Here is a 43179-nt window from a genome sequence, read left to right as displayed (position 1 = left end):
AACAAAAACCTCCGCGCAGGGCGGAGGTTATTCCTTTTTTTTGACAGGGAGCCGCTTAAGCGGTCACAGCCCTGTCTTCCATGGCTTCTCGCCAACCTCCCAGCCACTGAGACCGGGCGTCCACTGATGATTGGTAGGGACAATATTCCCTGGAACGCCCTAAAATACCTGCCTGATAACCTCTCGAATGCGCCCTTTCCAGACGATCGCGTTTCTGTCTCTTCATGCCTCGTTTCCCTCATTTTTTGGTCTGGTGGAAAGAAAACAATGGCTGCTTTTTGTGCTGCCACGTTTAAGCAATAGCGCTAAATGGCGCGAAGATCAATGCGCAAAATTCACGCCAATGTCATATTTGTGAGCTACGCACGCAGAATTTGCTAAGTGGCTGATATGCAGGAGAGAAGTTAACTTATTGAAATCAAATAAAAACCCCTCACGACGAGAAATTCCACTATTTCTCACCGAGAGGGGTTAGACCGATTTAGTACAAATTATTTCTAAAAACGACCGGCTTGCGCAGCGATGTCCTGGGCTTCTTGCTGCCACCCTTGTGCCAATGTCCGCACCAACGCATCGTAGCCGTCTTCGCCCTGCTTAAGCTCCAGGCTGAACGGCCGTTTCGTCAGAGTGCCCTGATGATTCAGCACCCACTCGCCGCGAATGATTGCCTTGCCGTCAAAGCGGCCATGGAAACCGCTGACGGTGACGTTCAGCACATCCTGCTCGCTGCTCATCGGCTGCGAAGACACCACCCAACCCGGCAGCGCGCTGCTCAGGTTGGTGACCAGCGTCTGCTGCAACTGTTGATCCAGCGGGCTGGCCCACAGGTTATTCTGGGCAATCACGTACTGCACGTCATTGGTCTGGTAAACCACACCACTCTGCGCCAGGTAATCCGCCACGCTAACGTGCTCCAGCCAAAGCTGGCGCGACGTCGTGCTGCCACTGACCTGTGTCGGCGTGCCCAATGCCGGCAGTTGATAATAGGTCTTTTGTGGCGTGCTGCTACAGGCGCTGAGTAACAGCGCCAGGGCTACCGGAATCCATTTCATCATTTATTGGCCTTCTTCGGCTGAGGATCGTTACTGCCCGCGGCTTCAAATACCAGCGCGTTGCTCTTTTCGTTCAGGGTGCGCAGCACCGGCTGCAGTTCACGCAATACCTGATCAAGACGTTGCATGTCGCCAACCATCTTGTTGTAGGCCGGTGAGCCTGGCTGGAACCCTTTCATGCTGCGGTTCAGTTCCTGCAAGGTTTTCTGCATATCCTGCGGCAGCGCCTTCATCTCTTTGCTGGCGATAATGTCATTCAGCGACTGCATGGTTTTCTGCGTCGTCTGCATGGTTTTCTGGCTTTCCGCCAGGGTTTTGGTCGCCTCGTTAATCATCGGATTGAGCGGCATCGAGTTGATCTTATCCAGAGTCTGCATCAGCTTCTGCTGGATCTGCGCCAGCCCACCGCTGGTGGTTGGCATCAATGGATAACCAAACAACTCTCGCGGCCCATTCCAGGCTTTGGCCTGTGGATAGAAGTCCAGATCGACATACAGCGACCCCGTCAACAGGTTGGCGGATTTCAACGAAGCGCGCATACCACGGGACTCGGCATCTTTCAAATGGCGCTCGATATCGAAGTTGCCGCCCAATTCTTTCTGGAAGCGATCCGGTTCGATGCGGATCAATACCGGAATACGGTAATCACTATCCAGGCGCTGAACCATGCCTTTTTGGTAGAACGGTACCTGACCAACGGTCCCCAGACGGATGCCGCGGAATTCCACCGGTGCGCCAGCCTGCAAGCCACGAACCGAATCGGCGAAGAACAACAGGTAGTCTTTATGCACGGTATACAGCGAATCCTGAATACTGCGCTGATTGTCGAACAGGTGATATTCCGCTTTCGGTTTTGCCAGTTCACCGCGGTCCCATCCATCCGGCACGTCAAAGCTGACGCCGCCGCTGAACAAGGTCGCCAGCGAGCCCATTTCCACCCGCATCCCCTGTGCCGACATATCAAACGCCACACCGCTGTCTTTCCAGAAACGGACGTTACTGGTCACCAACTGGTCGTAAGGTGCGGAGATAAACAGTTGGTAGCGCATGGCGCGCATCTTGGGATCAAAATAGCTGGTTTCCACCGAGCCGACACGATAACCACGGAACAGTACCGGATCGCCGGCATTCAACTGACCGGATCTTTCGCTATCCAGCACAATGCGTAACCCTTTGGCATCTGGAGAGGCCAATGGCGGCGCATCCAGCAGTTGGTAGTCCTTGCCTGCCTTGCCTTTATTGCCCGGCTGCAGCTCGATATAGGCACCGGAAAGCAGTGTGCCCAGGCCGGACACCCCCCCACGGCCTATTTGCGGCTTCACGACCCAAAAGGCAGAATCCTGGCGCAACAGTTTCTCCATGCCGGAGTTCAGCCGTGCCTCGACTACCACCTTGCTCAAGTCTTCGCTCAGGGTCACCGTTTCCACGACCCCAACGTCAACGCTGCGACTTTTGATTTTGGTTTTACCCGCTTCCAGCCCTTCTGCGGTGGTGGTGACCAACGTGACCACCGGCCCCTGGTGGCTGAAATGGTAAAACAGGATCCAGGCGCCGATCAGTGCGGTGACAATCGGGATGATCCACACTGGTGACCAGCGTTTGATCTTCTCAACGTCCGCGACGCTATGATTATTTTCCGTCACCTTGCGGCTCCTTTTTTATTGTTTCGTTTACGCGATCCCAGGTCAGACGGGGATCAAACGTCATGGCTGCAAACATAGTGAGGATCACCACCATAGCGAACAGCAGTGCGCCAATGTCAGGATAAATGCTCATCAATTGTCCCATCCGTACCAATGCCGAAAGCACGGCAATCACAAACACGTCAATCATTGACCAGCGGCCAACAAATTCAACCACTTCATAAATCAGATGCATTCGCTCGCTGTCGGCCCGGGCCTTGCCGGTGCCATTGGCATCCCAACACAGCCAGCCAATCGCCAACATTTTTAGCGAAGGCACCATAATACTGGCGATGAAGATCACCATCGCCACCGGGTAAGATCCTTCTCCCCACAGCAGGATCACCCCGGCCATGATGGTGGAGGTCAGTTTGTTGCCCAGCGCCTCGGTGACCATGATCGGCATCAGGTTTGCCGGAATATATAACAAAATAGAGGTGAGCAGCAGCGCCAGCGTCCATTGCAGGCTGTGCCGACGGCGCACATAGCCACGGGAATGGCAGCGCGGGCACTGGGTCAGTTCCGCCGGTAGAATGGCCGTGCAACACTGGCAGGAACGCAGCCCCTGACGCAGCCCGGTACGTCCAACTTCCATTGGACGATCAAGCTTCGGTGCGGGTTCAATGTCATTCCACAGCCAGCGGCGATCGACACACTGGAAGGCGCGCACCTGCAGCAGACAAAACAGGCAGTACGGCACAAAGCTGCTGCCGACGCCGATATCACCATAAGCCATCAGCTTCACGAAGCTGACCAATACCCCGGCCAGGAAAATCTCCACCATGCACCAGGTTTTAAACTGGAACAGCATTTTAGCCATCCACTCTTTCAAACCGGTGGGGATGGGCACTTTGGCGCACAGTACAATGATCGCCAGCATACAGAATGCCGGGATCAGTTGAACAAACACCATAAACAGCGTGGCCATGCTGGCATAGTCTTCCGCCACCATCACCTGCGGGATTTGGATCAGTTTGATTTCGTTACCAAGACCGGCAACGCGCATATTGATAAACGGGAAAATATTCGCCAGCAGCAGCATAAACAAGGCGCTGAGAGCATAGCCGATCGGCCGCTTGCGCGGTTCCTCCCAGCGGGAGCTGAGGGTAGTCTTACAACGCGGGCATACCGCTTTTGAACCATATGCCAGCGGCGGCAATGCCACCAGCATGTCGCACTGCGGACACAGCATCAGATTGTCCTGTTGCTGTGTAGCATGCGTGGCATGGCTGTGCTGCTCGTGATTCTCGTGGGAACACACCATATTCCTCCTTAATAACGTTGCTCACCGGTACGGCAATACCGCCCGCAGCAGCGCGCGGGCGGTATTTTCAACGGTTAGCCGTTTTTCATCGCTTCCAACTCTTCCCAGCGGGCGAACGCCTCTTCCAGCGCCCCTTCGGCCGTGGCCAGTGCTGTCAGCACCTGTTGCGTTTCGCTGTGAGGACGAGTGAAGAAATCAGCATCACTCATTTGCGCCTGCAGCGCCGTAATTTCCGCTTCCAGCTGTTCAAGGCGTTGCGGCAACTGCTCCAGCTCACGTAACAGGTTATAGCTCAGTTTAGCTGCTGTTTTCTTTGGCTGTTCAGCCTTTTTTTCTGATACAGGCTTGTTCTGATCGGCAGCAACCTGGCGGATCGGTTTTGCCGTCGCACGTTGATGGTGCGCATCGAAATAACCGCCGACGAAGGTGCTGATCTCACCGTTGCCTTCGAAGATCCAGCACTCGGTTACCGAGTTATCAACGAACTGACGATCGTGACTTACCAACATCACGGTACCCTGGTAGCCGTCGATCAGCTCTTCCAGCAATTCCAGCGTTTCAACATCAAGGTCGTTGGTAGGTTCATCGAGGATCAATAAGTTGCTAGGCTTCAGGAACAGCTTGGCCAGCAACAGACGATTACGCTCACCGCCCGACAAGGCTTTCACCGGCGTCATCGCCCGTTTAGGGTGGAACAGGAAGTCCTGCAGATACCCCAACACGTGACGGGAACGGCCGTTGACCAACACTTCCTGTTTGCCTTCCGCAAGGTTGTCCATTACCGTGCGCTCCGGATCCAGATCCGCGCGGTGCTGGTCGAAGTAAGCCACTTCCAGCTTGGTCCCGCAGTGTACGCGGCCGCTGTCGGCTTTCAACTGGCTGAGCATCAGTTTCAGCAGCGTAGTTTTACCGCAACCGTTCGGGCCGACCAACGCAATTTTGTCGCCACGCTGCACCTGAGCGGAGAAATTACGCACCAACACTTTGCCGCCAACCTGATAGTTAACGTCTTCCATCTCAAACACAATTTTGCCGGAGCGTACCGCTTCTTCCACCTGCATCTTGGCGGTGCCCATCACTTCACGGCGTTCGGAACGCTCGTTACGCAACGCCTTCAGCGCACGCACACGGCCTTCGTTACGGGTACGACGCGCCTTGATACCCTGACGGATCCACACTTCTTCCTGCGCCAGCTTGCGGTCGAATTCGGCGTTTTGCAGTTCTTCTACCCGCAGCGCTTCTTCTTTGCTCAGCAGGTATAAATCGTAGTTGCCCGGCCAGGACACCAACTTACCGCGATCGAGATCGACAATGCGCGTCGCCATATTGCGGATAAAGGAACGGTCATGGGAAATGAACACGATGCTGCCCTGGAACTCTTTCAGGAAGCCTTCCAGCCAATCGATGGTTGAAATATCCAGGTGGTTGGTCGGTTCATCGAGCAACAGTACGCGCGGAGAACTGACCAGCGCACGGCCTAGTGCCGCTTTACGCAGCCAGCCGCCAGAGAGCGAGGTCAGTTCAGCATCGCCATTCAGGCCCAACTGCAACAGCACTTCGCTAATGCGGCTATCGAGCTGCCACAGGCCCTGGTGATCGAGGATCTCCATAATCTGCGCCATGCGCGTCAGGTTTTTTTCGCTTGGGTCGGTTTCTACCAGGTGTGAAATCGCGTGGTAGGCTTTCAGGTGTTCCGCCTGTTCGGCGACGCCTTCGGCCACAAAGTCAAAAACCGTGCCGCCGATATTGCGCGGGGGATCCTGTTGCAGACGCGCCACAATCAGATCTTGCTCGTAAATCACCCGACCGTCATCCAGCGGAATTTCTTTACCGAGGATCTTCAACAGCGTGGATTTACCGGCGCCATTGCGCCCAACCAGACAAACGCGTTCGTTGTCTTCAATATGAATTTCGGTGTTGTCTAAAAGGGGTGCATCACTGAAAGAAAGCCAGGCACCGGACATGCTAATTAACGACATAGTAATTATTTTCCTTCGCCGGCATGGGTAAGCAGCCAGCAGTTATGAATTTGACGGTTACGGGCAAAGTCCTGCGACTGCGTCTGGGCGGTAATTTCTTTCGCCTCCAGACCCAATGCGCTCAGGCCGGCCATATCCATCTGGAAACCGCGCTTGTTGTTCGAGAACATAATGGTCCCGTTACGACGCAGCAACCGTTTCAAATCTTGCATCAGCGCCAGGTGATCGCGCTGAACGTCAAAAGTGTTCTCCATCCGTTTGGAGTTGGAGAAGGTCGGCGGATCGATAAAGATCACGTCGAATTGTTCGTCGGCATTTTGCATCCATGACAGACAATCCGCATGGATCAATCTGTGCTGTTTGCCGGTCAGGCCGTTAACCCGCAGGTTTTTCTCCGCCCATTCCAGATAGGTGCGCGACATATCCACGGTAGTGGTGCTACGCGCCCCACCCAATCCGGCATGCACGCTGGCGCTGCCGGTATAGGCGAACAGGTTGAGGAAGTCTTTGCCTTTGCTCATCTCGCCCAGCATGCGGCGAGCAATACGGTGGTCGAGGAACAGACCGGTATCGAGATAGTCGGTCAGGTTAACCCACAGCTTGGCGTTGAACTCTTCCACCAGCAGGAACTCGCCCTTCTGCGCCAGTTTTTCGTACTGGTTTTTGCCTTTCTGGCGCTCGCGGGTTTTCAGGATCAACTGGTTGGACGGCAATTCCAACACCGCCAGCGTGGCGTTGATCACGTCGAACAGACGTTGACGCGCCTTCTGCGCATCAATGGTTTTCGGTGGCGCATATTCCTGCACCACGACTTTGCTGCCGTAGCGATCCACCGCCACGTTATATTCCGGCAGGTCAGCATCGTACAAGCGGTAGCACTCAATGCCCTGCTGTTTGGCCCACTTGTCGAGCTTCTTCAGGTTTTTGCGCAGACGGTTGGCAAAATCTTCCGCCACCTGCACGCCACCGGCACCCAATGGGTTTTCTGCCAGTTGGTAGTTTTTCTGCACGCAGTCCAACGGGCCATTTTTAGCCTTGAACTGGCGCTCGGCACGCAGTTGCAGGCAGCTCAACAGCTCCGGTGAGGCGCTGAACAGCGACAACTGCCAGCCACCAAAAGCGCTTTTCATGATACGGCCCAGCATATTATGCAAGGCAATCAGCGCCGGTTCGCTTTCCAGACGTTCACCGTACGGCGGGTTGCAGACTACGGTACCCGTTGGGCCTTCCGGCAGCGGGTTGGTCAGTTTGGCTACGTCGTTGACGTTAAAGGTAATCAGTTCGGCGACGCCGGCACGACGGGCGTTGCCGCGAGCCATTTCAATCACCCGGCGATCGATATCAGAACCGAAGAAACGCGAGGTGGTTTCCTGCAGGCCACGACGGGCGCGCACCTGCGCTTCGGTGATCACTTCACGCCACAGATCGACGTTGTGACCATTCCAGGCGGTAAAGCCCCAGTGTTGACGATGCAGGCCAGGGGCGCGGTCGGAAGCGATCATCGCCGCTTCAATCAACAGGGTGCCCGAACCACACATGGGATCCAGCATTGGCGTGCCCGGCTGCCAGCCGGAACGCTGTACAATCGCCGCTGCCAGACTTTCTTTCAGCGGTGCCTGGCCGGTCAGGTCACGGTAACCACGCTGGTGCAGGCCTTCACCGCTCAAATCAAGCGCTACGCTGGCCATATCGCGCTGCAGGAACACATTGACGCGAATGTCCGGCTGCTGCTTGGCCACCGTCGGGCGCTGTTCGATTTTGCGGGTAAAGCTGTCGACAATCGCGTCCTTGACCTTCAGTGCACCATATTGGCTGTTGCGGATCTCTTCGTTAACGCCACTGAAGTGAACGGCGAAAGTTTTATCCACACCAAAAATGCTCGTCCAGTCGATCGCCTGTACGCCCAGGTACAAATCCAGATCGCTGTGTACGCGGAATTCATTCAACGGCAGCAAAATACGTGATGCCAATCGGCTCCACAGCAAGCTTTGGTACAGAAGACGATCGTCACCCTGAAAATGTACCCCACCCTGTACGACTTTACAGGCGTGAGCGCCCAGCGCTTCGAGTTCGCTTTTTAACAGTTCTTCCAGTCCACGCGCCGTGCTGGCAAACAGAGAGTTCATATCGTACTTATCACCAAAAAGAAAATTGTTGCGCATTATAGCTAATCCAGACCGCTTGTCATAAAGTTGCTCCCTTCTATTTAATAATCGCACGGGGATCAGGGTGATTACGCTAGCCAAACTTTACGTTCATCCGGTTAAATCGCTTCGAGGTTTGCAACTTTCCCACGCTCAGGTTTCCAGTAGCGGCCTGGCTTTTGATCGTACCTTTATGATCACCGAGCCGGATGGCACTTTTATTACCGCACGGCAATATCCGCAGATGGTGTTATTCACTCCGGCACTGCTGGCAGACGGCCTGTTCCTGACCGCGCCGGACGGAGAAAGTGCCGCCATCCGCTTTAGCGATTTCGCCGCCGAGGCGCAGCCGACCGAAGTCTGGGGCAACCATTTCACCGCCCTGATTGCACCGCAGGCGATTAATAGCTGGCTGAGCGGCTATTTCCAGCGTGAAGTGCAATTGCGTTGGCTCGGCCCGGAACTGACCCGTCGCGTTAAAAAGCATCCGGAAATCCCCCTGTCCTTCGCCGACGGTTATCCCTATCTGTTAATTAACGAAGCCTCGTTCAACAACCTTCAGCAGCGCTGCCCCGGCAGTATCAAGCTGGAACAGTTTCGCCCGAACCTGGTGGTGACCGGTGCCAGCGCCTGGGCAGAAGATGGCTGGCAGGTGATCCGCGTCGGTGACGTGATGTTTGATCTGGTGAAGCCTTGCAGCCGCTGCGTGCTGACCACCGTCAGTACCGAACGTGGGCGTAAACATCCGAGTGGTGAACCGCTGAGTACCCTGCAGAAATTCCGCACCGCTGATAATGGCGATGTCGATTTTGGCCAGAATATGGTGGCGCGCAACAGCGGTATTATCCGCGTTGGCGATGCAGTTGAAGTGTTATCCACCAAGCCGCCACGCCCTTATGGCGCAGGTAAAGTGGTGGAAAGCGTGCAGGCACCGCAGGACAGTACGCAGAGCGTCACTATTGACTACGCGGGAACGGTGTTTACCGGCAACAATCAGCAGATATTACTGGAGCAGTTGGAACAGCAAGGGCTGCGCATACCTTATTCATGCCGTGCGGGAATTTGCGGAAGCTGTCGTATTACTTTGGTCAATGGCGAAGTGGCACCGCTGAAGAAAAGTGCGGTGGCCGACAATGGCACCATTCTTTGCTGCAGCTGTATTCCCAAAAGCGATTTGACGCTGGCGTAATTGCCTTACATCGCCCTGTCGTAAGCTGGGGCTGAGGCTTCATCTTGCGCGCAGGGTTTAAGGCGATCGTGCATCACTTTGATGGCATCACCCAGCACCATGGTACGGCCGGCCAGCGAAAGCTGATTTTGCGCCAACAGGCACAGGCTGGCGTTGTCACCGGCTTCCACCACCAGCAGGCGGGCTTCAATGCCGCTCTCCATCACTTTCACCGCCGCCAGTTCGCCATTCTTCGGCTGCAACGGGTAATGTTGCTGAGAGAAATGCCAGCTTTTCGGCATCAAAGGTTTCAGGAAGCGATAAGCCACCAGGGCATTTAATACCAGTTCAGCACGCTGCTCATGGCTAAGCTTTATCTGTTTGCACTGCTCTTCATAATTAAAATAAAGCGCAGCGTCATCGACACAGAAAGAGCATTCATCGAAAGCATCCGGGGTTAACATTTTGGCTGGGAAACGCGAGCGAAAGATCATCCCATTGGCTAAATCCAGCATTAGCCGATCGTGTTCAGCGTCAAAATACCAACGCCAATTATCGTCAGGTTTTATCTTCATCTCTTATCCTTCTCGCTGCCCATGCCAGACTGTATTTACCCTAAAAGGTGATTTTATCACCACTAAAGACGCTTAAACATCGGATAATTCCGCGAACGATATTTATGCTAGTGGACAAAATATAGACGAGCCGGGGGAAGAAATAAACCCCCGGCGGAAAATGAAAGAAAAAATATTAGATGTAGTTAACGATATCTTTAATCAAGCGCGGACCTTTGAAGATAAATCCGGAATAAATTTGCACCAGTGAAGCCCCCGCTGCCATTTTTTCCCGCGCCGCCATCAGGGAATCAATTCCACCGACGCCGATAATCGGCAAACGCCCTTGCAACTCAAGTGACAGACGGCGGATCACTTCGGTGCTGCTTGCCTGCACCGGACGGCCACTCAGGCCCCCCATTTGCTCACAATAATTCAGCCCCTGGATCAATTTACGATCCAGCGTGGTATTGGTCGCGATCACACCATCTATATTATGGCGTACCAGGCTGTCGGCTATTTGGATCAATTCTTCTTCAGAAAGATCCGGCGCGATCTTTACTGCCACCGGCACATATTTGTGATGGCGCGCATGCAATTCCTGCTGTTTATTTTTAATCGCAGCCAGAAGATCGTCCAAAGCTTCGCCATACTGTAAGGATCGTAATCCTGGGGTATTTGGTGACGAAATGTTAATCGCGATATAACCGGCATACGGATAAACTTTATCCATACAGATTAGATAATCGTCTTTCCCTTGCTCAACCGGGGTGTCTTTATTCTTGCCGATATTAATCCCCAGAATGCCGCCGAAATGAGATTTCTTAACGTTTTCAACCAGATTATCCACACCCTGGTTATTAAACCCCATGCGGTTGATCAGGCCTTCGGCTTCCACAATGCGGAACAGACGCGGTTTGTCATTGCCCGACTGCGGGCGCGGCGTGACAGTGCCGACTTCGACAAAACCAAAGCCCATGGCGCCAAAGGCATCGATACACTCGCCGTCTTTATCCAGACCGGCAGCCAGGCCCAATGGGTTTTTAAAAGAGAGCCCCATGCAGTTGACCGGCTTGGTCGGCACAGACTGACGAATAAGGAATTCTAACGGGGTGCCGGTGACACGGCGAAGCTGTTGAAAAGTCAATTCATGCGCACGCTCGGGATCGAGCTGGAACAACGCTTTTCTGATGAGGGGGTAGTACATGTACTCTCCTGATTTCCCGGTTGCAAACCGGGGGCGTATTATCCGGTATCCCCTGACCAATTGGAATTGATTAAAAGCAAAAAAAACGTTTTTTACGCAATCGTTTTCCCTCGTCTGCGCTCAAACCGCCGCCAATCCGCATTTGTGCATAACAAAATCAAAAAAAGAGATTTAAGTAACCCACCTTCTTGCTGATAGGTTTAAAACACTTCTCGAATATTTTCTGATTAAACCTAACTTTTAGTTATAAGGAGTGGTCATGCGCGTTATATCACTGGCCGGCAGCCCTCGCATCCCATCACGCTCGGCAGCACTGCTTTCTCTGAGTAAAAACTGGTTGCAGCAGCAAGGCGTGGAGGTGATCTCCTACACCCTGCACGATTTTGATGCCGAAGATTTGCTGTATGCCAATTTTAACAGCCCGGCGATCAAAGCCTTTACCGAGCAACTGGCACAGGCAGATGGCCTGTTGGTCTCGACACCGGTGTATAAGGCGTCGTTTTCCGGTGCGCTGAAGACCCTGCTGGATCTGCTGCCAGAGCGTGCGCTGGACCATAAGGTGGTATTACCGCTGGCCACCGGCGGCTCCATTGGCCATATGTTGGCGGTGGACTACGCCCTCAAGCCGGTTCTGGCGGCGCTGAAAGCGCAGGAAGTGCTGCACGGGGTATTTGCCGATGACAGTCAGGTGGTGCTGGACGGCGAAGAAGTCACCCTGGCCGAGAATCTGGCCGTCCGGCTGGAAGAAGCCCTGGAAAGCTTTTATCTGGCATTGGGCCGCCGCAAGCCGCCGAAAGCCAAGCTCTCTCCCTCTCTTTTTGCCCGCCAAACTGCCTGATGGCACAGCATATAAGGAAATAAGCATGAAACGACTTTCTTCACTGGGCCGTTGGCTTGGCACCAGCGCATTGGCGGGCATCATCTCATTGGCATGGATCAATGCCGCCAGCGCACAGGATCCGGCGCAGTTTCGCATTGGCTACCAAAAAGGATCGGTCAGTCTGGTGCTGGCAAAAACCCACCGGCTATTGGAACAGCGTTTTCCCAATACCAAAATCAGTTGGATCGAATTCCCCGCCGGCCCGCAAATGCTTGAAGCGCTGAACGTCGGCAGTATCGATCTGGGCAGTACCGGCGATATCCCGCCGATCTTCGCCCAGGCCGCCGGAGCGGACCTGCTGTATGTTGGCGTAGAGCCGCCAAAACCCAAGGCAGAAGTGATCCTGGTGCCGGAGAACAGCCCGATCAAAACCGTCGCGGAGCTAAAGGGCCACAAGGTGGCCTTCCAGAAAGGCTCCAGTTCCCACAATCTGCTGCTGCGCTCATTGCAAAAAGCCGGGCTGAAATTCACCGATATTCAGCCCGTCTATCTGACCCCGGCCGATGCCCGCGCCGCCTTCCAGCAGGGCAATGTCGATGCCTGGACGATTTGGGACCCCTACTATTCTGCGGCCTTGTTGCAGGGCGGCGTACGAGTGTTGGGTGACGGTACCGATCTGAATCAAACCGGTTCCTTCTATCTGGCGGTGCGAACTTATACCCAGACCAACGGGCCGTTTATTCAACAGGTGCTCGATACCCTGACGCAGGCCGATGCGCTGACCCTGAGCGATCGTGCGCAAAGCGTCACGCTGCTGGCCAATGCCATGGGCCTGCCGGAGAAAGTGATTTCGACCTATCTGGATCACCGTCCGCCCACCGCCATCAAACCGCTGGACGCACACACCATCGCCGCTCAGCAGCAAACCGCCGATCTGTTTTATGCCAACCGCCTGGTGCCGGTGAAAGTCGATATTTCGCAACGCATCTGGCATCCGACCGCACAATAATTTAGGAGAACTGACAATGAGCCTGAACGTATTTTGGTTTTTACCCACCCACGGTGACGGTCACTATCTTGGCAGTACTGAAGGTGCCCGCAGCGTCGATTACGGCTATTTACAGCAAATTGCCCAGGCTGCCGATCGACTGGGTTTCGGTGGCGTGCTGATCCCTACCGGCCGCTCATGTGAAGACTCCTGGCTGGTGGCCGCCTCGCTGATCCCGGTCACCCAGCGACTGAAATTCCTGGTGGCACTGCGTCCGGGGATTATTTCACCCACTCTGGCGGCACGTCAGGCGGCAACACTGGATCGTCTTTCCAACGGCCGGGCATTGTTTAATCTGGTCACCGGCGGCGATCCTGATGAATTGGCGGCGGAGGGCCTGCACCTCAATCACGAAGAGCGCTACGAGGCTTCGGCGGAGTTCACCCATATCTGGCGCAAGGTGCTGGAAGGAGAAACCGTCGATTTTAACGGTAAACATATTCAGGTAAAGGGCGCAAAACTGCTGTACCCACCGGTGCAACAGCCACGCCCACCGCTCTATTTTGGCGGATCCTCCGCCGCTGCGCAGGATCTGGCAGCCGATCAGGTTGAAATGTATCTCACCTGGGGCGAACCGCCGGCGCAGGTAAAAGAAAAAATTGCCGAAGTTCGTGCCAAGGCCGCAGCCAAAGGCCGCCAGGTGCGTTTCGGTATCCGCCTGCACGTCATCGTGCGCGAAACCACCGAGGAAGCCTGGCGAGCGGCCGACCGGCTGATTGCCAATCTGGATGAAAAGACCATCGCCGATGCCCAGCAGGCCTTCGCTCGGTTTGACTCCGTAGGGCAACAACGGATGGCGGCATTGCACGGCGGCAAGAAAGACCATCTGGAGATCAGTCCCAATCTGTGGGCAGGGGTGGGTTTGGTGCGCGGCGGTGCCGGCACCGCGCTGGTTGGCGATGGCCCGACGGTGGCAGCGCGTATGCAGGAATACGCCGATCTGGGCATCGACACCTTTATTTTGTCCGGTTACCCACATCTGGAGGAAGCCTATCGCGTTGGCGAACTGCTGTTCCCACATCTTGATCTGGTGGAAACCCAGGCGCCCGCGCCGCGCCGACCGGCCAAAGCACAGGGCGAAGTGGTAGCCAATATTTATATTCCACAAAAAGCATCGCAAAGCTGAGGAGCCGCACTATGACAAAGGGCACCCAACGAATCTTGCACCGCTTGGCCCCCTGGGCATTGCCGGTAGCGCTGGTGGCAGTCTGGCAAATATCCGTGGAGGCAGGCTGGCTGTCGAACCGCATTCTGCCGGCGCCGAGCGCCGTAGTGACCGCGTTCTGGACCCTGATCAACAGCGGCGAGCTGTGGCAACACCTGACCATCAGCAGCTGGCGCGCGTTGATCGGTTTTAGCATTGGTGGCAGCATCGGGCTGGCGCTGGGCTTTATCACCGGTCTGTCGCGCTGGGGCGAACGCTTGCTGGACAGTTCCATACAGATGATCCGTAACGTGCCGCATCTGGCATTAATCCCGCTGGTGATCCTGTGGTTTGGCATCGATGAGTCCGCCAAGATTTTTCTGGTGGCGTTGGGCACCCTGTTCCCGATTTATCTGAATACCTATCACGGCATCAAAAATATCGATCGGGGCCTGCTTGAAATGGCACGCAGTTACGGCCTGAGTGGTTTCCAGTTATTCACCCAGGTGGTGTTACCGGGCGCCCTGCCCTCGATCATGGTCGGCGTGCGTTTCGCATTGGGTTTTATGTGGTTGACGCTGATCGTCGCCGAAACCATTTCCGCCAATTCGGGGATTGGCTACCTGGCAATGAACGCCCGTGAATTCCTGCAGACCGACGTGGTAGTGGTGGCCATTGTGTTGTACGCCCTGCTCGGCAAGCTGGCGGACGTCAGCGCCCAATTGCTGGAACGCGTCTGGTTGCGCTGGCATCCGGCCTATCAATTCAAGCAAGGAGAAGCGCTATGACGACTCCCGCACGTATTCCCCAGGGGACTCCAGTCACGCTGGAGTCGATTGCCAAGCGATACGGTAATCGCACAGTACTCGACAATATCCAGCTGCGCATCAGCGCCGGTCAGTTCGTCGCCGTGGTTGGCCGCAGTGGCTGCGGCAAAAGCACGCTGCTGCGTCTGATGGCCGGGCTGGAAAATGCCAGCAGCGGCGCGTTATTAAGCGGCAATGCCCCCCTCGCCAGTGCCAGGGACGATACTCGCCTGATGTTTCAGGATGCACGCCTGCTGCCGTGGAAAAAGGTGATCGACAATGTCGGCCTCGGCCTGCGGGGTGATTGGCGAGCCGACGCATTGCAAACGCTGGAAACCGTTGGGCTGGCCGATCGCGCCAATGAGTGGCCGGCAGCCTTGTCCGGCGGGCAAAAGCAGCGGGTGGCACTGGCTCGTGCACTGATCCACCGCCCACGCCTGTTGCTGTTGGATGAGCCCTTGGGCGCGCTGGACGCGTTAACGCGGATTGAAATGCAGGGGCTTATTGAAGGACTATGGCAACGACATGGTTTTACCGTACTGCTGGTGACGCACGACGTCAGTGAAGCCATTGCGCTGGCGGATCGGGTGATTTTGATTGAGGAAGGGCGTATCGGGTTGGATTTGACCATTGACCTGCCGCGTCCACGCCGTAAGGGATCAGCCAGGCTGGCGGAACTGGAGGCCGAAGTGCTGGATCGGGTGCTGTCACCGCCGCCGTTGGCTGTAGCTTCGCGCCGGGTAGCGAATTAAAAAAGGGACGGCATGCCGTCCCTGAAATTTGTAGTTATAAGCCCTAGATACCCGGGCCTAGCGCACCGAGGGGCCATTATGGGACACGTCCATGTGTCCCACCCTTCGGGCCGACTGGAAGTCGTTCCAATTTGCTCCCGGCAAATTGGTCGGCAGCCAAGGCTGCTACGACCCCTTCGGCACGCTCTCCCTAATAATCAGCCTTGTCGTTGCATTAGGAACGTCATACCACTCATGCTTACGCGTCGAGCGCTTTGGTGATCTTCTCGAACAGATCGCCGGAAAGATTCTCCAGCCCCTTCAACTGCTCAAGTGCTTTGCGCATCAACGCCTGACGTGAAGCATCATAGCGTTTCAAACGGATCAGCGGCTCAATCAGGCGCGCGGCAATTTGCGGGTTGCGCTGGTTCAAATCGCTGAGGATCTCCGCCAGGAACTGATAACCACTACCGTCTGCTGCATGGAACGCCGCCGGGTTGGCGGAAGCGAAACCGCCGATCAAAGAACGCGTCCGATTGGGATTGCTCAGGCTGAATGAACGGTGTTTCAGCAAGCTACGCACCTTGGTCAACACGTCCGCCGCCGGGCTGGTCGCCTGCAGCACGAACCACTTGTCCATCACCAGACCATCCTGGTGCCAACGCTCATCGAATGCCGTTAACAGCGCATCGCGACAAGGCAACTGTGCCGCTACCGCAGCCGCCAGCGCCGCCAGTGAGTCGGTCATATTGTCTGCCTGACGATATTGCTCGGACACCAATCGGTCGGCCAGGGCCTCGTCACCAAAGGCCAGATAGCCCAGGCATACATTGCGCAGCGAACGTTTGGCGATATCAGCGTGTTCCACCCGGTAACCGTCGGTTTTATTGGCGTTATACACTGCCAGCCACTCGTCAGCCATTTCCTTCGCCAGGCAACGGACGATCGCTTCATGCACCGCGGCAATCGCTTCGGGATCGATAGTCGCAAACAGCTCGGCAATTTCGCCTTCCGATGGCAACGTCAGGATTTGCGCAGCCAATGCCGGATCCAGCGTCTCATCCAACAGCACGGCGCGGAACGCATCAGCAACGTGTAGTGGCAGCGACAACGGTTGTTTCTGCTGATGTTTGGCAACGTTCAGTTTGATATAGGTGGCCAGCAGGCTCTGCGCCGCATCCCAACGGGCAAATTCATTGCGCGCATGCTGCATCAGGAAGGTCAGTTGCTGATCGCTGTACGGATAATCCAGCTTCACCGGCGCGGAGAACTCGCGCAACAGGGACGGTACCGGTTTGTGCGCCACACCGTCGAACACGAAAGTCTGCTCCGCCTCGGTCACATTCAACACGTTATTAACCGCAGAACCGTCTTTCTGCAAAGCAATGACATTGCCTTGCGCGTCGTACAGTTCGATATCCAGCGGAATATGCAGTGGCAATTTCTGCGGCTGATCGGCGGTCGGTTCGGTCTTCTGGCTGACGTGCAGGCGATACTGCTGATGCTCGGCATCGTACTCATCGCGCACGGTGAGCAACGGCGTACCGGACTGGCTGTACCAACGGCGGAACAGTGACAGGTCAACGTTGGATGCATCTTCCATCGCCTGAACGAAATCATCGCAGGTGGCCGCGCTACCGTCATGACGCTCGAAATACAGCTGAATGCCTTTCTGGAACTGCTCTTCGCCCAGCAGCGTGTGCAGCATGCGGATCACTTCAGACCCTTTCTCATACACCGTCAGGGTGTAGAAGTTGTTCATTTCGATCACTTTGTCCGGACGAATGGCGTGCGCCATCGGGCTGGCGTCTTCGGCGAACTGTGCACCACGCATCACGCGCACATTATCGATGCGGTTAACCGGACGTGAACCCAGATCTGAACTGAACTCCTGATCGCGGAATACCGTCAGCCCTTCTTTCAGGCTGAGCTGGAACCAGTCGCGGCAGGTCACACGGTTGCCGGTCCAGTTGTGGAAGTATTCGTGGCCAATCACCGCTTCAATATTCAGGTAATCTTTGTCGGTGGCGGTTTCAGCTTTTGCCAATACGTATTTGGAGTTAAAAATATTTAACCCTTTATTCTCCATCGCCCCCATGTTGAAGAAGTCGACCGCGACGATCATATAAATGTCGAGGTCGTATTCCAGACCAAAACGGGTTTCGTCCCATTTCATCGAGTTCTTCAGCGAGGTCATCGCCCAATCGGCGCGATCCAGGTTGCCACGGTCAACGAACAGCTCCAGCGCCACTTCACGCCCGGAACGGGTAGTGAAGCTGTCGCGCAGCACGTCGAAGTCACCGGCCACCAGCGCGAACAGGTAACAAGGTTTTGGGAACGGATCTTGCCACTGCACCCAGTGACGCCCATCTTCCAGCTCACCCTGGCCTACGCGGTTACCGTTTGACAACAGGAACGGGTAACGAGCCTTGTCAGCCACAATGCGGGTGCTAAAGCGGGCCAGCACGTCCGGGCGATCCAGATAATAGGTAATGTGGCGGAAACCTTCGGCCTCACATTGAGTACACAGCGCCTCACCGGACAGGTACAACCCTTCCAGCGCGGTGTTTTTCGCCGGGTGAATATCATTGACGATGGTCATGGTAAATTGTGCTGGCAGTTGCTCGATAACCAGTTTGTTATCCTGCAACTGATAGGCGGTCCATGGCTGGCCGTCGATCTCAATACTCACCAGCGTCAGGTCTTCACCGTTCAGTACCAGTGCCGCGTCGGCAGCGCCCTGGCGTTTAATCTTGCTGACGGCAGTGACGCGAGTTGTCTCTGCATCCAACACAAAATCCAGGTCAATGTCAGTGATGGTGTAATCTGGCGCGCGATAATCTTGGCGATACTTCGCCTGTGGCTGTTGTGTCATAAAAACCCTTTGACGTCTCAGTGAGTTACAGGTGCCAGGCTTTCATCTTGGGTTTATTTCGCCGTGGGGAAAGAGCAGAAATTCGATGAGCCTGATTGTAAATAAACTGTATCACAGCTACAAAAAAAACCCAGAGATGCCGGGCTACCAGAGCGGAGAAATCGGAGGTGGATCCTAATATTGTCGACGAATGGCCCATGCAGTCAGGCACCTTGACCTGATGCCGCATGAAAATCAGCATTTAATGCTAAAAAATACCTTTAGGGTTTTACGTTTTCCAGGCGTCAGTAGCTGGGTGAAGAGTGCTATTTTCTCAGAGCCCACGGGCAGCCAGCCCTTATTCAACAGCACTTATCGGCCACAGCGCTCCGACGGGTATAGTCAAGACAGCCAGGGAGCCACAATGATATAATTAACGACTCTGGCTCAAGGACGTACAGCGCATATGAAAGTAAAATATCTGATCTATTTTTTTACCTTTGCCCTGATGTCCTCCTTCGCCCTGTTCATTTCCGATGAATTGGCCGAGGCCAATACCGACTATCGCGACAACCAGCTTAACCTGTACAAAATTACCCGCGCCAAAGAAATATCGGAGGCTTTTCAGGCCACTTTATTGGCGCACCGCTTAAAACGTCTGAGTCTGATAGATCCTGAAATTACGCCACGGCAGTGGCAAAACGCCGACCGCTTGGCGCGGGAGAAAATCGCCCAGTTCCGGCCACATATCGACAGTGAGATATCGCAACAGCTTGGTATTCGGCAAAAAATCGCGGCGCTTTCCATGCTCAGCCTGATGGAACAATTGCTGAATAATGACAATCTGCAGCTTTCGCATATCACCGATGTCAACGCCAATTTGTTTAATATCAACAGCGCCTACTATATTTCTCAGGCCAGCAAAAGCTATTACCGTTATAGCTACGACAACCGCATGGTCGATGCCGATTCATTTTTATTTCTGGAAGCCGTGCGGTTAAATAACCGGCTGAACATGTCCGTCACTGAGCTGATCGATCAGGTTATCGACGTCAATACCAACCCGCGGGAGCGTAAAGTCGCCTATCTGAAAGCCATCCAATTGACCGGGGTATTGAGTGCGCTAAGCACCCGGCTGATATTCATGAAGCTGACCTATAATGATGTGCAAACTACCCAACTGGTCAATGAGATCCTTGGGCAATTGTCGACCCGGCAAATCAGTCGTATTACCACCGGGCTGTATACCGCCGTGGATACCCATACTGCTTACCCTACTGATTCAATCTATCAATATGTTGGCAACCTCAGCGAGCTGTCCCAGCGACTTTTTCAGCGTAGTTTTGAGTTGGAGGTCTCCGCCTCTCAGCATAAGATCTATAACAGCCAGACCGCCATTTACGGCATGATTTCCCTGGCCGGTCTGATCGCGCTGTTTATTTTCCTGCCAACGCTGGTTTATTGTTCCAATATCAGCCGCTGGCTGACGAAAACGCATAATAATATTTTGCGGCTGTCGCGCGGTAACATGAACATCGATCGCAATGAGGTGTTCTATGGTCAGGAATTGATGGCCATCAGCGATGCCATTAAACAGCTCAAACAATATCAGATGGAAAAGGTGACGTTGGAAAATGAAAAACACCTGCTGATCAAAGAACTGGAGGCCTCTTCGTTTCTGGATCCTTTAACCAACATCTATAACCGGCGCAAGTTTTTCCGCGAGTGCGAATCGCTGGCCGCCAGCAGCTACCCACTGGCCTTCTGCCTGATTGATATTGATAACTTTAAAAATATCAATGACAACTACGGCCACCATATCGGCGATCTGGTGCTGGTGGCCTTCGGTAAACTGCTGCAGAGCACCTTCCGTTCCAGTGATATTTTCTGTCGTTATGGCGGTGAAGAATTCGCCGTAATCCTTGGGAACTGCACGCTGGAAAATGCACGTGAAGTGATGTCCAAGCTACGTGAGCGAACCCATCAGTTAACCCTGACCATCGCCGATGGGCAAACCGTTCGTTTCACCACCAGTTGCGGTATTGCCCAGGTAAGCGATATCCGGCTGTTGCCAGTGGCGATCAAACAGGCGGATGAAGCGCTCTATTTCTGCAAGAATAACGGCAAGGACCGGATCGGCATTCATACCCCGATCGGTTTTATCTGAATTGCTGTTTAAAATAATTAACATTATAATTTTTATGACTAATTAACCTAAGTCATTCACCTAACAGGTTTATCTGACTTTTCTGCCGCCATCGCGACGGCAAGCCGACGTAAAGGCACTTTTAATCCTCGACCCGCTCCGATGAATTGTGGTGTGATGCAGCTTCAATAACAGGATAATCCGGGTATACTCCCCCCACTTTTTTTGATTATCCGGATTTGGACACGCGCCTGACGAGGATGCAGTAACGCGCTATGACTCAATACGCCTCCCCGATTTTGACATCACTGCTTGATACTGATGCCTACAAGCTTCATATGCAGCAAGCAGTATTTCATCGCTATCCCGCTATCAGCGTGGCGGCGGAATTCCGCTGCCGTGGTGATGAGCTGCTTGGCGAATATGCCGACGAAATCAGTGCGCAAATCGCACTGATGAGCCAGTTGGCACTCACAGACGCTGAGTTCAATTATCTCTCAGGACTGCCCTTCTTCCGTGACGATTACCTGAACTGGCTGCGCGATTTCCGCTACGATCCGCAACAGGTCCAGATCGAAAACCGCGCGGGCAAGCTGCATATTCGTATTGCCGGCCCGTGGCGCGAAGTGATCATGTGGGAAGTCCCGCTGCTGGCAGTGATCAGCGAAGTAGTACATCGTCACCGCTCGCCGGAAGTCACGCCTGACATGGCGGTAGCCCATCTGCGCGACAAACTGGCACAGTTTAAAGCCATGAGTAGCGATGTGGATATTTCGCGCTTCAAGCTGATGGACTTCGGCACCCGCCGTCGTTTTTCGCAGGCTGTACAGCAAGCTATTGTCAGCACGCTGAAAAGCGAATTCCCGTATCTGGTCGGCACCAGCAATTACTTGCTGGCGCACCAGCTTGATCTTGCGCCGGTCGGTACCCAGGCCCATGAATGGTTCCAGGCGCATCAGCAGATAAGCCCGGTATTGGCCAACAGTCAGCGGGCGGCACTGCAGGCCTGGCTGGACGAATACCCTGACCAGCTCGGTATCGCATTGACCGACTGCATCACCATGGATGCTTTCCTGCGTGATTTCGGCCCGCAGTTTGCCCAGCGCTATCAGGGCCTGCGCCATGACTCAGGCGATCCGTTCGAATGGGGCGAAAAAGCCATCGCGCATTTCCAGAAGCTGGGGATTGATCCGATGAGCAAAACGCTGGTGTTCTCCGATAACCTGGATTTGGACAAGGCGCTGGCGCTTTATCGCCACTTTTACCAGCGCGTCAACCTGGTGTTCGGTATAGGCACACGGCTGACCTGCGATATACCCGGGGTTAAACCGCTGAATATCGTTATCAAACTGGTCGAATGCAAAGGCAAACCGGTGGCTAAACTCTCCGACAGTCCGGGTAAAACCATCTGTCAGGATCCGGCCTTTGTCAAAGCGTTACGCAAAGCCTTCGATCTGCCGCTGGTAAAAAAAGCGAGCTAAGCCCCTGCCCTATGCACGTTAAAAAGCCGGCTGAAGACTTCACGCCGGCTTTTTCTTCTTTATATAGTCCTTCCCGTTGCTCCCTTTTCGCCCAGCCCCAAGAAATGTTGCGCCGATACGGCGATTTCTACTTGTGCTCTGCACCGTGCCAAGTAACATAGCAACATCCCCATATTCTTGGGTTATAAGCTATTTCTAAACCAAATTATTAAAGAGAGAAATCTATGAGCGTAGTGCCTGTAGTCGACGTACTGCAAGGCCGTGCTGCGGTTGACAGTGAAGTCACCGTGCGCGGTTGGGTGCGTACCCGGAGAGATTCTAAAGCTGGTATCTCCTTCCTGGCCGTCTATGACGGTTCCTGCTTTGATCCGTTACAGGCCGTCGTTAATAATTCTCTGCCGAATTATCAGGATGAAGTGCTGCATCTGACCACCGGCTGTTCCATTGAAGTCACCGGTATTGTGGTGGCATCTCCGGGCGAAGGTCAGAGCTTCGAACTGCAGGCAACCGCGATTAAAGTGGTTGGCTGGGTTGACGATCCGGACACCTACCCAATGGCGGCCAAACGTCACAGCATCGAATACCTGCGCGAAGTCGCTCACCTGCGCCCACGCACCAACCTGATCGGTGCCGTTGCTCGCGTGCGTCATACGCTGGCACAGGCTATTCACCGTTTCTATCACGAGAACGGCTTCTTCTGGGTTTCCACCCCGCTGATCACCGCCTCCGATACCGAAGGCGCCGGTGAAATGTTCCGCGTTTCAACCCTGGATCTGGAAAACCTGCCGCGTACCGATAAGGGTGCGGTCGATTTCAGCCAGGACTTTTTCGGTAAAGAAGCCTTCCTGACCGTGTCCGGCCAGTTGAACGGCGAGACCTACGCTTGTGCGCTGTCGAAAATTTACACTTTCGGCCCCACTTTCCGCGCCGAGAACTCCAACACCAGCCGCCACCTGGCGGAGTTTTGGATGATCGAACCGGAAGTGGCGTTTGCAGATCTCGAAGATATCGCCGAGCTGGCGGAAAAAATGCTGAAGTATGTATTCCAGGCCGTATTGAACGAGCGTATGGATGACATGAAGTTCTTCGCCGAGCGCGTAGACAAAGATGCGATCGATCGCCTGCAACGTTTTGTTTCTTCCGATTTCGCTCAGGTGGATTACACCGAAGCGGTGGAAATCCTGATCGCCTCTGGCCAGACTTTCGAAAACCCGGTTTCCTGGGGTATCGATCTGTCTTCCGAGCATGAGCGTTATCTGGCCGAAAAACACTTCAAAGCGCCGGTAGTGGTGAAAAACTACCCGAAAGATATCAAAGCTTTCTATATGCGTATGAACGAAGACGGTAAAACCGTTGCCGCAATGGACGTTCTGGCTCCAGGTATTGGCGAGATCATCGGCGGTGCCCAGCGTGAAGAGCGTCTGGACGTGCTGGATCAGCGTCTGGAAGCCATGGGCCTGAATAAAGAAGATTACTGGTGGTATCGTGATCTGCGTCGTTACGGCACCGTACCTCATGCCGGCTTCGGTTTGGGCTTTGAGCGTTTAATCGCCTATGTGACCGGTGTGCAAAACGTACGTGATGTTATTCCATTCCCACGTACGCCACGTAATGCAAGCTTTTAATTAATCAGATAATCCGTTTTTTAATTAATTTAGTTACAAAACCAAGGCCAGCTTAGCTGGCCTTTCGCATTTTTTAATATTGACCCACGTCACAAAGTTCCCTGGATATTACTTTTTGTTACAAATACTTTCTTTTTGAAACCTCATTGCGACATTGGTAGCATTTTCGTTCTAGATTAACCTGCCCGTGAATGGAACACTGCGTGCAGACACAGGACGACACCAATCTATCAACAATAGTTCCAAAAGAATTATTGGCGGCAGTGGCAAAGGTGTCCGAATAACACCAATGAGGGTAATATAATGATGAAGCGCAACATTCTTGCAGTGGTAATCCCGGCTCTGTTAGCAGCTGGTGCAGCAAACGCTGCTGAAATCTACAACAAAGACGGCAACAAACTGGATCTGTACGGTAAAGTTGACGGTCTGCACTACTTCTCAGACGACAAAGGTAATGATGGCGATCAGACCTATGTTCGTTTCGGCTTCAAAGGTGAAACCCAGATTACTGACCAACTGACCGGTTACGGCCAGTGGGAATACAACGTTCAGGCTAACCACGCTGAATCTCAAGGCACCGAAGGCACCAAGACTCGTCTGGGCTTCGCAGGTCTGAAATTTGCTGACTACGGTTCATTCGACTACGGCCGTAACTACGGCGTACTGTACGACGTGGAAGGCTGGACAGATATGCTGCCAGAGTTCGGTGGCGATACTTATACCTACACCGACAACTTCATGACTGGCCGTACCAACGGCGTTGCTACTTACCGTAACAACAACTTCTTCGGTCTGGTTGACGGTCTGAACTTCGCCGTTCAGTACCAGGGCAAAAACCAGAACGACAGCCGCGCTCTGAAGAAACAAAACGGCGACGGTTGGGGCCTGTCTTCTACTTATGACATCGGCGAAGGCGTAAGCTTCGGTGCTGCGTATGCATCTTCTAATCGTACAGACGATCAGAAACTGAATGCTACCGCTAAAGGCGACAAGGCTGACGCATGGACTGTGGGCGCGAAATACGACGCCAACAACGTTTACCTGGCAGCCATGTACTCAGAAACCCGTAACATGACTCCATACGGCGAATCTGACTTCACTATCGCTGACAAAACTCAGAACTTCGAAGTGACTGCACAGTACCAGTTCGACTTTGGTCTGCGTCCAGAAGTTTCTTACCTGCAGTCTAAAGGTAAAAACCTGTCTAGCCGTACCGCGAACGGTTCTAGCTTCGGCGGCGGCGATGCCGACCTGGTTAAATATGTTTCTGTAGGTACCACTTACTACTTCAACAAAAACATGTCTACCTATGTTGATTACAAAATCAACCTGCTGGACGACAACGAATTCACCAAAGCCAATGCCATCGCTACCGATGACATCGTTGGTGTAGGCCTGGTTTACCAGTTCTAAGTTGTCAAACTTAACGGCGGTTCACCGCCTGACAAGTTAAAAAAACAGGGCTTCGGCCCTGTTTTTGTTTTTATGTTCCCCTAACTTTTTATCCTGCCAAATCCCCCTTCCCCCTCATTTTTTATGCTGAATATGCGTCCTTCACAAGATCGAGGTGTTTTTCTCGCAAACGGTTGGCAAAGGGCATAACTGGCGCTACCCTGATGCTTCTGTCTGCTTAACTCCGAGCCATGGAAGCACCTGACATGTTTGAAAAAATCACTGCTGCACCTGCCGATCCGATCCTGGGTCTGACCGACATTTTCCGCGCTGACGCCCGCCCTAACAAAATCAACCTGGGGATTGGCGTATACAAAGACGAAACCGGTAAAACTCCGGTGCTGACCAGCGTTAAAAAAGCTGAGCAGTATCTGCTGGAAAATGAAACCACTAAAAACTATCTCGGCATTGAAGGTATTCCGGCGTTCGCCAACTGCACGCAAGAGCTGCTGTTCGGCAAACAAAGCCCAATTATCGCTGATAAGCGTGCGCGTACCGCACAAACGCCTGGTGGCACTGGCGGCCTGCGTGTGGCAGCTGACTTCATCGCCAACCAGACCAGCGCGAAACGCATTTGGATCAGCAACCCAAGCTGGCCGAACCACAACAACGTGTTTGGTGCGGTCGGTCTGGAAGTGTTGGAATACGCCTACTACGACGCAGCCAATCATGCACTGGACTTCGATGGCCTGCTAAACAGCCTGAAACAGGCTCAGGCCGGCGATGTGGTACTGTTCCACGGCTGCTGCCATAACCCAACCGGCATCGACCCAACGGCTGAGCAGTGGGCACAATTGGCCGAGCTGTCTGTGGCTAACGGCTGGTTGCCGCTGTTCGACTTCGCGTACCAGGGCTTTGCGAATGGCCTGGAAGAAGATGCCCAGGGCCTGCGTATTTTTGCCGCCAAGCACCAGGAACTGATCGTCGCCAGCTCTTACTCGAAGAACTTCGGTCTTTACAACGAACGTGTGGGTGCCTGTACCATTGTTGCTGCTGATGCAGAAACCGCCGACCGCGCCTTCAGCCAGGTGAAAGCCGCGATCCGCGCCAACTACTCCAACCCACCGTCACACGGTGCCGCTATTGTGGCAACCATCCTGGGCGACGATGCGTTACGTGCGCTGTGGGAGCAGGAACTGACCGACATGCGTCAACGTATTCACCGCATGCGTCAGCTGTTCGTAAATACCCTGCAGGAGAAAGGCGCTGAGCAGGATTTCAGCTTTATCATCAATCAGAATGGCATGTTCTCGTTCAGCGGGCTGACCAAAGAACAGGTTCTACGCCTGCGTGATGAGTTCGGCGTCTATGCCGTTAACTCCGGCCGCGTTAACGTTGCCGGCATGACACCCGACAATATGGCGCCGCTGTGCGAAGCCATAGTCGCCGTGCTGTAAAACCGTCGCGCGACACATAGCAAAAGGGGCGCTAAAAGCGCCCCTTAGTTATTTCTGCCGGAAATAACTTACCAGATGGCCGGCTCTTCACGCAGGAACGGGTTGGTTTCACGCTCTTGACCGAAGGTAGACATTGGCCCATGACCTGGAATAAACGCCATGTCATCACCCTGCGGCAATAGCTTGGTGCGGATCGAGTTGATCAACGCCTGATGATCGCCTTGTGGGAAATCACTGCGCCCAACGCCGCCATTAAACAGCACGTCGCCCACCAGCGCCAATCTCGCCTGCTGATTAATAAACACGATATGGCCAGGAGTATGGCCAGGGCAATGCAGCACCTTGAGCGTCATCTCACCCACCTGCACACTATCCCCTTCTTCCAGCCACTGTGTTGGCGTCAGTGGTGCGCACTCTTCCAGCCCAAACATACGGCTCTGCGCAGGCAGGCCGTCCAGCCAGAAAGCATCTCTCTTATCCGGGCCGTAGATCGGCACCTGGTAATGCTCAGCCAGCTCTGCGGCCGCGCCAACGTGATCGAGATGACCATGCGTCAGCAGGATCTGCGTAACCGTCACGCCCTGCCTGGCTATTTCGGCCTTCAGTTTTTCAGGTTCACCGCCGGGATCAACCAATGCCGCCTGCTGGGTGCTGTCACACCAGATCAGGCTGCAGTTCTGACTAAAAGCGGTAACGGGAATAATGTGGTATTTCATAAGGCTCCAACGACAACGGCGCCACACCCTTCCGGGCTGGCGCGACTCACTTGTGATACACAGCGATTACCAGGTCCGCACCGGGCCGGTATCGATGTGTACGAAGTTGCTACGTGGGTAATATCCTACACCACCAGCGCTCATTTTTAACGCCGCTTTACGGATATTACTCAGTTGGATGCCTTCGATATGGAAGTCCATCGCCTGGCCTTTGGTGTGGTAGCTGTGCTTGGCCACACCGCGACTGCGTTCACGCAGCTCATTGTTGGTGTCCAGGGAGCGATAACCTGAAACCAACTGTACCGGCTTGTTGGTGCCCAACAGACCTTGCAGACGATAGAGATGATCGAACAGACGAGGATCAATCGACTTGACCTTATTGGCTCGATAATCACGGAAGAGATGATTAAGACGGACTAATTCGTCTTTATTATATCCCTTGCCGTCGAAGAATTCGGCTTTAAGCGATTCGCCCGTATGCATATTATTTACAACCAAAATACGCGGACGAGAAGTAGAAAGACTGGCAAAGGCTTGCCCAGGGAGCAGCGCTATGCCTACGGCGGCGCTACCTAACGCCAGCCATTTACGGCGATGATGATCAATTTTGTCCATGTTTCTGTTAAACCCGGCAAGAATATCAAAATATATGCACAAAACAGCGCACTGCCCGAACCATAACCGCCCACACTGGCTGAGTCAACCCGTGATGTCCCGCGGTTTGCAGGCACTCACGTAATGAGTGCCTGCATCATGGCCCGATATTCTGACCGTTATTTATTTATAATTACTGCATTTATTGCATTAATTTTTCGGCCTGAGCCAAAATTTGTGCGCCCGATCTCACCGTGTCATCATAATTGTAAATATCTGTGCGGAATTGTGGCTTTCCATCATCAGAGACCCAGGCGGTTAAATAATACAATTTAACCGGAATATGCTGGCGGATATTTACGAAGGTGGTATTTCCCTGTTTCAGAGTGGAAGAAACACGAGTGTTGTTCCAGCCGGCATCCTGCAGCAGCATGTTCGCCAAATCTGAAGCCTTGTTGACCCGAACACAACCGGAACTCAAGGCGCGGATGTCTTTCTGGAACAGATTATGGTTGGGCGTATCGTGCAGATAGATAGCGTCCGAACTCGGCATATTGAATTTAAAACGCCCCAATGAATTAGTCGCGCCTGGTGATTGACGGATCCGGTACGGGAAGTTACGGGCCGACACCATACTCCAATCGATCATCGCCGGGTTAATCACTTCGGCATCGTTGCTCCAGCCCGAAAGCACGGTATAGCCATGCTTCTGGAAGTAGCTGCCGTCACGCATTGCCTTCGGTACGATATCTTCACGCACCAGCGTAGTCGGTACGTTCCACGGCGGATTCACCACCACATTATTCAGCGCACTGCTCATTAACGGCGTCTTGCGGCTAGGTCGACCAACGATCACCCGCGAGGAAAGCACTTCATTGCCGTTCTGATAGTAGGTCAACGAGTAGTTGGGAATGTTAACCATAATACCGGTATCAACATGGCCGGGTAGTATCCGTAAACGCTGGATATTCAGTGCCAACAGCGAGGCGCGCATTTGCGGCGTTACGTTAAGCCATTCGCGAGTGCGCACGCCGATCACGCCGTCAGCACTCAGCCCCTGCCATTTCTGGAAGCGCTTAACGCCTTCGACCAGATCGAGGGTATAGCGATTATCGGTGACGGTAACCGGGCTTTCCTGTTGCTGCGAAAAAGGCGATTGCGGCGTTGGGACGAGATCTTTGACTGGAGCGGCCGCCGGGCTGACAACGGCACTCTGGCTCTCACGACTTTTTTCTTCATCGACCGACAAGCCACCATCGTCAGGCTCATTACGTGAACCGGTCAATACCGCAGGGGGATCCTGCGCTTCCACCGGTGCCGTAGAAGGCGTCAGCATGCCGTTACGCGCCAGGATCTCACGCAAGGCTGGGATATCATTGCTCAGTTGATCGGGACGCAGGCTTGGGCCATTGGCCATTTGCGGCCACGGACGGCCATCGGCCAGCATGTCCCGCAGGGCCTGATGCATCTTGGCGTATTGCGGGTGCTGCGGTGCCAGCTTGTTGACATAAGCCAGCGTTTTACCCTGACGCACCGCCAGTTGCCACTGGTTAATCACCGTATTGGGCGGCAGACCGAGTTTGTAGGGAATATTGCTGTACAACCAATTATTACCGTTGGCACCGATGGACGAAACGAACTGCAAATAGCCCAGCATCGCATCAGACAGCACCACATCGCGTGCCACATCGGTAATCGCCGGGTTGGTCAACAGTTTCACCCATTGGGTAAACTGCGGCTGTACGCCGGACATCGCCAATTCGGCCAATTGCTGCTGGAATTGTTGAACCGCTTCGCGATCCTGCCACATCAACTGCATCCGGTTCGCCGCGTACAAAGGAGCCAGCGTCGAAAGATAATAGGGTGTGATGCCTTTCGGTAATGCCGCCACTATCTCCGAACGGCTTTGCGCCACTGACATGCCGGATGACGCTACCGGAAACGCAGGAACGGTTGCCCATACGGGTAAAGACGACGCAAGACCACATGCGATTGCGCAACTTAACGCCAGCCGCCGTACAGTGTTTCCATTTCTAAGCAACATCCATTGCCCCCTGTATGCTCACAAAAAATATAACCAAGACAACTTATTAGTTTCAGTATACGAACAGAAAAGCCATTTTGCCTTTGGGTGCCTATGAATAACTGTTAATTCATTAGGCTACTCGGTTTTCAGCGCAGAAAAAAGCAGGACCATCATCCACCCGCACAAAAAAATAGCCACCCTTGGGCAGCTATTTTCAGATTATTAGCGGGCTTTTTTTGCGTTTACGGCGTTTCTGCCGCAGTCACACCCAGAACCGGCGGCTCATTGGCAAAACCGCGCAGCCCTACTACGTGTACATGTTCATGATTCTGGAACACTTTACGCACCAGTTTATAAGTCGTGCCTTTTTCCGGGCTGATATTTTCCGGTGCCGCGATGATCAGCTGCATTTCCAGACGATCGCACAGTTCGAACAGCGTAGCGATGGATTTGGCATCCAGTCGCGCCGCTTCATCGAGGAACAACAGTCGACATGGAGAAATGTCTTTACCGCGCAGACGGCGTGACTCTTCTTCCCAGCTCTGTACCACCATGACAAGAATCGACATCCCGGTACCGATCGCTTCCCCGGTAGACAACGCGCCACTCTCGGCACGCAACCAACCATCTGAACCGCGGAAGACTTCCACTTCCAGCTCCAGATAGTTGCGGTAATCCAGCAGCTCTTCGCCGATGGTCTGTGGTGTGCGCTGCCCCATATCAATCTGTGGATTGAGACGCTGATACAGCTTGGCCAAGGCTTCAGAGAAGGTCAGTCGGTTGCTGTTGAACAGATCCTGATGCTGTTCCTGTTGCTCGGAAAGCACGTCCAACAGCGTCGCATGCGCTTCACGCACGTTGACGTTCAACCGCACGCTCTTCACCTGGCCGAAGGAAACTGCCTGCAGGCCCTGGTTGAGCATGCGAATACGGTTCTGTTCACGCTGGATGGTTTTACGAATGATGTTCGCCACGCTCTTGGAGCTGATTGCCAGCTTCTGCTCACGCGCGGTCAACTCTTCGGTCAGGCGGCCCAGTTCGATTTCCATCTGTTCGATGGCTTCAACCGGGTCGTCGGTACGGATAATATCCTGACGGATACGCTCGCGCAGATGCTGGTAGACCGCGATATAGAACTGGATCTTGCGTTCCGGACGCTTCGGATCTTCCGACAGACGCAGCACATCGCGCAGGTGTTCGTTATCCGACACCGCCAGACGCAGCGCACCGAGCGCCTTATCCGACATTGAGCGCAGTTCGTCACCGTCCATATAGGCCAGTTCGCGGCGGTGCAGACGACGCTCAACCCCATTGTCTTTCACCAGGCGCATCACGGCGCACCAACCCGCCTTGGCGGTGACCACTTGCTCACGCAACTGATAATAATCGCGCTCCAGCTTGCGCAGTTTTTTCTGCAGACTGTCCATTTCCGCTTCGCAGAAGGTCAGCTGTTTTTCCAGTTGGTTACGGCGCGCGCGGTTGGTGCTCAGGGCCGCATGCAGCTCATCACGTCGTGTGCGCGCACGGGCTTCGGCATTGGCATCCGCCTGTACACCGATGTCTACCAGTTCCTGGCTCAGCTCTTTGAGCATGTCGCGCTTGGCGTCATACGAGCTTTTCAGCGATGCCAGCACCTGGCTGTACTGGGTAAACTGGGTCTGATATTGGCGCAGCTGTTCGCGGGCACGGGTACGTTCTGCTTCCGCATGTTCCAGGCGCTGGCGCAATTTGTCGTTCAGATCGTTGTTGGCATTTTGCATGCCAGCAGAATCGGTATAGCTGAAGTGCGCACGACGCTGCACCACTTCAATCAGGGCAAACGCCTGCTGCTTGGCCTGACGCTGCACGCTCTGCGCCTGAGTGTAATCCTGTTGCAACTGCTCATGCTGCTGCGGATCGCTCTGCAGTACCGACAGCAGCGGCTCCAGCTTGGTCAGGGAAACGCCGTGCTGTTGAATATGACGCGCGGCATCCTGCGCCTCTTCCAGCTCCTCACGGATTTCTTCCACCCGATCCTGCAGGGTTTCATCGTTTAGCAATGAAACCAGTGGCGTCAGACGGTTCAGTGCAGAAATGCCCTCTTTCGCCTGATCGTACTGCTGACGCTGCTGCTGGTTCTGCGCTTCATGATTATTCAGCGCACGCTCGATTTCACCACGGCGAGTACTGAGGCCACGGATCTCGGCTTCAGGATCGGCGTCAAAGGCCACCGCCAGATGGTTACCGATAAAGCGGCTGAAGGCCTGGTGCGAACGCTGGGTTTTCTGCACGTCGAACGACAGTGTGGCATAACGCTCTGCCAACTTTTCCCGCTCGGCATGCAATATCTCCAGGCGATTCTCACGTGCGGCACGGCCAAACAACGGCACTGCCGGGTAACGTGAGTAACGCCACTGGCGTTCGGCAGTTTTAACCAACACCGCACGGTCTTGTTCTTCGACGGCGAATACGCTGTCATCGAACGACTGCGGATCCCCTTCGATCAGATAGAGATCTTCCGGGCAGTCTTCCAACCCTTCCAGCATCTCACGCACCAGCGACAGATCCGGCACCACGATGGCGTGGCGCGACGGGCCGTACAAGGCGGAGAAGTACGGTGCATCGTCGATGGTAACGTCGTCGTAGATTTCGGACAGCAGCACGCCACCAAAACGTTCGGCCAGCGTGACCAGACGTTGATCTTCGGCACCGCCAGGCTGGCTGAGACGTTCAATTTGCGCTTCAACAGCACGTTTACCGGCAGCCACTTCGTCACGCTCAACGGTAGTTTCACGTTCGCGCTCCAGCAGTTGCTGCATGTATTCCGTCACCTGCTGGCTGCTTTCAAGCGCTTCACCGCTTTGCTCGCCAAGCTGGCTCAGAGCATCCTGCGCGGCTAACCAGACAGGTGCGCGGGTGGTCAGTTCGCGGATGCGTTGCTGAATTTGCTCCAGTTCCTGGCGCATTTCCATCCGACGCTCGCCGGCATCGCTGACGCCCTGCGACAGCGATTCCAGACGCTCTTCCAGTTCTTGTTGCAGTGCATCAAGTTCGTCCGGCTGATACTGCTGGCCATGGCGTTTACAGAACTCCTGCAGCAGGCGCTCGGCGTCCTGCTGGGAGCGCAGACGCTGTTCCAGCTCGCTCAGACGCATACGCAAGGGTTGCACGCGTTCGGCAAGGTGTTGCTGTGATGGCCAGTCGCGCAGTAATTCGCGCGCGCACTGCCAGGCTTCGCTGCGGCTGACCTGGCCGGCGATTTTACCCACCAGTTGGTAAGCCTGTTCAAACTGACCGTGCGCGGCGTCGGCCACGCTCAGCTTTTGCTCAAGCATCAGCAGCGCTTCTGTCGCTTCCTGCTCGCGCGCCTGGAAAGTATCCAGCCAGTGTTCGGCATTCTCGGCGGTCAGTTCCGGCAGTTGGCACAACGCACGTGCGCGTTCCAATGCTTGCAACGCCTGCTGATATTGAATAGCGCGGGTCTGCTGCACGTCGAGCGCCTGCTGGTAGTCGGCGAGTTGGCTTTTCAGCTCATCCACTTCCAGTTCGGCTGCCTCGGCGCGCGCTTCGTTTTCGGCCTGTTGCTCGCTGGCTTCGGCAACCACTTCATTCTGCTCTTCCAGTCGGTAGGTCAGCTCTTCCAGATCGCCTTCATAGCGCTCGATCTTTTCCTGCTGGCGCATCGCCGTTTGTACCAGATTCAGGTGATCGCTGGCGGCCTGATAATCGGTTTCCAGATCGGATTCCGCACCGCTTTGCTCTGCCAGTTCACGCGCCATTTCAACATGACGGAATTGCTCGGCGGCCAACTGTTTGCGACTGCCCAGCAGATCGCTGCGCAGCGCCAGTGCCCCGTCCAAATGAATGCGCCGCTCATTGGCATGACGCATGTAGTCCGCCGCCACGTAAGAGGTGGCCTCGGAAATCAAATGTTTGAACAGGTCGCGGTCGGATTGGGTCACGCGGATCGCTTCCAGCGTCATGCGGTTTTCACGCAGCGCCGCTTCCATGTCCTGGAATGCCTTGCGCACGCCGCTGTTTTCCGGCAACAGGTAGTCGCGTAGCGAGCGGGTGATGGCGCTGGAAATACCGCCGTACAGCGAGGCTTCAATCAGACGATAGAACTTGCTGCGATCGGACGATGAACGCAGGCGTTTCGGGATCACGCCCAGATCGAACATTAATGAGTGGTAATCGGTGATGGAGTTAAACTGCTTGAACTGCACCCCTTCCATCTCTTCGACGCGATCTTTCAACTCCTGCAACGACAGTACGCGCGCCTGGCGCTCACCCACCGTTTGGGTCAAAAGCTCCGTCGGCTGCACGGCCGTCGGCAGGCCCTGGATCACGAACGGCTTGATGTCGACCTTGCGGTCACGGCCGGCGACCTGTTGCAGACGAACACCCACTACCACACGTTGGTGGCGCGAGTTGAGCACGTCAAGCGTCGAATAACAGACCCCGGCACGCAATTTACCGTGCAGGCCTTTGTCGCGTGAGCCGCTGGTGGCGCCGGCTTCAGTGGTGTTACGAAAGTGCAACAGCGTCAAATCGGGGATCAGCGCAGTGACGAAGGCCGCCATGGTAGTGGATTTCCCTGCCCCGTTACCGCCGGACAGCGTGGTCACCAACTCATCGAGATCAAAGGTGCGGGCAAAGAAGCCGTTCCAGTTAACCAACGTCAGCGAGCGAAATTTACCGCGTTCAATCATTCCTGTTCATCCTCTGCACTGTCCGGTGTGGTATCAAGCGCCGCATCTTCTGCATCGCTCTCATCATTCAGCAACAGGCTGTTTTCAACCGGCATTGCTTCGCCGTCGCGGATCATACGCAACTGCGCTTCACGCGGATCGTCGCCGCTGCGTACATCGGCGCCAAAGCGGAACACCGCCTCCGTAATACGGAACTTGCTGCTGTCGTTGCCCATGAAATAGACCATGCCCAAACGACGCAGGCGGTTCAGTGAAGTACGTACTTTTTCATGCAGCTTCTGACGATCGAGATCCGAGCCGGTAGAACGCTGATTAACGAACTTCAGCAATTTGCTTTCGTCCGCCAGGCTCAACAGTTCGTCGTACAGCTCCTGATGGCTGAAAATGCCCTCATGTGCCAGACGCTCCGGGCTGAGATACAGAAAGCACAGAATTTTCCCCACCATCATATCCAGCTCGGACAGTACCGAACGTGGGATCAGCGTGGTAGAGCGTGGGCGCAGGTAGAAGAATCCTTCCGGCGCGCGGATCAGCTCTACACTGTAGCGGGTGTAGAATTCTTCCAACTCGTCCTGGAAATCCATTAAGAAAGCGTGGTTGTCCAGTTCATCGATACCGATGTGACGACCCGCACGCAGTTGGCTGTCCAGCGCCGGGAACAGCGCGTTAGACAATGCCTTGGCCAGCTTGACTGGCATTATTTGTTCAATATTTGTCGATGACATGGGCCTGGACCTTGGCTCCGTAATCATTGATTGCCTGCCACTGTGCCGGCAACCCTGAAAAATCTGCTTCAGCCACACCAAGGCGCACTGCCTGGTCGACCACTAAACGTGCCACATCGAAATGACGAGCACGCGGATATTGCGCCAGATAATCGCGCATTACCGCCCCTAAATTGAGCGGCATCTGTTGTTCCTGATAAATCTTCAGTGCCTGTTCGATCATTGCCGCCAGCTGTTCGCGGATCTCGCTGAACTCTTCGAACTCCAGATCCGGCGGCAGTTCCCCAGTCACTTCCTCGCTGCGCAACGCCAGTTCTTCGTCTCGCATATCCAGCAGACGGTCGGCATTGGCATGGGTCAGTGTCCACGGGTTGTCGAAATAGTTTTGCACCGACTGACGCAAACGCTGGGCGAATACCCGGTTCTTGTCCATGTCGATCGCGGTACGGATAAATTTATGCACGTGGCGGTCGTAGCCAATCCACAGGTCAATCGCCTGCTGGCCCCAACTGATTATGCGGTCAAGCTTGCTTTGCAGGTCGAACACCAGTTTGTCGATGAAGCCCAGTTCTGCTCCACCCAGCGTGGCATCCTGAATACGCAACAGGTTAGCCTGCAGTTTATCGCCCGCCGCCTCCAGCGTATCCTGCAGTTCGCGCAGGGTACCCGAGGTTTCGGACAGCAGCATCTCACAGCTGGAGATCGCCGCACGCCAGTCTTTGTTCAGCAGCGCTGCGATGTCGTCCTTCACGCCCTGCTGTTGTTCATCCATAATCCGCTGGGTCAAATCGATACTGTCGAAGATTTCCGCCACCGAATATTTCAGCGGTGCAAACACGTTACGGTGCCAGTGGAAATCATCACCGCCCTCATCGGCGGCGTCGGCAGCGCGTTTGAGTTCCTGCGCCACAATTGACAGCTGCATCGATAAACGCAGCGTGGAGAATTCGCGCTGACGGATATAGTAATCGGTGATACCGATGCCCAGTGGCGTCAGACGGTAAATCGCGTTACCGTCCGCCTGCTCACTAATAAAACGGTTTAACAGGCGCTGGCGCACCATGTCGTTAATCGCATTGTTGGCGCGCACGGCCACCGTTTCATGCGTCTGTTCGAAACCCTTGCTGACATGGCGAAATGCATCAACCAGCTCACCTTCGCTCATCTCGCCATCCAGCCGCTCGCCGTTCAAAGTGGCGATGGCAAGCAAAAACGCGAGACGCTCCGTAGGGAGCGAAATAGAGAAATCATTTTTCCGTGCCCAGGCGACCAGTTCGGGTACTGTCTGGGAAAATTCACTCATAGTTCGTCCTTCAGGTTTGGTTTATGCGCCATGACGTGAATATAGCGCCCCAAACTCACGTACGGCTCCTGCCGGCAATAGTGCTGTTCAAGCGCCAGTAACTCTTCAAATTTTTGTGTCTGTAACTGCCTGCTCTGCAGATAGTCGTGGAACACCCGCACGCCGGTTTTCCCGCTGATGCGCATGCCCAACTGTTCCAGCCAGCCGTACACCTGCGGCGGACTATGCGGATACTGCGGCGACAACGAACGCTTTCTGCGTCTTCTGACCTCTGGGTTCACCAGTTGGAAATTACCCAACACCACGTTACGCATCAAGAGGCCATTGGCGTTAAAGAACATCAATGACAGTGCCCCCCCCGGCAGCAGGCAATTAAATAACGCCTGCAACGCAGTCTCAGGTTCGGCGATCCATTCAAGCACCGCATGGAACAATATCAGATCAACCGGCTGTTCCAAGTGTTGACCAATATCCTGAGCTGAACTTTGTATGAATTGCATGTTCTGGCTCACACCTTTCTGCTCAGCCAGCAACGCGGCGCGTTGGATCATCTCACCAGAAAGATCGCACAACAACACCTGATGTCCTAATTCTGCCAATTGGCAGGCCATATGGCCTTCGCCACCGCCGGCATCCAGAATGCGCAGCGGCCGCTGCGGCAACTGGGCCAACAGCGTGGTCAGATCCTGCCAAACCACCGCCTGGCGGATTTTCCCTTTGGTGGTGCCGTAAATATTACGCGCAAACTTTTCAGCAATATCGTCAAAATTGCGATCCTGCATGGACTACGGCTCCGCTGATCTTATCCGGCTGGGGGCAAAGTACCCGCCCATTCAAACCTGCTATTTTGGCACAGACTGGCTTAGAATGAATCTTCTTGCGGCCTGATTGTGCCCGGATGTCGTTTTTTCGCCCAAAAGGACCTGATTTTTGATGCTGTTTAACCTGAAAAAGTTCATTGGCGCCATTTTAATGCCGTTACCCGCGTTGTTGCTGCTGATGGGACTGGCGCTGTTACTGCTGTGGTTCACCCGTTGGCAAAAAAGCGGCAAGGTCATTTTCACGCTGAGCTGGCTGTTTTTACTGCTTTTCAGCCTGCAGCCGGTGGCCGACAGGTTACTGCGCCCGATAGAATCGGAGTATGTCACCTATCGTGGCAATGACCCGGTGAATTATATCGTGGTGCTGGGCGGCGGCTATACCTTTAATCCGGATTGGGCACCCAGTTCCAATCTGATCGGCAATAGCCTGCCACGAGTCACGGAAGGTGTGCGCTTATATCTTGCGCATCCGGGGGCAAAAATGGTGTTCACCGGTGCCGGTAGCCCCAAAACCCTGAGCAACGCGGCCACGGCGGCACTGGTGGCGGAAAGCCTGGGAGTGCCGCGCGGTGATATCGTTTTGTTGGATCGCCCGTTGGATACCGAGCAGGAGGCATTACAGGTGTCGAAACTGGTCGGTCAGCAGCCGTTTATTCTGGTGACTTCAGCCAACCACTTGCCGCGCGCCATGCGTTTCTTTGAAGCCAAGGGGCTGCACCCGATCCCGGCGCCGTCCAATCAGTTGGCCATCAGTTCACGATTGAATATCTGGGATCGCGTAGTGCCGTCGGCGATGTTCCTCGGCCACAGCGAGCGGGCCTGGTATGAAACGCTGGGCAGCCTGTGGCAACGGCTGAAAGGGTCCGATGAGGTTTCTGTCGACTAGTTGGCGTTAACCGGTAATCCAGGGCAGCAGTTGTTTGGACGCATAGTCAAACGGCTGCCGCTCCAGTTTGCCGGTATGAATCAACCGCCCTACCGCTTCCCACACCACATACAACCAACGCCGCATCAGGAAGGACTCAGCTACCGGCGCACGTTGCAAATAATAACACAGCAACTGGCTCGGCATTCCCGCTTCACATAACCTGAATAGCTCATATTCACGCGGTGCCCACAACATCATTCCGGGGTTGAGCATCGCCAAGAGTTGATCGCTTTTCGGATCTTTCAACATACTGCGCAGCGACAAGTTACCGTGCACCAATACGCAAGGATCGTCGAAACCGACAAAAAAATGGGTCAATGCTTCACGCGTGCGGTACAACAAACGGCGGTCATCCATTGTCAGTAGCGGTGAGTTGAGATTACCCAAGGTTGACCATAACACTTCGACCCGCTGTTGATACCAACAAAACCAGTCGTTCTCCTGTGTGCTGTCTACCGTGCCCACGCAGCCATGACTGTCAATGCGGTGCCAGGCCAATACGCCATCGACAATCTGCTCCATCAGCGTATTCCAACGGTTCGGCGTGCGCGTCGGTGCCTCTACGGATACGCCACGCAAGCGCTCGATCAACAATATTTCTTTGTAGGGTGCCTGGTGGGTATAGACCACGCCATACACCGTCGGCAGGCGAATATCCCCTTCACGTGACAGCATCGACAGCTTGTAAGCCTCTTGTTGGGCAATGCCCTGGCAGACAAAGCTTTTCGCCATTAGCGGGATCGCGTGGCCCTGTTGGTCATACAGTGAATACATGTGGGCATAAGGTTGTTCGCTGACGCGTTCCAGTCGGCTGATGGACTCACCCAGCACAATACTCAGTTCGGCGCGTAACTGCTCCATAAGAAAATGGCCTCAAGAGGAAAGGAAGAGACGCTGACATCATCGAACGGGGAGCAGAAAAATTCTTCAACGCAGATCAACAAAATGGGGATATTAGGACGGGAAATCATATCGCCGACGCGTTGCGTGACGCGCCGGCGTTCAATGCTCAGCTTTTGATACTGTCGCGCACGCGCTGCAAATCTTCTGGCGTATCGACCCCCACGGTCGGCATTGCCTTGGCAACCGCCACGTGGATTTTTTCGCCGTACCACAGCACACGCAACTGTTCCAGCAGCTCAATTTGCTCCAGTTGGCTTGGTGCCCAGGTCACGTAACGGCGTACAAAACCGGCGCGATAGGCGTAAATACCTATATGACGCAACAGGCTGTCGCCGATGCTTTCTTTGGATTGGGCAAAACGTTCGCGATCCCATGGGATGGTGGCGCGTGAGAAATAGAGCGCATAACCCTGCGCATCCATCACCACTTTGACCGCATTCGGGTTAAAAGCCTCTTCTGCGCTTTCGATCGGCACCGCCAGGGTGGCCATTCCGGCCTGACTGCCCGCCAGATTTTCAGCCACCTGACGCACAATTACCGGTGGGATCAGTGGCTCATCCCCCTGAACGTTAACGATGATTTCATCATCAGCAAAACCATAATGCTCAATCACCTCGGCCAAACGCTCGGTACCGGAGTTGTGATCGGCCCGGGTCATGCAGACTTCACCGCCTGCCGCTTTGACCGCTTCGGCCACCGCCGGGTGATCGGTCGCCACGATAACACGGCTGGCACCCGACTCGCGGGCACGTTCCATTACGTGCACCACCATCGGCTTGCCGTGGATATCGGCCAGCGGTTTGCCCGGTAGACGGGTTGATGCATACCGGGCTGGAATAATAGCGATAAAACTCATGCGTGTTTCTCATCCAATGACAGCGCTCGCGCTTCATTTTCCAACAGCACGGGAATGCCATCACGCAACGGATAGGCCAGGCCGTCCACTTTGCAGACCAATTCCTGGTTTTCTTTATTGAAATAAAGCTTACCGGTGCAGACCGGGCAGGCGACGATTTCGAGTAAACGGTGATCCATGCTTCCTCCAGGGTGGAGATTTAACGTCAGGAAAGTGCGTGAGGATAGCATAACGCTATGCGCCAGGTTAATCACCGGCTGTGTTGTCGCTGCATTTTAATCTGTCAGAGGGATTGAATTGCCTCCGGCCCGGGCGTAGAATTTTGTGATTCAAGTCACAAAAATAATTTCTCATGATTAAACGTATTCATAAGATCATCGCCCTGTTTGCCAACTTCAGCAACTGAGGCCCCCCTTGTAACGAACGGCGCTGAACATTCGTTTTACCCAAGCCGACAACGCCGTTCGTTATTCCACTTGCCAACCAGTTCCCCACTCAAGGGCCAGCACCGCCGGAATATCCCCCAAAACAACCTGTGACGCACCGTGCCATTTTGCACTGCGGGTGATTGCCTGCCGAATATCCTGCACACGTTGCTTACCAAAGCGAACATTGGCCTGTGGGTGGAAACTGATGATTTCGAAAATACCCTGCCGACGATGCATTTTTGCATCGATGCGGCCAATCAACTCACCGCGTTGCAACACCGGCAGCGTAAAGTAACCATACTGCCGTTTTTCTTTCGGCGTGTAGCATTCCAACCGGTAATCAAAATTGAATAACTCCAACGCACGGCGGCGATCCCAAACCACCGGATCGAACGGAGAAAGCAAAGTGGTCACGCTGGATTTTAACGCTCCTTGTTCTGCCAGTAGCAACTCTGCCGCCAGCGAATGGTGCACGTAAAACTCCCCGTCCAAACCGTCGATCCGCACGGGCAGCACTTCGCCCTGCTGTTGTAACGACGTCAGTAGCGCTTTCGGTGCCACTCGCTTCAAACGGTAGTAATCTGCCAGCCATTCGGCTCTGAAGATCCCCAGGAAACGACAGCTGCGCCTTAGCATTTCCTGCCGTGCATCATCGACAGGTAATACATCCCGGCTATCATCCCAGTGAGGTAATAATCTTTCCGTCAGATCGTAAACGCGATGAAAATTGCGCCGTTCGGCTACCATCAATTTACCGGCGGTGAACAGGATTTCGAGATGGCGTTTTTCCGGCTTCCAATCCCACCAGCCACTGTTGCCCTTCTTCTCGGCGCTGAAATCCGCCGAACGCACCGGCCCAGCGCTTTCAATATGTTGCAACAGGGCATCTATTGCCGCCTGATGTTCCTGCATCCACTGTTCGGAATACTTCCACCCCATCCCTTGCGGCTGTAGCATTCGATGACGCAGCAAGCCAAAATCCTCTATGGGTAAAAAGCAGGCCTCGTGCGCCCAGTACTCAAACAGCCGGCGGCCAGCCAGTGCCTGTTCCAGCCATTCCGGCCGGTAATCGCCCAGGCGGCTGAACAGCACCAGATAGGGGCTGCGTGCGACCACGCTGATGGTATCGATTTGCAGTAACCCCATACGTGTAATGGCGGCAACCACGTCGTCGGGTTTGGCTTTGCGTTTCATCGGGGACAGCAGCCCCTGCGCGGCGAGGTGGATCGCACGAGCGGCAGCAAGAGAAATAACTGGGGTGTTCATCCTGACATCCGAAGTGATTGAGCAATCGCTTGATAATAGTGGATATCGGGGAATTTATCTTCGCCAGTGCTTGGGGTGGCGGCACCGGCACTGGCGAGGAAGGGGGTGGGTCAGAACGCGATAACGTCTGCCGCTGACAGCCCGTGGGAGCTGCGATAGATCGAGAACTCAACGTTCTGACCTTCGTTTAACGATTTATTTTTAGTATTGGCGATAGAACGACGGCTTACATAAATTTCGTCGCTTCCATCTACCGGTGAAATAAAACCATAGCCTGCAGCCTGATCAAACCATTTCACACGGCCCATTTGTAACACAGTATTTTTAAACATAACTTATATCCTTTTACTTGAGCATCCTTAACAACGTCATTTTTATTATTGTTGGACGCTACCAGCCCATCCTAAAGTTTTTCGTAACAAACCTCTCGTGAGCAAAAAATAAAAAACCCGCACTATGGCGGGCTTGTTGAACTTAATATCTTCCGCAATGAATCAGCGCAAACGCGTCATCATGGTTGTATTAAGATCTCTTTACGTTATTCCCTGTTTATTTACAGAGCAACAACGTTGGCGGCAGCCGGCCCGCGCGGGCTGTCTTCTACGGTGTACTCAACACGCTGGCCTTCAGCCAAAGTTTTGAAACCGTCGGTCGCGATTGCGGAGAAGTGTACGAATACATCTTTACCACCGTCGTTCTGTTCAATAAAACCAAAACCTTTGCTTTCATTGAACCACTTCACTTGACCCGTCTTCTTAGACATTACTTATTTACCTTTTAAATATATATACAAAACCTGCCATAAGGCAATTTTGGCCGTTCTTAGAAACATTACTTATGGGAGGTACTTAGAAGGTTCGTCTTTGAAGCGGAATCAGATGATAACGTTTTTGGAGGAACTGCTTAATTCTAAACTCGAACATAAATAGGTCTGTATCACAGGCCGACTTGCATTTACTCATAAATCTGTCTTTTGCACAAGAGGTTTATTGCCCTGTTTTTACCATTTCGCCATATTAATTTTTATGCCCATGATTATTAATGGATTAATTTATCTTTTTTTACGTAAATCTCTTAGAAGCATTGCCTTCTGGATGGCCGTATTTTCCGTAATTCCCTGCTCAAATGAGAGCTAACGCATAAAAATCTAATATGCTTGCCCAGGCTATAACAAAACCTAATCGACCTAGCTAAACTTGAGGTGAAAACAAGGCGAATGGCCTCTCAACCAGCACGTTTGCCGCCAAGAATGATATTTTTCAGATTATACTGAATAAAGGAGCTATGCGCATGACCGCCCAGCAGTTCGTCTCACCGAATGAAATCCGCGCCAGATTCTCCCATGCCATGTCAGATATGTACCAGAAA

The 43179-nt window shown here is 54.1% G+C and carries 35 protein-coding genes (1 of these 35 cut by a window edge); 13 read left to right on the top strand and 22 right to left on the bottom strand.

Features of this window, described 5'->3' with window-relative positions:
• Positions 1-55: 55 nt before the first annotated feature.
• From rmf to rlmKL, 6 genes are all read right to left on the bottom strand, one after another.
• Positions 56-226 carry a ribosome modulation factor gene (gene rmf, locus E5C26_RS08920; protein ID WP_071827009.1) on the bottom strand — a complete coding sequence of 57 codons (171 nt, stop codon included), beginning with the start codon at positions 224-226 and terminating at the stop codon, positions 56-58.
• Between the two features lie 271 nt (positions 227-497).
• Positions 498-1055, bottom strand: a complete 558-nt coding sequence (pqiC, locus tag E5C26_RS08915; protein WP_135315957.1) for a membrane integrity-associated transporter subunit PqiC — start codon at positions 1053-1055, stop codon at positions 498-500.
• Positions 1052-2695, bottom strand: coding sequence for an intermembrane transport protein PqiB (pqiB, locus tag E5C26_RS08910; protein WP_135315956.1), 1644 nt, complete (start codon positions 2693-2695; stop codon positions 1052-1054). The genes pqiC and pqiB overlap by 4 nt, the downstream gene beginning before the upstream one ends.
• Entirely contained in the window at positions 2682-3998 is a 1317-nt protein-coding gene (pqiA, locus tag E5C26_RS08905; protein WP_135315955.1) for a membrane integrity-associated transporter subunit PqiA, read from the bottom strand. Before pqiA ends, pqiB begins: the two co-directional genes overlap by 14 nt.
• Before the next feature lie 74 nt (positions 3999-4072).
• On the bottom strand, positions 4073-5977 hold the full coding sequence (locus E5C26_RS08900) for an ABC transporter ATP-binding protein (RefSeq protein ID WP_135315954.1): 1905 nt from the start codon (positions 5975-5977) through the stop codon (positions 4073-4075).
• Between the two features lie 5 nt (positions 5978-5982).
• Positions 5983-8103 carry a bifunctional 23S rRNA (guanine(2069)-N(7))-methyltransferase RlmK/23S rRNA (guanine(2445)-N(2))-methyltransferase RlmL gene (gene rlmKL, locus E5C26_RS08895; RefSeq protein WP_135315978.1) on the bottom strand — a complete coding sequence of 707 codons (2121 nt, stop codon included), beginning with the start codon at positions 8101-8103 and terminating at the stop codon, positions 5983-5985.
• Positions 8104-8206: 103 nt separating this feature from the next.
• On the opposite strand from rlmKL, the gene E5C26_RS08890 reads away from it, so the two are divergent.
• Positions 8207-9310 carry a YcbX family protein gene (locus tag E5C26_RS08890; protein ID WP_135315953.1) on the top strand — a complete coding sequence of 368 codons (1104 nt, stop codon included), beginning with the start codon at positions 8207-8209 and terminating at the stop codon, positions 9308-9310.
• 5 nt (positions 9311-9315) lie between these two features.
• On the opposite strand, the gene E5C26_RS08885 is transcribed toward E5C26_RS08890, so the two are convergent.
• Together E5C26_RS08885 and pyrD are read right to left on the bottom strand one after the other, a co-directional pair.
• Positions 9316-9864: a cell division protein ZapC gene (locus E5C26_RS08885; RefSeq protein ID WP_012006168.1), complete on the bottom strand. Its 549-nt coding sequence runs from the start codon at positions 9862-9864 to the stop codon at positions 9316-9318.
• 175 nt (positions 9865-10039) lie between these two features.
• Entirely contained in the window at positions 10040-11050 is a 1011-nt protein-coding gene (pyrD, locus tag E5C26_RS08880; protein WP_135315952.1) for a quinone-dependent dihydroorotate dehydrogenase, read from the bottom strand.
• 259 nt (positions 11051-11309) lie between these two features.
• On the opposite strand from pyrD, the gene ssuE reads away from it, so the two are divergent.
• The 5 genes from ssuE to ssuB are packed head-to-tail and all read left to right on the top strand — an operon-like array spanning position 11310 to position 15620.
• Positions 11310-11888 (top strand): NADPH-dependent FMN reductase, encoded by a 579-nt coding sequence (gene ssuE / locus E5C26_RS08875; RefSeq protein ID WP_135315951.1) that lies wholly within the window; start codon positions 11310-11312, stop codon positions 11886-11888.
• A gap of 25 nt (positions 11889-11913) precedes the next feature.
• Positions 11914-12879 carry a sulfonate ABC transporter substrate-binding protein gene (locus E5C26_RS08870; protein ID WP_135315950.1) on the top strand — a complete coding sequence of 322 codons (966 nt, stop codon included), beginning with the start codon at positions 11914-11916 and terminating at the stop codon, positions 12877-12879.
• Positions 12880-12895: 16 nt separating this feature from the next.
• The gene (gene ssuD / locus E5C26_RS08865) at positions 12896-14044 is read left to right on the top strand and encodes an FMNH2-dependent alkanesulfonate monooxygenase (protein ID WP_135315949.1); all 1149 of its coding nucleotides are present in this window, start codon (positions 12896-12898) and stop codon (positions 14042-14044) included.
• Positions 14045-14055: 11 nt separating this feature from the next.
• On the top strand, positions 14056-14850 hold the full coding sequence (ssuC, locus tag E5C26_RS08860; RefSeq protein WP_135315948.1) for an aliphatic sulfonate ABC transporter permease SsuC: 795 nt from the start codon (positions 14056-14058) through the stop codon (positions 14848-14850).
• Complete coding sequence (gene ssuB, locus E5C26_RS08855; RefSeq protein ID WP_135315947.1) at positions 14847-15620, top strand: aliphatic sulfonates ABC transporter ATP-binding protein; 774 nt, start codon at positions 14847-14849, stop codon at positions 15618-15620. Before ssuC ends, ssuB begins: the two co-directional genes overlap by 4 nt.
• A gap of 238 nt (positions 15621-15858) precedes the next feature.
• Here ssuB and pepN read toward each other — a convergent pair whose 3' ends face one another.
• On the bottom strand, positions 15859-18474 hold the full coding sequence (pepN, locus tag E5C26_RS08850; protein WP_135315946.1) for an aminopeptidase N: 2616 nt from the start codon (positions 18472-18474) through the stop codon (positions 15859-15861).
• Between the two features lie 445 nt (positions 18475-18919).
• Between pepN and E5C26_RS08845 the strand changes: the two genes are divergently transcribed.
• The 5 genes from E5C26_RS08845 (at position 18920) to E5C26_RS08825 (ending at position 26554) form a co-directional block, all read left to right on the top strand.
• On the top strand, positions 18920-20620 hold the full coding sequence (locus E5C26_RS08845) for a GGDEF domain-containing protein (RefSeq protein ID WP_135315945.1): 1701 nt from the start codon (positions 18920-18922) through the stop codon (positions 20618-20620).
• A 254-nt stretch (positions 20621-20874) separates the two neighbouring features.
• A complete protein-coding gene (gene pncB / locus E5C26_RS08840; RefSeq protein WP_135315944.1) occupies positions 20875-22080 on the top strand; it encodes a nicotinate phosphoribosyltransferase in 1206 nt (401 codons plus the stop codon).
• Positions 22081-22304: 224 nt separating this feature from the next.
• Positions 22305-23705, top strand: coding sequence for an asparagine--tRNA ligase (gene asnS, locus E5C26_RS08835; protein ID WP_135315943.1), 1401 nt, complete (start codon positions 22305-22307; stop codon positions 23703-23705).
• Positions 23706-24008: 303 nt separating this feature from the next.
• Positions 24009-25118, top strand: coding sequence for a porin OmpC (ompC, locus tag E5C26_RS08830; protein ID WP_312847926.1), 1110 nt, complete (start codon positions 24009-24011; stop codon positions 25116-25118).
• Positions 25119-25363: 245 nt separating this feature from the next.
• Entirely contained in the window at positions 25364-26554 is a 1191-nt protein-coding gene (locus tag E5C26_RS08825) for an amino acid aminotransferase (protein WP_135315942.1), read from the top strand.
• Positions 26555-26622: 68 nt separating this feature from the next.
• On the opposite strand, the gene E5C26_RS08820 is transcribed toward E5C26_RS08825, so the two are convergent.
• From E5C26_RS08820 to cmoM, 7 genes are all read right to left on the bottom strand, one after another.
• Positions 26623-27270: an MBL fold metallo-hydrolase gene (locus E5C26_RS08820; RefSeq protein WP_135315941.1), complete on the bottom strand. Its 648-nt coding sequence runs from the start codon at positions 27268-27270 to the stop codon at positions 26623-26625.
• Positions 27271-27336: 66 nt separating this feature from the next.
• Complete coding sequence (locus tag E5C26_RS08815) at positions 27337-27885, bottom strand: YcbK family protein (RefSeq protein ID WP_020826147.1); 549 nt, start codon at positions 27883-27885, stop codon at positions 27337-27339.
• A 181-nt stretch (positions 27886-28066) separates the two neighbouring features.
• On the bottom strand, positions 28067-29908 hold the full coding sequence (gene ldtD, locus E5C26_RS08810; protein ID WP_135315940.1) for a L,D-transpeptidase: 1842 nt from the start codon (positions 29906-29908) through the stop codon (positions 28067-28069).
• A 224-nt stretch (positions 29909-30132) separates the two neighbouring features.
• Positions 30133-34581: a chromosome partition protein MukB gene (gene mukB, locus E5C26_RS08805; RefSeq protein ID WP_135315939.1), complete on the bottom strand. Its 4449-nt coding sequence runs from the start codon at positions 34579-34581 to the stop codon at positions 30133-30135.
• Positions 34578-35306 carry a chromosome partition protein MukE gene (gene mukE, locus E5C26_RS08800; RefSeq protein WP_135315938.1) on the bottom strand — a complete coding sequence of 243 codons (729 nt, stop codon included), beginning with the start codon at positions 35304-35306 and terminating at the stop codon, positions 34578-34580. The genes mukB and mukE overlap by 4 nt, the downstream gene beginning before the upstream one ends.
• Positions 35287-36609, bottom strand: coding sequence for a chromosome partition protein MukF (mukF, locus tag E5C26_RS08795; protein WP_135315937.1), 1323 nt, complete (start codon positions 36607-36609; stop codon positions 35287-35289). The genes mukE and mukF overlap by 20 nt, the downstream gene beginning before the upstream one ends.
• Complete coding sequence (gene cmoM, locus E5C26_RS08790) at positions 36606-37391, bottom strand: tRNA uridine 5-oxyacetic acid(34) methyltransferase CmoM (protein ID WP_135315936.1); 786 nt, start codon at positions 37389-37391, stop codon at positions 36606-36608. Before cmoM ends, mukF begins: the two co-directional genes overlap by 4 nt.
• Positions 37392-37542: 151 nt before the next feature.
• Here cmoM and elyC point away from each other — a divergent pair, with 151 nt between their 5' ends.
• Entirely contained in the window at positions 37543-38316 is a 774-nt protein-coding gene (gene elyC, locus E5C26_RS08785; RefSeq protein WP_135315976.1) for an envelope biogenesis factor ElyC, read from the top strand.
• A 6-nt stretch (positions 38317-38322) separates the two neighbouring features.
• Here the strand turns inward: elyC and E5C26_RS08780 are convergent, their stop codons facing one another.
• The 6 genes from E5C26_RS08780 to cspE all read right to left on the bottom strand — a co-directional run bounded on the left by E5C26_RS08780 (position 38323) and on the right by cspE (position 42574).
• Positions 38323-39219 carry a YcbJ family phosphotransferase gene (locus tag E5C26_RS08780; RefSeq protein ID WP_135315935.1) on the bottom strand — a complete coding sequence of 299 codons (897 nt, stop codon included), beginning with the start codon at positions 39217-39219 and terminating at the stop codon, positions 38323-38325.
• A 148-nt stretch (positions 39220-39367) separates the two neighbouring features.
• Positions 39368-40117, bottom strand: a complete 750-nt coding sequence (kdsB, locus tag E5C26_RS08775; protein ID WP_135315934.1) for a 3-deoxy-manno-octulosonate cytidylyltransferase — start codon at positions 40115-40117, stop codon at positions 39368-39370.
• Entirely contained in the window at positions 40114-40296 is a 183-nt protein-coding gene (locus tag E5C26_RS08770; RefSeq protein ID WP_012006145.1) for a Trm112 family protein, read from the bottom strand. The genes kdsB and E5C26_RS08770 overlap by 4 nt, the downstream gene beginning before the upstream one ends.
• Positions 40297-40584: 288 nt before the next feature.
• Entirely contained in the window at positions 40585-41811 is a 1227-nt protein-coding gene (locus E5C26_RS08765; protein ID WP_135315933.1) for a winged helix-turn-helix domain-containing protein, read from the bottom strand.
• A 110-nt stretch (positions 41812-41921) separates the two neighbouring features.
• Complete coding sequence (locus E5C26_RS08760; RefSeq protein ID WP_006320799.1) at positions 41922-42143, bottom strand: cold-shock protein; 222 nt, start codon at positions 42141-42143, stop codon at positions 41922-41924.
• Between the two features lie 221 nt (positions 42144-42364).
• Complete coding sequence (gene cspE, locus E5C26_RS08755; RefSeq protein WP_004717375.1) at positions 42365-42574, bottom strand: transcription antiterminator/RNA stability regulator CspE; 210 nt, start codon at positions 42572-42574, stop codon at positions 42365-42367.
• A gap of 527 nt (positions 42575-43101) precedes the next feature.
• On the opposite strand from cspE, the gene hglS reads away from it, so the two are divergent.
• Positions 43102-43179, top strand: the start of a protein-coding gene (hglS, locus tag E5C26_RS08750; RefSeq protein WP_135315932.1) for a 2-oxoadipate dioxygenase/decarboxylase HglS. Its footprint extends 1329 nt past the window's final position; only the first 78 of its 1407 coding nucleotides appear in the window; its start codon is at positions 43102-43104; the stop codon falls past the right edge of the window.

The organism is Serratia proteamaculans, assembly GCF_004684015.1.
Taxonomy (GTDB): Bacteria; Pseudomonadota; Gammaproteobacteria; order Enterobacterales; family Enterobacteriaceae; genus Serratia; species Serratia proteamaculans_F.
This window is presented reverse-complemented; position numbering and strand designations above follow the sequence as displayed.

What these genes read in the sequence shown, in the direction of transcription:
- ssuC (WP_135315948.1), top strand. Translation starts at nt 14,056, where the DNA reads ATGACAAAGGGCACCCAACGAATCTTGCACCGCTTGGCCCCCTGGGCA.
- E5C26_RS08780 (WP_135315935.1), bottom strand. Translation starts at nt 39,219, where the DNA reads ATGGAGCAGTTACGCGCCGAACTGAGTATTGTGCTGGGTGAGTCCATC.
- E5C26_RS08760 (WP_006320799.1), bottom strand. Translation starts at nt 42,143, where the DNA reads ATGTTTAAAAATACTGTGTTACAAATGGGCCGTGTGAAATGGTTTGAT.
- pqiC (WP_135315957.1), bottom strand. Translation starts at nt 1,055, where the DNA reads ATGATGAAATGGATTCCGGTAGCCCTGGCGCTGTTACTCAGCGCCTGT.
- E5C26_RS08870 (WP_135315950.1), top strand. Translation starts at nt 11,914, where the DNA reads ATGAAACGACTTTCTTCACTGGGCCGTTGGCTTGGCACCAGCGCATTG.
- pqiA (WP_135315955.1), bottom strand. Translation starts at nt 3,998, where the DNA reads ATGGTGTGTTCCCACGAGAATCACGAGCAGCACAGCCATGCCACGCAT.
- mukB (WP_135315939.1), bottom strand. Translation starts at nt 34,581, where the DNA reads ATGATTGAACGCGGTAAATTTCGCTCGCTGACGTTGGTTAACTGGAAC.
- elyC (WP_135315976.1), top strand. Translation starts at nt 37,543, where the DNA reads ATGCTGTTTAACCTGAAAAAGTTCATTGGCGCCATTTTAATGCCGTTA.
- cspE (WP_004717375.1), bottom strand. Translation starts at nt 42,574, where the DNA reads ATGTCTAAGAAGACGGGTCAAGTGAAGTGGTTCAATGAAAGCAAAGGT.
- cmoM (WP_135315936.1), bottom strand. Translation starts at nt 37,391, where the DNA reads ATGCAGGATCGCAATTTTGACGATATTGCTGAAAAGTTTGCGCGTAAT.
- rmf (WP_071827009.1), bottom strand. Translation starts at nt 226, where the DNA reads ATGAAGAGACAGAAACGCGATCGTCTGGAAAGGGCGCATTCGAGAGGT.
- pncB (WP_135315944.1), top strand. Translation starts at nt 20,875, where the DNA reads ATGACTCAATACGCCTCCCCGATTTTGACATCACTGCTTGATACTGAT.
- ssuE (WP_135315951.1), top strand. Translation starts at nt 11,310, where the DNA reads ATGCGCGTTATATCACTGGCCGGCAGCCCTCGCATCCCATCACGCTCG.
- E5C26_RS08900 (WP_135315954.1), bottom strand. Translation starts at nt 5,977, where the DNA reads ATGTCGTTAATTAGCATGTCCGGTGCCTGGCTTTCTTTCAGTGATGCA.
- kdsB (WP_135315934.1), bottom strand. Translation starts at nt 40,117, where the DNA reads ATGAGTTTTATCGCTATTATTCCAGCCCGGTATGCATCAACCCGTCTA.
- E5C26_RS08815 (WP_020826147.1), bottom strand. Translation starts at nt 27,885, where the DNA reads ATGGACAAAATTGATCATCATCGCCGTAAATGGCTGGCGTTAGGTAGC.
- rlmKL (WP_135315978.1), bottom strand. Translation starts at nt 8,103, where the DNA reads ATGAACTCTCTGTTTGCCAGCACGGCGCGTGGACTGGAAGAACTGTTA.
- ssuD (WP_135315949.1), top strand. Translation starts at nt 12,896, where the DNA reads ATGAGCCTGAACGTATTTTGGTTTTTACCCACCCACGGTGACGGTCAC.
- E5C26_RS08845 (WP_135315945.1), top strand. Translation starts at nt 18,920, where the DNA reads ATGAAAGTAAAATATCTGATCTATTTTTTTACCTTTGCCCTGATGTCC.
- E5C26_RS08820 (WP_135315941.1), bottom strand. Translation starts at nt 27,270, where the DNA reads ATGAAATACCACATTATTCCCGTTACCGCTTTTAGTCAGAACTGCAGC.
- E5C26_RS08885 (WP_012006168.1), bottom strand. Translation starts at nt 9,864, where the DNA reads ATGAAGATAAAACCTGACGATAATTGGCGTTGGTATTTTGACGCTGAA.
- E5C26_RS08770 (WP_012006145.1), bottom strand. Translation starts at nt 40,296, where the DNA reads ATGGATCACCGTTTACTCGAAATCGTCGCCTGCCCGGTCTGCACCGGT.
- pyrD (WP_135315952.1), bottom strand. Translation starts at nt 11,050, where the DNA reads ATGTACTACCCCCTCATCAGAAAAGCGTTGTTCCAGCTCGATCCCGAG.
- asnS (WP_135315943.1), top strand. Translation starts at nt 22,305, where the DNA reads ATGAGCGTAGTGCCTGTAGTCGACGTACTGCAAGGCCGTGCTGCGGTT.
- mukF (WP_135315937.1), bottom strand. Translation starts at nt 36,609, where the DNA reads ATGAGTGAATTTTCCCAGACAGTACCCGAACTGGTCGCCTGGGCACGG.
- pepN (WP_135315946.1), bottom strand. Translation starts at nt 18,474, where the DNA reads ATGACACAACAGCCACAGGCGAAGTATCGCCAAGATTATCGCGCGCCA.
- ompC (WP_312847926.1), top strand. Translation starts at nt 24,009, where the DNA reads ATGATGAAGCGCAACATTCTTGCAGTGGTAATCCCGGCTCTGTTAGCA.
- ldtD (WP_135315940.1), bottom strand. Translation starts at nt 29,908, where the DNA reads ATGTTGCTTAGAAATGGAAACACTGTACGGCGGCTGGCGTTAAGTTGC.
- mukE (WP_135315938.1), bottom strand. Translation starts at nt 35,306, where the DNA reads ATGTCATCGACAAATATTGAACAAATAATGCCAGTCAAGCTGGCCAAG.
- ssuB (WP_135315947.1), top strand. Translation starts at nt 14,847, where the DNA reads ATGACGACTCCCGCACGTATTCCCCAGGGGACTCCAGTCACGCTGGAG.
- E5C26_RS08765 (WP_135315933.1), bottom strand. Translation starts at nt 41,811, where the DNA reads ATGAACACCCCAGTTATTTCTCTTGCTGCCGCTCGTGCGATCCACCTC.
- E5C26_RS08825 (WP_135315942.1), top strand. Translation starts at nt 25,364, where the DNA reads ATGTTTGAAAAAATCACTGCTGCACCTGCCGATCCGATCCTGGGTCTG.